Origin of the sequence: Variovorax sp. LjRoot84 (assembly GCF_964254305.1) — a bacterium.
Classification (GTDB): domain Bacteria; phylum Pseudomonadota; class Gammaproteobacteria; order Burkholderiales; family Burkholderiaceae_C; genus Variovorax.
The window spans coordinates 3,069,820-3,127,490 of sequence record NZ_CAXUTE020000001.1; the positions used below are offsets into that span (position 1 = coordinate 3,069,820).

At 67.4% G+C, this 57,671-nt stretch carries 43 protein-coding genes (1 of these 43 running past the window's edge); 6 read left to right on the plus strand and 37 right to left on the minus strand.

Annotated features, from left to right (window positions below):
- Window positions 1-3,718 carry the start of a DUF4781 domain-containing protein gene (locus ACSQ9I_RS15470; RefSeq protein WP_436313695.1) on the minus strand. The gene continues 3,953 nt to the left of window position 1, outside the view, so the window shows 3,718 of its 7,671 coding nt (coding positions 1-3,718); the start codon lies at window positions 3,716-3,718; its stop codon lies off the left edge, out of view.
- 327 nt (window positions 3,719-4,045) lie between these two features.
- Between ACSQ9I_RS15470 and ACSQ9I_RS15475 the strand changes: the two genes are divergently transcribed.
- On the plus strand, window positions 4,046-4,249 hold the full coding sequence (locus ACSQ9I_RS15475) for a LysR substrate-binding domain-containing protein (protein WP_436313696.1): 204 nt from the start codon (window positions 4,046-4,048) through the stop codon (window positions 4,247-4,249).
- Between the two features lie 14 nt (window positions 4,250-4,263).
- On the opposite strand, the gene ACSQ9I_RS15480 is transcribed toward ACSQ9I_RS15475, so the two are convergent.
- The 15 genes from ACSQ9I_RS15480 to sctV form a co-directional block, all read right to left on the minus strand.
- Window positions 4,264-5,196, minus strand: coding sequence for an autoinducer binding domain-containing protein (locus ACSQ9I_RS15480; protein WP_436304122.1), 933 nt, complete (start codon window positions 5,194-5,196; stop codon window positions 4,264-4,266).
- A 140-nt stretch (window positions 5,197-5,336) separates the two neighbouring features.
- A complete protein-coding gene (locus ACSQ9I_RS15485) occupies window positions 5,337-19,139 on the minus strand; it encodes a glutamate cyclase domain-containing protein (RefSeq protein WP_436313697.1) in 13,803 nt (4,600 codons plus the stop codon).
- A gap of 28 nt (window positions 19,140-19,167) precedes the next feature.
- Window positions 19,168-20,202, minus strand: coding sequence for an EscU/YscU/HrcU family type III secretion system export apparatus switch protein (locus tag ACSQ9I_RS15490; protein ID WP_436304124.1), 1,035 nt, complete (start codon window positions 20,200-20,202; stop codon window positions 19,168-19,170).
- Between the two features lie 5 nt (window positions 20,203-20,207).
- The gene (gene sctT / locus ACSQ9I_RS15495; RefSeq protein WP_436304125.1) at window positions 20,208-20,987 is read right to left on the minus strand and encodes a type III secretion system export apparatus subunit SctT; all 780 of its coding nucleotides are present in this window, start codon (window positions 20,985-20,987) and stop codon (window positions 20,208-20,210) included.
- Between the two features lie 16 nt (window positions 20,988-21,003).
- Window positions 21,004-21,489 (minus strand): serine kinase, encoded by a 486-nt coding sequence (locus ACSQ9I_RS15500; RefSeq protein WP_436313698.1) that lies wholly within the window; start codon window positions 21,487-21,489, stop codon window positions 21,004-21,006.
- Entirely contained in the window at window positions 21,486-22,859 is a 1,374-nt protein-coding gene (locus ACSQ9I_RS15505; protein WP_436309012.1) for a FliI/YscN family ATPase, read from the minus strand. The genes ACSQ9I_RS15500 and ACSQ9I_RS15505 overlap by 4 nt, the downstream gene beginning before the upstream one ends.
- Entirely contained in the window at window positions 22,859-23,497 is a 639-nt protein-coding gene (gene sctL / locus ACSQ9I_RS15510) for a type III secretion system stator protein SctL (protein WP_436309013.1), read from the minus strand. Before sctL ends, ACSQ9I_RS15505 begins: the two co-directional genes overlap by 1 nt.
- Window positions 23,479-24,189: a type III secretion system protein gene (locus ACSQ9I_RS15515; RefSeq protein WP_436304129.1), complete on the minus strand. Its 711-nt coding sequence runs from the start codon at window positions 24,187-24,189 to the stop codon at window positions 23,479-23,481. The genes sctL and ACSQ9I_RS15515 overlap by 19 nt, the downstream gene beginning before the upstream one ends.
- Before the next feature lie 10 nt (window positions 24,190-24,199).
- Window positions 24,200-24,976, minus strand: a complete 777-nt coding sequence (gene sctJ / locus ACSQ9I_RS15520) for a type III secretion system inner membrane ring lipoprotein SctJ (protein ID WP_436304130.1) — start codon at window positions 24,974-24,976, stop codon at window positions 24,200-24,202.
- The gene (locus tag ACSQ9I_RS15525) at window positions 24,973-25,389 is read right to left on the minus strand and encodes a hypothetical protein (protein ID WP_436304131.1); all 417 of its coding nucleotides are present in this window, start codon (window positions 25,387-25,389) and stop codon (window positions 24,973-24,975) included. Before ACSQ9I_RS15525 ends, sctJ begins: the two co-directional genes overlap by 4 nt.
- A gap of 68 nt (window positions 25,390-25,457) precedes the next feature.
- A complete protein-coding gene (locus ACSQ9I_RS15530) occupies window positions 25,458-25,661 on the minus strand; it encodes a hypothetical protein (RefSeq protein WP_436304132.1) in 204 nt (67 codons plus the stop codon).
- A 150-nt stretch (window positions 25,662-25,811) separates the two neighbouring features.
- Window positions 25,812-26,984: an FHA domain-containing protein gene (locus tag ACSQ9I_RS15535; RefSeq protein WP_436304133.1), complete on the minus strand. Its 1,173-nt coding sequence runs from the start codon at window positions 26,982-26,984 to the stop codon at window positions 25,812-25,814.
- Window positions 26,985-26,986: 2 nt separating this feature from the next.
- Window positions 26,987-28,771, minus strand: a complete 1,785-nt coding sequence (sctC, locus tag ACSQ9I_RS15540; RefSeq protein WP_436313699.1) for a type III secretion system outer membrane ring subunit SctC — start codon at window positions 28,769-28,771, stop codon at window positions 26,987-26,989.
- Window positions 28,768-29,034: a type III secretion system export apparatus subunit SctS gene (sctS, locus tag ACSQ9I_RS15545; protein ID WP_436304135.1), complete on the minus strand. Its 267-nt coding sequence runs from the start codon at window positions 29,032-29,034 to the stop codon at window positions 28,768-28,770. The genes sctC and sctS overlap by 4 nt, the downstream gene beginning before the upstream one ends.
- A gap of 45 nt (window positions 29,035-29,079) precedes the next feature.
- On the minus strand, window positions 29,080-31,152 hold the full coding sequence (gene sctV / locus ACSQ9I_RS15550) for a type III secretion system export apparatus subunit SctV (RefSeq protein ID WP_436313700.1): 2,073 nt from the start codon (window positions 31,150-31,152) through the stop codon (window positions 29,080-29,082).
- Window positions 31,153-31,451: 299 nt separating this feature from the next.
- Here sctV and sctQ point away from each other — a divergent pair, with 299 nt between their 5' ends.
- Window positions 31,452-32,561, plus strand: coding sequence for a type III secretion system cytoplasmic ring protein SctQ (gene sctQ / locus ACSQ9I_RS15555; RefSeq protein WP_436313701.1), 1,110 nt, complete (start codon window positions 31,452-31,454; stop codon window positions 32,559-32,561).
- Window positions 32,562-32,571: 10 nt separating this feature from the next.
- Complete coding sequence (gene sctR, locus ACSQ9I_RS15560) at window positions 32,572-33,231, plus strand: type III secretion system export apparatus subunit SctR (RefSeq protein WP_436304138.1); 660 nt, start codon at window positions 32,572-32,574, stop codon at window positions 33,229-33,231.
- A 15-nt stretch (window positions 33,232-33,246) separates the two neighbouring features.
- On the opposite strand, the gene ACSQ9I_RS15565 is transcribed toward sctR, so the two are convergent.
- Both ACSQ9I_RS15565 and ACSQ9I_RS15570 read right to left on the minus strand, forming a co-directional pair.
- Window positions 33,247-33,654, minus strand: a complete 408-nt coding sequence (locus ACSQ9I_RS15565; RefSeq protein WP_436313702.1) for a RidA family protein — start codon at window positions 33,652-33,654, stop codon at window positions 33,247-33,249.
- Entirely contained in the window at window positions 33,651-34,349 is a 699-nt protein-coding gene (locus ACSQ9I_RS15570; RefSeq protein ID WP_436313703.1) for an FMN-dependent NADH-azoreductase, read from the minus strand. Before ACSQ9I_RS15570 ends, ACSQ9I_RS15565 begins: the two co-directional genes overlap by 4 nt.
- A 90-nt stretch (window positions 34,350-34,439) precedes the next feature.
- Here ACSQ9I_RS15570 and ACSQ9I_RS15575 point away from each other — a divergent pair, with 90 nt between their 5' ends.
- Window positions 34,440-35,384: a LysR substrate-binding domain-containing protein gene (locus ACSQ9I_RS15575; RefSeq protein WP_436313704.1), complete on the plus strand. Its 945-nt coding sequence runs from the start codon at window positions 34,440-34,442 to the stop codon at window positions 35,382-35,384.
- Here ACSQ9I_RS15575 and ACSQ9I_RS15580 read toward each other — a convergent pair.
- Window positions 35,362-35,721 (minus strand): DUF1428 domain-containing protein, encoded by a 360-nt coding sequence (locus tag ACSQ9I_RS15580; RefSeq protein ID WP_436313705.1) that lies wholly within the window; start codon window positions 35,719-35,721, stop codon window positions 35,362-35,364. The two genes, ACSQ9I_RS15575 and ACSQ9I_RS15580, sit on opposite strands and share 23 nt — an antisense overlap.
- Window positions 35,722-36,050: 329 nt before the next feature.
- Here ACSQ9I_RS15580 and ACSQ9I_RS15585 point away from each other — a divergent pair, with 329 nt between their 5' ends.
- Window positions 36,051-36,434, plus strand: coding sequence for a DUF427 domain-containing protein (locus ACSQ9I_RS15585; RefSeq protein ID WP_436313706.1), 384 nt, complete (start codon window positions 36,051-36,053; stop codon window positions 36,432-36,434).
- A 10-nt stretch (window positions 36,435-36,444) separates the two neighbouring features.
- On the opposite strand, the gene ACSQ9I_RS15590 is transcribed toward ACSQ9I_RS15585, so the two are convergent.
- From ACSQ9I_RS15590 to ACSQ9I_RS15675, 18 genes are all read right to left on the minus strand, one after another.
- Complete coding sequence (locus tag ACSQ9I_RS15590; RefSeq protein WP_093108726.1) at window positions 36,445-37,350, minus strand: SDR family oxidoreductase; 906 nt, start codon at window positions 37,348-37,350, stop codon at window positions 36,445-36,447.
- 88 nt (window positions 37,351-37,438) lie between these two features.
- A complete protein-coding gene (locus tag ACSQ9I_RS15595; RefSeq protein WP_436313707.1) occupies window positions 37,439-38,377 on the minus strand; it encodes a glutathione S-transferase family protein in 939 nt (312 codons plus the stop codon).
- 22 nt (window positions 38,378-38,399) lie between these two features.
- Window positions 38,400-40,052 (minus strand): isovaleryl-CoA dehydrogenase, encoded by a 1,653-nt coding sequence (locus ACSQ9I_RS15600; RefSeq protein WP_436313708.1) that lies wholly within the window; start codon window positions 40,050-40,052, stop codon window positions 38,400-38,402.
- A gap of 22 nt (window positions 40,053-40,074) precedes the next feature.
- Entirely contained in the window at window positions 40,075-41,091 is a 1,017-nt protein-coding gene (locus tag ACSQ9I_RS15605; protein WP_436304145.1) for an NADP-dependent oxidoreductase, read from the minus strand.
- A gap of 9 nt (window positions 41,092-41,100) precedes the next feature.
- Window positions 41,101-41,550, minus strand: a complete 450-nt coding sequence (locus tag ACSQ9I_RS15610; protein WP_093108730.1) for a PaaI family thioesterase — start codon at window positions 41,548-41,550, stop codon at window positions 41,101-41,103.
- Window position 41,551: 1 nt separating this feature from the next.
- Window positions 41,552-42,346: an SDR family oxidoreductase gene (locus tag ACSQ9I_RS15615; RefSeq protein WP_436313709.1), complete on the minus strand. Its 795-nt coding sequence runs from the start codon at window positions 42,344-42,346 to the stop codon at window positions 41,552-41,554.
- 16 nt (window positions 42,347-42,362) lie between these two features.
- Complete coding sequence (locus ACSQ9I_RS15620) at window positions 42,363-42,647, minus strand: Dabb family protein (protein ID WP_436304146.1); 285 nt, start codon at window positions 42,645-42,647, stop codon at window positions 42,363-42,365.
- A gap of 78 nt (window positions 42,648-42,725) precedes the next feature.
- Entirely contained in the window at window positions 42,726-42,920 is a 195-nt protein-coding gene (locus ACSQ9I_RS15625; protein WP_436313710.1) for a hypothetical protein, read from the minus strand.
- A complete protein-coding gene (locus tag ACSQ9I_RS15630; RefSeq protein ID WP_436313711.1) occupies window positions 42,920-44,752 on the minus strand; it encodes an acyl-CoA dehydrogenase in 1,833 nt (610 codons plus the stop codon). Before ACSQ9I_RS15630 ends, ACSQ9I_RS15625 begins: the two co-directional genes overlap by 1 nt.
- 85 nt (window positions 44,753-44,837) lie before the next feature.
- Window positions 44,838-46,013 (minus strand): acetyl-CoA C-acyltransferase, encoded by a 1,176-nt coding sequence (locus ACSQ9I_RS15635; RefSeq protein ID WP_093108735.1) that lies wholly within the window; start codon window positions 46,011-46,013, stop codon window positions 44,838-44,840.
- Between the two features lie 31 nt (window positions 46,014-46,044).
- Window positions 46,045-47,517, minus strand: coding sequence for a M20 family peptidase (locus ACSQ9I_RS15640; RefSeq protein ID WP_436313712.1), 1,473 nt, complete (start codon window positions 47,515-47,517; stop codon window positions 46,045-46,047).
- Window positions 47,518-47,537: 20 nt separating this feature from the next.
- The gene (locus tag ACSQ9I_RS15645; RefSeq protein WP_436313713.1) at window positions 47,538-49,640 is read right to left on the minus strand and encodes a 3-hydroxyacyl-CoA dehydrogenase NAD-binding domain-containing protein; all 2,103 of its coding nucleotides are present in this window, start codon (window positions 49,638-49,640) and stop codon (window positions 47,538-47,540) included.
- Between the two features lie 145 nt (window positions 49,641-49,785).
- The gene (locus ACSQ9I_RS15650) at window positions 49,786-50,481 is read right to left on the minus strand and encodes an ABC transporter ATP-binding protein (protein WP_436313714.1); all 696 of its coding nucleotides are present in this window, start codon (window positions 50,479-50,481) and stop codon (window positions 49,786-49,788) included.
- A 4-nt stretch (window positions 50,482-50,485) separates the two neighbouring features.
- Window positions 50,486-51,256, minus strand: a complete 771-nt coding sequence (locus ACSQ9I_RS15655) for an ABC transporter ATP-binding protein (RefSeq protein ID WP_093108739.1) — start codon at window positions 51,254-51,256, stop codon at window positions 50,486-50,488.
- Window positions 51,253-52,614: a branched-chain amino acid ABC transporter permease gene (locus tag ACSQ9I_RS15660; protein WP_093108740.1), complete on the minus strand. Its 1,362-nt coding sequence runs from the start codon at window positions 52,612-52,614 to the stop codon at window positions 51,253-51,255. The genes ACSQ9I_RS15655 and ACSQ9I_RS15660 overlap by 4 nt, the downstream gene beginning before the upstream one ends.
- 4 nt (window positions 52,615-52,618) lie before the next feature.
- The gene (locus tag ACSQ9I_RS15665) at window positions 52,619-53,566 is read right to left on the minus strand and encodes a branched-chain amino acid ABC transporter permease (protein WP_093108741.1); all 948 of its coding nucleotides are present in this window, start codon (window positions 53,564-53,566) and stop codon (window positions 52,619-52,621) included.
- Between the two features lie 98 nt (window positions 53,567-53,664).
- Window positions 53,665-54,903, minus strand: coding sequence for a branched-chain amino acid ABC transporter substrate-binding protein (locus tag ACSQ9I_RS15670; RefSeq protein ID WP_093108742.1), 1,239 nt, complete (start codon window positions 54,901-54,903; stop codon window positions 53,665-53,667).
- A 165-nt stretch (window positions 54,904-55,068) separates the two neighbouring features.
- A complete protein-coding gene (locus ACSQ9I_RS15675; protein WP_436313715.1) occupies window positions 55,069-56,712 on the minus strand; it encodes a 3-(methylthio)propionyl-CoA ligase in 1,644 nt (547 codons plus the stop codon).
- A gap of 92 nt (window positions 56,713-56,804) precedes the next feature.
- On the opposite strand from ACSQ9I_RS15675, the gene ACSQ9I_RS15680 reads away from it, so the two are divergent.
- The gene (locus tag ACSQ9I_RS15680; RefSeq protein ID WP_093108744.1) at window positions 56,805-57,515 is read left to right on the plus strand and encodes a TetR/AcrR family transcriptional regulator; all 711 of its coding nucleotides are present in this window, start codon (window positions 56,805-56,807) and stop codon (window positions 57,513-57,515) included.
- Window positions 57,516-57,671 lie beyond the last annotated feature (156 nt).

Below are 57,671 nucleotides of genomic sequence, written 5' to 3' on the forward strand. Positions count from 1 at the left end.
TCTTCACGATGCCGCCCTGCTCGCCCTCGAGTCCGTAGACCACCGGCAGCACCATCACCCTGGCCTTGTCGCTGCCCAGCTCGACGAGCTTGTTCACGGTCTTGTCGAGGATCTCCTTCTGGTCCTTGTCGAGATTTCCGAACAGGTTCTGCGTCTGCTGCAGGCGCTCGTTGTTGGCCGGCGTCGCCGGATCGAGCTCGATGTCGGGCTTCCAGCCGAGCGCGATTGCGACCTGGTTCGCGAGCTGCGTGCGGTTCTGCATCTGCGTGAACTGGCCGCCGAACTGCACGTAGTGGCTGTTGATGATGGACTGCGCCATCAGCTCCGGATCCTTCATGAAGAGCTTGTAGAGCTCGGCGCCGTCGCCGTGCTGGTCGGGCCGCAGGTTCTGGGCGATGAAGTTCTGCTCGCGCGCGCTCGCGCTCTCGGTGGCACCGGCCGCCTGGTAGCGCTTGGCGACGTCGGCCTTGCGCTGGGCCGCCTGCAGCGCCTTCCAGGTGTCGCTGCCGGTCTCGGCCAGCGCCGGGTTCTCGCGCTTCCACTTGTCGTGCGCAGCCTGCGCGGCGCCCAGATCGCGCTTGGCCGTGTCGGTGTAGAACTTGTTGTGCGAGCCCAGCCATTTGCTGCGCGCGGCGACCGCGCTGGCGCGTGCATCGCTCTCCAGTTCTGCCGGCGGCTTGGCGTAGCACATGGGCTGCGCGCGGCCCGCGCGTTCGTTGGCCTCGTAAAGCTGGCGCGTGCGATGCGCCTCCTGCCACAGCAGCACCGCGTCCACCGCCGCCTGCTCGTTCTTCGCGATGGCGAGGCGCGAGTTGGCATCGTCCAGGGCGTTCTTCAGCTCGGTGCGATCGCCGGTGCCGGCATCGTAGGCGGCCTGCGCCTTGTCGCGCTCGCTGGTCGCGGTGCCGACGTTCTGGTCCACCGTCTTCTTGCGCTGCGTGAGGTCGTCGCCCAGGCGCAGCGTCGGCACCGGCTTGCCGTCCGGACCGATCAGCGGCTGTTCGCCGGGCGCGGGCGGGGCCTCGGCCCTGGCGTCGCCCAACTGCTGCTCGACCGTTCCGCGTTCGCTGCGCGCCTGCGCCAGCCGCCCGTTGCCGAACACCGAGGTGTCCCACAGCCGCGCCGTGGCGGGATTCATCCTGTACTCGCCCTCGCGCACGGTGAAGTTGCGCATGTCGCCGTAGCGCTCGGACTTCTGCCAGCCGATGACCTCGGAGTCCTTCTTGATGATCACCATGTAGCCGCCGCCGCACTGGTCGTGGCGCACCTCGATGTCGTCGGGCGAGAGTCCGCGCGGCAGGCCTTCCGCACTGACCTTGCCGTCCGCGCCGGGCTTGAGGTTCCAGGTCGGGTCGTAGTTCTGCGGGTAGACGTCGCCCGTGACCGACTCGCCGTTCTTCATGAACATCGACAGCTGCGGCTTGGCGAAGGCGGTCTGGCCGTACTGGTTCTGCGCCGCATACCAGTCGCGTTCGGCGTCGATCAGCTCGAGCTGCGTCTCGTAGTCGCGCACCGTGAGCTTCAGCGCGTCGAGCTCGTCCAGCGCCTTGTTGCGCTCGGCCTCGGTGGCGGTGCTGCCGGGCGCGGTGAGCTTGTCGACCTCGCCGGACTTGGCCTGGTAGTCGCTGCGCGCCTGCGGCAACTGCTCGTTGCGCATCTTCTTCTCGTCGGCGGCGGAGAGCTTGGGCTGCGATTCCTCGTGCTTGTGCTGCTTCTCGCGCGCGGTCTCGCGCAGGCCTTCGAGTTTCGCCGCATCCACCGGCTTGCCTGCGGCCTGGTCGCGCTCGGCGCTGCGCAGATCCTGCATCGCCTTCAGCGCGTCGGCCTCGGCCTGCGCAGTGCGCTGCTTCTCCAGCGCCTCGCCGAGCTGCTGCGGCGTGGTCGGCGTGGCCACCGGGCCGATGAATCCCGGCGGATGCTTCGAATTCAGCCCGGCCTGGGCCGCCGCCACGTCGGCATTGGCATCGGCCAGCCGCTGGTTGATGGCATCGGCGTTGTCGAGGTAGCGCGCCGCATCCAGCTTTGGGCCGCTGCCGTCGGTGCCGCCGATCAAGTCCTCCTTGACCTTGCCCAGGGTGGAGCCGGTGTCGCCCATGCGCTTCGTGGCGGCCTCGCGCTTGTCGTGCGCGGCCCAGAGGCGCGAGGTGACGGGATCGAGCTCGGTCTTCTTGTCGCCGTCGACGTAGTAGTACTTGCCGTCGCTGGCCTGGACCTTCTTGCCCTCCTCGCTGCCCGGCTTGGCCCAGAAGGCGGGGTCGTAGCCCTCGGCCTTGACGGTCTTGGTGGTCTGCTTGTCGCCGTCGTGCTCGGTCACCGTGTAGGTGCCGGGCCGCGTCTGCGACTCGGCGTTCCAGGCGCCCTCGGCATCGGTGTACTCGATCTCGGCGTCGCTGCGATCGAGCTTGGCGGCCTCGTCGTCGGCGAGCGCGTGCATGTAGCGCTGCCCCTCCTGCGCCTCGCGCAGGGCGGCGTCGGCCTCGGCGATCTTGCCGGCATCGCCGCCGGCCACCGCCTGGTCGTACTTGGCGCTCAGGTCCTTGACCTCGAGATCGGCCACGCGCGCGTTGTAGTCCGCGTTGACCGCGCCGACGACGTTGGTCTTCGGATTGGCCGGGTCGGCCGGATCGCTGGTGCCGAAGGCCTTGATCAGTCCGTCGAGCTTCGCGTCGGCCCGGTTCGCCACGCCGCGCAGGCGCACGGCCTCGTCCTTGGCGTTCTGCTTGGCGGTGATGATGGTGTCGTTGCCGCCGGGGCCGTCGCCGAAGCTCTTCGCGTAGGCCTCGGCCTTGTCGGCCGCGGCGTCGGCATCCGTCGCTTCGGTGCGCGCATCGGCAACCTGCTTCTTGCCCGACTGGTTGACGTTGTACTGCTCGCTGCGCAGCTGGCGGATCTCCGGCGTCTCCGCCTTCACGCCGGCCTGTGCCTGGTCGACGTAGGCGCCCATCGCCTCCGGGTCGAAGACGCCGCCCTTGTCGATCGCCTGGTTGATCCTGGCGGCCTCCTGGTCGATGGCGGCGCTCGGGTCCTTGCCTTCGACCTGCGCCTTCAGGCCCGCGGTGCGCATGTCCTGCTGCGCAGCTTCCAGCCATTCCGTGACGGCGACGTTGAGCGCGGCCTTCTCTTCATTGGTGCCGTCGCCGCCCCTGGCCTGCGCGTCGAACACCGGCTTGGCGGCCTTCTGCGCCTTCTCGAGCAGGGCCTGCGTGCCCGCGCTGGGGGCCGGCTGGTCGGCGACCTGCGCGCCGGCCACGGGCTCGTACAGCGCCTGCGTCTTCTGCGCGGCGTCGACCTCGCTCTGCGCCGCGCGCGTGGCCTCCGACGGATCGTTCGGCGCGCGCCGCTGGCGCACGTCGTCGAGCTTGGCATTGGCGAGCGTCTCTTCCTTGGTGCGCAGATTGGCGGTGGCCTCCTTCTTCAGCGCATCGAGTTCATCGGTCTTGGCTTGCGCGCGCAGCTTGGCCGCCGCGTCCTGCTCGGCCTGAGTCTGCGCCTTCTTGGCCTCGGCAGCCTCCGCCAGCTTCCTCGCATCGTCGGCTTTCTTGCGCGCCTCCGCGGCCACCCTTCTGGCTTCCGCGGCGATCCGCTGGGCTTCTTCCGCTGCCCTGCGCGCAGCCTCCTCGGCGCGGCGCCGCTGCTCCTCGGCGGCTCTGACTGCCGCTGCATGGTCGATGGCCGCTTGCGACAGGCTTGGCGAGGATGCGGTGGCGGGTGCGACCATGAGCGCTCCGGTGGATGCGTTGATTCAGTGGCGATTCGCTCCAAAGGATGGTCGATAAGAATGACAGGCAGATGGCCAGCAACGACGAGAATTCGTAGTGCGGGTCTGTGGGGTGCGAGAAGAGTCCGCGCCGGTAGCGGAAACGCGCGGAGTTGATACCGATCCCCAAGGAAAACGTGGCCGCCGGCGAAAGATTCTGGGCTAATCTTCGATGGCTGCAGTAGTGGCCCGCCTGCGCTGTTCGCAAGCAAGATCACGAAGGCGGGACCTGGGTCAAGGCACAAGGCCGCAGCCGGCTAAGACCCGATAGCGGAGAAGCGATTCGAGATGCCGCAATCGAGCGGTCTCGGCATTGCGCTTCTTCCAGACTTCCTCGTCGCTCAAGAACTGGCCGCGGGCCGCCTCCAGCGGGTGCTACCCGATCTGGAGACTGACGACGCAAGAATTGTGGCGGTCTATCCTGAAAAGCGGCTTCTGGAACCTCGGGTCAGGCGGTTCATCGATCTCATGGTCGCAGAGCTGGGGAGTTGATGCGACCACAAAGCTCAGGAGCCTTCACCCTGCTGCCCCTGGCTCGCGGCGTTCACCAGCTGCACGCGGTTGCGCGCTGCGAAACGGCGCCGCAGCTGCCGCATGTGGTAGTCCACCGTGTGGGCCGAGAGGCGCAGCCGGTGCGCGATCTCCTTGTCGCTGCAGCCTTCGAGCAGAAGCTGAAGGACGTACTGCTGCGTCGCCGACATGGCGGACATCTCCGCGCGCGCGGCCGCCGGGGCGGCCGGGAGGCGCGAATGGCGCGACAGATAGTCGTGCAGGCTCAGTCCGAGCACCAGGGCGCGGCCGACCACGGCGTCGGTGATCCAGTCGCGGCCGGGCGAACGGGACAGCAGGCTGATGACCGTGTGCTCGTTCACATGCGTGGGCGAGGCCAGGCGAAAGTACACGCCGCTGCGGATGCCGCTGCCGCGGAGGTCGGCCAGGAATCGCTGCCGCCGTCCGGCAGAACCTGACGAGGCTTCGAGCCGATCGATATCCCACACCAGCGGCAGGCCGGACGCAGGCGCGTCCCGGAACCGCGGGTCCACCTCGTGATGGCGCTGCGAGAAATAGCGCTCTGTCCATTGCGGGTTCGCATGGCCGGTGAAGAAGCTCAAGTGCAGCAGCTGCCCGCGCAGCTGCGTGATCACGCCGTAGCTCAACCATTCGAAGCCGATCGCATGCAACATGGCGCGAATCAGATCGCCGCGCGCCTCGATGCTGCCCGCGTCCAGCAGCTCGCCGACGAAGCCCGGCGCGCCATCCGCATGCGGGGGCCTCGCTTGCGGCAGATACAGCTGCGCCTCCGAATAGAACTGCGGAAGCGGCGGACCGCCGCCTTGCGGCTGGTGGCCGTCTTGGCTCGCGCGCGAGCTCGCTGCGACCGATCGAGGATTGGCGCTGGCTGCCAGCGCAGGGCGGATCAGACTCGCGAATGCATTCATCGCGCCCAGTCTAGGAGCGTCCCCACGGGCGCACCAATGGCAATTGCGGCATGCGCCATAACCCAAATGCATAGCCCGCACGCGGCAGCAGCGCCCGGCGCGGCGCCGCATTCCCGATCTCACTTGCGTGCGCCCGGCGCTCAGGGGTGCAGGTCCCAGACCATGCGCGCGTAGTTGTCCAGCCCTTCGACGCTCTCCGGCAGCACCGTGGACTTCGAAGTCACCTCGCCGCCGCGCGTGCGAATCTTCCGCACCACGATCTGCCCGGCCTGCGCCGCGCCCGAATCGGTAGCCGGGAAGCTGCCGTCGTTGTCGTTCATCCTGCGATCGGTGAGCCCGTGCATGACGCTGATCCAGTCCTTGGCGGGAATGCCCTGCGGCCCGTCCTTCGCCAGCCGGTCGCGCAGCAGTTCCAGGCCCTCGTCCACCGTCCTGCCCTGCGTCTTCATCAAGGCGTTCCACGCCACCATCGGCGACACGCCTTCATGCGTGCAGTCCAGCATGGCCTTGGCCTGCGCGTCGGTGAATCCCCTGTCCATCAGCGCATTGCGCAGTGCCGGATCGCGCTGTGCCTCGCGGGCATCGACCTGGTCGTAGTGGTGGGCGATGTTGTAGAACTGCTTGATGCCGGTAAACACTGCCACGCCTATGCCGGCGATGCTCGCCACCTCGCCCGGGATGGCCAGCAGCGCGCCCAGCTCGACGGCGCCCGCGCGCGTCAGCGCAGCGCCGGTGACATTGATCAGACCGACGCCGCCGTCCACAACCCCGCTCACGCCCATGCCCACGTTCGTATAGGTCACCCAGGCCGGCACCGTGTTCGCCTGCCCGACGGCCAGCGACAGGTCGGCCACCCCCACGCCGGCCGTGCCGAGGCCGAAGAAGTACTTCCAGGCCATCTTTCCCTCGATGTCCGCCGCGGCGCCGTCGATCACCCGGTTGCCGGCCAACGAGCGCTCGGCCATCAGCGTGGTGTAGGGCTTGGCCATGAAGAAGGCCTGCGTCGGCGCGTAGACGCGGTGGTACCACTGGGCGTAGTCCTGCACGCCGTCGGCCATGGGCCTGAGGTTGGTGAGCTCGGTGCTGACGTTGTGCGTCACGAAGCCCGCGTTGGCGACCCAGCGCAGGACCTGCCCGAAGGCGGTGTTGGCGTTGGTGACGTTGTTGATCGTCTTCGCGCCGACGCCGAGCAGCTTCTGCAGCTTGCTGTCGAGCTCGGCACCCAGGCGGGCATATTCGTCGATCCGGGCGGCGTCGGAAAGCTTCTTCGCATCCACCTCCTTCACCATGCCTACGTACTTGTCGACCAGCGCGGTGCCCTGCCTCACTTCGTCCGCGTTCAGGCCCAGCACCTTCGCCATGCGCTCGGTCTTCAGCTTGAAGGCATCCCAGCGCTTGGCATAGTTGGATGGGTCGGTCACCATGCCGTTGAACTGTGCATCGGCCAGCATCGACCACACCATCCGGGTGGTGCCCGACACGTGGCGCGTGACGAACATGACCGGGTTGATCAGGTACTCGACCATCGTGCGCGGGTCGGCCACGCCCTGCGCACTGCGGCTCAGAAGCTCCTGGCGCAGCTGCGGGCTCTGGCTGATGGCCAGGTTGACGTCGGACTTGTTGTAGACCGTGCCGAGCGTTCCTTCCAGACCCTGCTCGGCCTCGCTGCTCGACTTGCCGAGCCGCAGGCCGTTGAGGCTGTCGTGCGTGTCGGACAGCGTGCGGCCCCACTCGCCGACCACGCGCGTGGCGGCATCGACCTTGTCCGCCACGCCCGGATTCACGCGCCGGTACTGCGCGATCGCCGCGGCCGCGCCCTGCGGCGTGCCGTCGGAGAAGTTCGCCACGTAGAAAGACATCGAGGCGCCGGTCGCGTTGTAGCCGGCACTGCCGCGCAGGTTGCCCATCGCCTCCGCGAGGTGCTTGTCCTGCGCCTGCAGGCCCTCGTCGATGCCGGCCAGCACGCTGTCGCGCAGGTCGTGGTTGCCTTGCTTCTCCAGCGCATTCGCGAGCTCGACCGGCAGCTTCGCACCGCCCTGCTCCACCGCCCCCGACACGGCGCGCTGAAGACTGACGACGAATTCCGGCCGCTCGACGAAGCGGTCCTTCAGCAGCTCGGTGGCGAAGCGCTCGGACCAGGCCGAGGTCGGCGAACGCGCATCGGCGGCCTCGGCCACGATGGACAGGCCTTCGACGAGCTGCTCGAACTGGGTCATGCTGGCAACATCGTCGCTTGCCCGGGGCAGGTTCCGGTGCAACAGGTCGAGCATGCCCTGCGCCACCGGCTCGGCGATCTCGGGGGGTGCATCGCGGTATTGCGCGAGGTAGTCGCCCACGTCGTGCATCTGCAGATCGTCGAGCAGGCCCATCGCGCGCGTGCGTTCCGACTCGAACAGCGGCAACAGGCCCGCTGCGGCCTTGTCGCGTTCGGCCGCGTCGCGGCTGGCATCGAGCCGCGTGCGCGCTTCCCTGGCGGCACCGGCCACGTCGCCCTCGGCCAGGCGCTCCTTGACCACGCCTTCGGAATACAGCCGGCCCAGCATGGACGCGTTGTTCCCGACCAGCGACTGGTAGGCGCGGCCGTCCGGGCCGATCTCCATCAGCGTCGCGGCGGCAAAAGCGGCCGGGTCCTGGCGCGCCAGCTCGCGGCTCTTGTCGTTCACCAGCGCGGGATGCTTGGCGACGAGCTGCGCGTAGTCCATCTGCGCCTCGACGTCGGCCGTGGTGCCTTTCAGCAGGCCCGAATCGCGCAGCGCATCGCGTACCGCGATGTCGCTGCGCACGTCGAACTTGCCGAGCGCGATCAACTGGGCGCGCTGTTGGTTGGCCGAGGCGACGGGGTTCTCGCCGCGCTGCACGTCGCTGCGGATGGCCTTGAGCATCTCGGCCGAGAAGGCGCCCCAGTGGCGGTCGGCCGTCGCCTGCAACGACTGTGCGGCTGCGGGATCGTGGCCCGGCTGCCTGGCCAGCGCGTCGGCCTCGTGCTGCTGGTGCAGGGCCAGGCCGAGCGTCACTTCGGCCGGTACCGAGAAGGCATCGGGCGACGCGCGGAAAGCAGGCTCGCTGTGCTGATGCGGTGTGGTCGCGGAGATCGGATTGCGCGGCAGCCCGACGATGCCGGTCGGCACGTCATGGCCGACGTCGATCGGACTGATGGCGTTGGCCGTGGTGATGCCCACCGCCGCCACCAGGCCCAGCGTGATCTGCCGCTTGATCGTCTTGCTCATGCTCCAGCCGGTGGGCGGCTTGGCCTTGTTCTCCAGGCTCGGCAGCGTGAAGTTGCCGTCGCCGCGCGGCACGTCGCGCAGGCCGTTGACCGCCTTGACGCGGGTTGGCGACTGGTTCGACACGATGAACCAGTCGTCGGTCGATTGCGGCAAGGCCTCGCGCGGCGGCCGCACCTTGCTCGAGCGGATCAGCAGGTTGGGATCCCGGCGCTGTTCGGCCGTCGGCTTGTCGGTCTGCCGCGTGATCTCGCCCGTCTCGCGGTTCTTGATGCGATAGACGGTCTCCTTGTCGCCCTTCGGCTCCAGCCCGAACTTGGCCCCCATCTCGCGGCGCGGCATCAGCCCGCCAACACCTTTGCCCGGCGTGCTGTTGCCGTACCAGCGAACGGTGTCGGTGCCCGCCGCGACGCGGCCCTTGCCGTCGATCTGTTGCAGGCTCAGGTCGACGGCCGCGGCCGGGTCGGCATAGAGGTCGGGCTGGCCCTTCACGCGGTAGACGTAGACGTTGTCGTTGCCGAAGCCGCCGCTCGTCAGCCTGGCATGCACCTCGGGCCATTCGTCGCCGCGGAAGGCGGCGCTCTGCGGCTCGGCCGGGCGCGCCGCGGCGGGTTTCGGCGTGCCGCTCTTCGGCGCTGCCGCGGTCGCCGCAGGGTCCGCACCGTGGTCGGCCTTGACATCGAGCGCCGCCTGTCGGAACAACTCCGTCATGCCGACGTGGACCGTCGGGCTGTAGCCGGCGGCGTTGTCGATGCCGGTGCGCGACTGGCTGTCCACGCCGCCTTCGCGGGTGATGGCGCGGATCACGCGCGGCACATCGTCCGCCGAGGGCAGCAGGTCGCTGCGCTTGTGCGCCACCTCGAGCGCGGCCACGGTCGCGTCCGCGCCCCAGCTGCCGATGCCGGCCGTTACGAGCTGGTCCGCCGTCACCTCCGAGGCGATGCGCTGGCCGTCGGGCGCACGGCGCACGCGCTTGTCCACGCTGCCGCCGCCGACTTCGTTGCCCACGTCGAGGATGGCGATCTGCGTGATCTTCGCTGCGTCGTCGGCGCGGCCGCCGTTGATTTCGCGCGCCGCGTAGAAGAACTCGTCCAGCGCCGCCACATGGTCGGTGATGCGCTCGCCGTTGGAGCTCCAGTATTCGCCGTTCGCATCGCGCCCCGGCGCCTCCACGCTCACCAGCGCGTCCGGGTCCAGATCCTGCAGCATGCGCAGGGCTTCGCCCTTGGCGTGCGGGCCGATCTGGAGGCCGAAGGCCTTCACCTCGATGTCCTCGCGCCCCAGCACCGCCAGCGCGGCCTTCAGCGGCTTGACGTTGGACGGCACCGTGATGCAGGTCGTGTCCTTGCCCAGCTTGGCCAGCGCGGAGGCCAGCACCGCCGCGCCCTTGGTGCTGTCCGACTCGGGTGCCACACGGCCGGCGGCGGTGCGGACCGGAAAGCCCGCCACCACCACCACCTTGCCGGCATCCCCCAGCAACCTGGCCGCGGCGTAGGCACCGCCGGGCACGTGGATCGGGAAGCCGCGGCCCGAGGGGTCGAAGGCCTGCAGCGCGTCGATGGGATCGCCCGCCTCGTCCTTGTTCAACAAGTTGCGCACTGCCTCGACGTCCACATCGGCGCCCAGCTTTTTCAGGGGAACGAGCGTGACGTCGTCGCGCTGCAGTGCGATGCGCAGGGTGTCCAGCACCTCGCTCTGCTGCACCGTGGCCTGCTTCGGTTCGACAAGACCATCCTTGACGGCCTTGATCTTGTCCACCACGGCCGTGGTGATGCCGATGGCGCGGCTCGGCCCTGTGCCGGTGCCCGGTGGCAGTTGCGCCGCCACCTTGATCGCCATCATGGCCTGGTGGGCCATCGGGTTGATCATCTTCACGTCCCCTCTGCCGCGCGCCTGAAGCGCCTTGGCGAAGAATGGCTCCAGCTCGGGGTAGTGGGTGCAGCACCAGGAGACGGTCGTGACTTCGGGCTTCGCCGTCAGGATCTTGTCGACATAGTGGTCGGCAGCCCTCTGCATCAGCTGCTGCATGTCCTTGTTCATCGGGTCGGGCAGGAACTGGTTCACGATCGACGCGACGTCCAGGCCCTCGTCGGTTCCGCCCACCGGAAGCACGTCCTTGTCGCGGTAGACGCCAACGATGTCGGTGTCCGGCAGCGGGAGCCTTGCCGTCGGCTCCGTGGAAAACGCAACCACATGCTCGCCCTGCTTGACGAGGTTCTCGTGGAAGCTGCGCGTGCTGTCGATCAAGTCGATCACGGGGGCCTTGATGCCGCGCGCGTAGTCCCCCTTGCCCGATGTGCAGGCCGTGTTGCACGCCATCACGATCAGGTCCACGCCGACCTTGTCGAGCGTCTCGAGGCCCATGCGCGTGTGATCGGCAATGGGCTGTTTGCCCCCCAGGCTACCGTAGGTGCCGGCCCCATGGTCGCCCACCATCACCAGGTCGACGCGCGCGCCGGTCGTCTCTTCCACCACGCGCTTGATCTCCGCCGCGGCAATGATGCCGCCCGAGCCCGAATCGAACACGCCCAGCCGCAGCCGCACGCCGCGCAGGTCGATGCCCGGCGCCATCTGGATCTTCTCCGCGCGAACCCGCAGCATCGCGGCCACCGCGGCCTCGACGTCGGGCGACATGCCGCCCACGCCCGACGTGCGCCCGCGCGCATCGGTGCTGAAGGGCACGCGGCTGCGGGTCTCGCTGTCGATGCCGCCGGCCTTCATCATTCCCATCACCATGCCGCGCACGGTCTTCTCGTCGGGCACGGCGCTCAGCGCACCGGTGCGGCGCAGCATCTCGGTACCGAAGGCATAGCCGACCCAGTTGGTGCGGCCACCCGTCATCGCCACGTCGGCGGTCACGATCGACGCGATGCGCGTGCCGTTGGGCGCCGGCTGCACGCGCGTGTGCACGTCGGGATGCCCACCACCCACCTCGTTGCCGAGGTCGAAGCCGGCGATGGTGGTGATGTTGTCGTTGCGCGTGGCATCGATGAAGAGCTGGTCGCGCGCCGCCGTGTGGTAGCCGATCGCGTGGCCCTGGCTGTTGTGGTATTCGCCCTTCTCGGTGCGGCCTGGCACGTCGAAGCCCATCAGCAGGTCGGGCTGGTGCCGCCTGAGCAGGGTGGCGGAGCGCCATTCGGCACGCTTGCCGCGCGCGTTGAAGCTCACGATGTCGTAATGCTCGCCCTTGCGCTCGCCGAGCGCTTCGAGGGCTGCTTCCAGCACCTTGCGCTGGCTCCGGCCTGCGGCGACGTAGGTGACCTTGGCGTCCACCCCGTGCGTCTGGTCCGCGTACAGGCGCGCCGCCTTGCCGGCCACGGCCGCGCCGCCGGGACCGCTGGTTTCGGCGCGGCCCGTCTCGATCGAGTAGCCGGCGGCGATCATCACGCTCGGTTTGCGGCCAGCGGCCACGGCGCGGTCGATCGCCGCCGTGGCCGCGTCGGCGCCCTCCTCGATGCCGCCCTGGCGGAAGATGCCTTCGGCCGGCCGGCCCACCGGCATCGTCAGCGCGGCGTTGTACACGTGCGCGCGCCCGGTCGGCGGGGCGGCCGTCAGGTCCCAGCGATCGAACTGCGGATTCGCGATGCCCACCGGGAAGGTGCTCTTGTCCTTGTTGGCGTAGAACGCGCCCAGGATGTTGTGCGAGCGCGCCTTGCCGGCGGAAGTCATCGCGCCGATGCCGCCTTCGGGCGCGACGCGGTAGATCCACGCGCCGTCATTGCGCTTCGCGACCGCGTCGAGCGCCTTCTCGATCGTGTCGAACACGTCGCGGCGCTTGGCGCGCACGTCGTCGCCCGCGAAGATGCCCTTGCTGGGTTCCCGGCCCGACACCACGAAGCATTCTTCGGAGCCCGGCGCCGGATTCTTCATGAGCGCCTGCGTCACGGCCCTGTCGGCGTCCGACAGGATCATGCCGGTCGGCAGCTGGTCGGCCTGGCCGGCCTTGCGCTGCTGCACGATGGTGCCTTCGAGATGGAGGGCGGCAGCCATCCAGTCGCCGTCGGTCCCGAAGGCCGAGGGTTTGAGCGGAAGGCCGTCGTCGCCGGCGCCGGCCGCGCGTTGCGCCGCGCGGCTGCTCAGCGTCACCGGACCTGTCGGCGAGGGACCCTCGCCCGCATCCATCGGCAGCGCCTGGTTGCGCTGCACGGCGTCATAGACCTTCTCGGCCCAGTCCTGATGCGATGCCGTGGAAAGGTCTTCGCCGCGGTAGGCATAGAAGGCATCGAGCTTCTCGCCCAGCACCGAGATCAGCTCCTCGTGCGCCGCGCTCGAGAAGCGTGCGCGCTCCATCAGGCCTTCGAGCTCGGGGTTCATGCGCAGCAGCGCGTCCAGCGTGACCGCGGTGTAGGCGCCGTGGTCGAGGCTCTGCCCGTCTTCGAGCCTGTAGCGGCCGAGCTGACCATCGAAGCTCGGGTCACCGGGCCGCGGGCCGAAGCGCGCCTCGGCGAACTGCTGAGCCTTCCGCTCGGCGTAGGCCTCTTCGAGTGCCAGTCCGGTCGGCCGCTGCCGGGCCGGGTCGAAGCGCAGCAGGCCCGACATCGGCTCGATGACGAAGGTCGGCTTGAGCGTGTGCGAATCCTGCGTCTCGCTGAGCACGAAGACATTGCGCTTGTTTTCATTGCCATGCGCCAGCTCGTGCGCGGCGGTTCGCAAGGTCGGTGCGGTGCCGTGCTCGTTCTCCACCGCGGGGTCGCGCACCACCAGGGCCACGCCGTCGCGCCGGTGGTAGATGCCCCGGTTGTTCGGCACGGTCTCGGGCCCGACCACCCGGAGGTCGATCGGCGCCATGCCGAGCTGCTCGCCCCATGCACGCACGCTGTCGAGATCGAGGCCGTGTTCCCGGCTCGGCAGCGCCAGCAGCTGCGCGCGCGACTGCTGTGCGCGTTCGAGCGCTTCGGCCACGCGCGGGTCATTGGCCGCGATCTGCGTCACCCGCTTCGACTTGTCGACGTAGTAGACGGTGGCATCGTCGGGCACGGTGAGGAAGGTGTCGCGGGCCACGCTGCCCGGCAGGATGAGCCCCGACTTGCGCGGCGCGACCTGCGGATACACCACGCGCAAAGGCAGCGTCTCCGCGTTGTCGCTGTGCGGGTTGGGCGCCACGTCGACGAGCTTCGCGGGTTCGGCGCCGTTCTTGTCGATGCCGAGCGTGGCCAGCACCGACTCGGGCGGCACCGAACCGTCGGCCCGCAGCAGCGGTTCGTAGACGAGCGCGATCCTGTCGTTCCCGCGCAGGTTGTCGCCCGCCTGCGCGGCGGCGAGCGCCTCGTCCAGCGTGGCGTAGCGCGCGGGCGGCATGGCGAAGAAGTCCTCGGCCGAGCTGCCCGCCGCGTAGGCGGCCTGGCGCTGGGCCGGCGTCACCTTGTCCGTGGCCGGCGGCAGGCCGCGATCGGCGGCGTTCAGCACCACGCCGGTGTCTTCGTCGAAGGGGCCGGCGTGCAGGTAGAAGGCCGTGTCCTTGAGCGTGCCGCCGGACTGGAGGATGGCCTTGAGCGTCTGGCTCCAGCTGACGGTGTGCGCATCGCTGCCGGGCGGGGGCAGCACATATTCGGGCGCGGAAGCGGACGCGGCCGCATCGTCCGACCCACTCGACTCGGGCGGGACCGGGCGCGACAGCAGGGGAACGACCCCGGCCACGTGTTCGCCGGCCGACTTGGTGGCCAGCACCACGATCGCGGGATGCTCCGCATCGGGATTCGGGTTGCGGATGATCTTGATGTCTTCGAAGCCGGCGGCGCGCAGCCGCGCGTGGATCGCCACGTCCTGGTCGTTGTCGCGGTCCTGGGCCGCTTGCGATTCCTCGCTCTTGCGCGGGACCGCACTGCCGGTGCCTCTGGTCTTGCCTGGCGTGCTGCCCGAGAACCCGGTGTCGCCATCGCCGTCCGATGCCGACACCACGGCCTTCTGCGTGTCGAGCGCGATCCGCAGCTCGACCTTGCCGCCCGGCGCGAGCGCGTCCGAGGCGTGCGTCGGCATGTCTCCATCCGACAGCAGATGGGGCAGCTCGACGTCCGTCACCACCAGGTTCGTGATGCTCTGCCCGTCGATGTCCGCCAGCTTGCTCGTCTGCGTGCTCAGGTCGACGGGTTGCACGCCGAAGGCGTCGGTCTCGCCGGTTCGCGGCAATCCGGCCTGCTCGGCGTTGCCGGCCTGCGCATTCCTGGCCCGCGCCGCCATCTGCGGGTGCAGCGCCACATTGTTGAGCGTGCCCGGAACGACCTGCAGCGAGGCCGCGATGAACTCGCCCCGGTTCATGTGCCGGCCTTCGTTCACCAGCGCGATCAGGTCGCCGGTGCCCAGGCCTGCCACGGCGTCGTTGGCGAACTGCGCGCCGAGGCCCACGCCCGACACCTTCGCCTTCAGCGGGTTCGCGCCAGGCACACTCCTCATCAGCGGGATCGCGCCCGACACGCCACCGGTCACCGGCGCGGTCACGAGGCCTGCCACCGAGCTGACGATGGTGGATGCAATGCGCTTGTCGCCCTCCTCCGTGCCCAGCTTGCCGTCGAGCCCGGTGCGCATCGTCTCCACCGCCACCCGGCCGGTGCCGTCGACGGCTTGCGAGGTGACGCCCGCACGCGCGCCGACCACGGCCCGGCCGGCGATGTTGAGCTCGTTCCCGGAGGCGACCTTGAGCGAGACGCGCCCGCCGGTGTTCAGCGTCTGCTTGACGGCCAGCTTGGCCGTCAAGGCGGTGCTGGTCTTGATGCCCGCGCCCACGCCGGTGGCGGTGACGGCGTTGGTGGCGACGTCGATGGCCTCCTCCTTGAGCGTGAACTTGACGTCGTCCCAGCTCGCGTTGCCGGTCCGCCACTTGGCCCCGAGCGTCACCAGCGAGGTGTGGCCGTCGGCGTAGATGTCGCGCCCCTGCGCAGCCGCGACGATGTCGCCCGTCGTGTCCCAGGCCTCGTTGACGATCATCGCCACGCCGAAGCCCAGGCCCACGTTGCCGCCGGAGGCGATGGTGGCCGTGATGCCGGCGGCGGCGACGACGGTCATGCGCACCGCGTCGTCGACCACGCTCCAGGTGCCGTCGCTGTCCTCGACCTTCTCGGCCAGTTCGCCCGACTTCACGTCGTACTTGTCCATGAACGCGTCTTCCTGGCGCGCGTACTCGGAGATCGAGATCTTTCCCGAGGCGAGGTCGTTGCGCAGCTGCCGGGCCTTGTCGAGCTGCTCCTGCGTGTAGTCCTTCGCGTCGTCGGCCGAGTCGCCGAACATGCCGCCCCAGGCATCGCGCACCCAGGTGTGGCCCTCGATGCCCTTCTCGATGCCGTCGAGGTCCTCCTGCAGGCGGGCGTCGTCCTGGTCGCCGAGGCCCAGCAGCTGGCCCTTGAGCGCATAGCGCATGTTCATCGCCGACTGCAGCTCCTTGCCCTGGTCCGAGGCGGACAGCAGCTTGGCGATCTCTTCGCTCCTGTGCTCGGCCGCGCGCAGGCTGCGCTGCTCGTCGTCGGTGCCCAGCAGGTCGAGCTGGGCCTTGAGATCGGGGTTGCGCTTGTTCCAATCGGCGATGTAGCTGTCGACCGCGCTCGTCTTGTCGCGCATGGCCTGCTCCGACAGGTCCTTGATCTGCCCCTGGAGCTTGCTGGTCGCCTCCTGGTTGTCTTCGGTGTACTTGTTCTCGGCCTCCTTGAGCTTCTCCGGATCGGCACGGTCGGGCGCGGACACCGTCAGCAGGTACTGCGTGTGCTTCTTGTCCTCGGCGAGCTGGAGGCCGCTGATCTTGCCGTCGGCCACGCTCTTCGTGAGCGCGTCGAGCTGGTCCTGTTCCCCGAAGTTCTCGGAGAAGAGGGTCGGGTTCGCCGTGGTCCAGGCGTCCTTCTTTTGCTGCAGGCGGTCCAGGTCGCCCTGGATCAGCCTGTTGCTGGCCTCGCCGCTGGCAATGGAGGCATCGTCGTACCTGATGTTGGATTGCAGCTCGGCGTCGCTCGCCGCATTGCGTTGGACCCAGGCATCGCGGGCCGGCCGCCATTCGGCGGGAATGTCCTCGTCGCCGTACTTGTCCATCGACTCCTGCTGGTAGACGAAGGCCTCCCATGCCGCGTCGTGCTCCTGCTGGGCATCGGGAAACATCCGCATCGTGGGGATCTGGCCCTCGGCCTTCATCTTCTTCGCGGTTTCCTCGTCGATGCCCTGCCACATCCAGACCTCGTCCTTCCACTTCTGGAACTCGGTCTGCAGCTCGTCGTCGGCGGCGAGCTTGGCGTCGTGCTTCTGCTGCTTGTCGAGGCCGGCCTTCGACAGATCCACGTCCTTGTCGGCGGAAGCTACGAGCCGGTCGACCTTGTCGAGCAGGGCGAGCTTCTCGTCCAGCGTCTTGGCCGCGGCCGCCTGCTCCTCGCTGCCCGGACGCGCGTAGGCCAGGTTCTGATAAGCCACGGAGGCCTGCTCGTCGACCACCACCTGCTGGTGCTTGGTGAGCGCCGCGGTGGCCTTGGTGCTTGCGATCGTGGCTTCGCCCCTGGCGGTGCTCTGCTGGGCGACCAGCTGTTTGCGCTGCTCGTTCAGCTCCGTCACCGGCTCGCCCATGCGCTTGTAGAGGCGAATGGTCTTGTCCAGGTCGCTGATCTGCTGGCCGTAGCTGCTCGCCTGCGCGGCCTTGTCGTCTGCCAGCTTCTGCAGATAGCCGACACCGCCGGCGACCTCGACGAGCTCGGTCTTCTGGGTCTTCGGATCGGTCTGCCGGACCTTGAACACCGTCTTGTCGTCGATGACCTGGCGGCTGACGTCGTCGTGCTGCCAGTCGTGCGTCTCCACCACCACGCGGTTGGTGGTCGGGTCATAGAGCGTGCGCACCTCGACGTCGCCGTTGTCGGTGGTAGGCTTGATCACGTCGACAGTGCCGGCCGGCAGCGACGCCAGCACCTGGTCTTCGGTCAGGCCCAGGCTCTTGGCCACCTCGGTCACGGATTTGTTGTCCTCGAAGATCGCCTTGCGCGCCGCTTCGCCGGGCCCGTCCTTCGCATCGGGCTCGCCCATCAGCACGGTTCGCCGGCCGCTCGCGCTGGTGGCCACCACCTGCAGGGTGCCGTCGCTCGCGGTGGTCTTCTCGAGGGTGGAGCCGTCCTTGTTGAAGGTCTTGACCGTGGTGGGCACGCCGGCCACCACCATCTCCTGGCCGGGCTCGAGCGCCTTGCCGTAATCGATGTCGGGGTTCAGCGCCAGCAACTGCTCGGGCGTCAGGCCCGCGGCCTCGGCCACTTCCAGGTAGCCCTCGTACTCGCCCACCGGGCGCGTCACCTGCGCGCCGGTGAGCGAGGTGGTGGTGTCGGTTCGCAGTCCGTTCTTGTCCACCACGCTCACGGTGCGGGTGCCGGCCTGCGTGTCGATGGTCTGGGTGACGGTGTCGCCGGTCTTGGCGTCCTTGGTCGTCTGGCTGTAGCGGCCGTTGCCGTCTTCCATCGCATCGATGGTCTTCTTGCCGCCGGGCGCCTGCGGATCGGCCAGGCTGCCTTTCACGGTGATGGTGTCGTGCTTCGTGTCGTGCGTGTAGGTGAGCGAGGCATCGCCGCGCTGAAGGGTGGTCACCTGCACGTCGGCGCTCGGCGCGCTCGACGAGATCTTCACGCCGGCCGCGCTGGCCTCGGCCACCACCTGGTCGACGCTGAGCTTCCGCTCGCTCGCGATCTGGTCCACGCTCTTGCCGTCCGCGATGTCGCCCAGGGTCTTCTTCACCTGCGGCGTGACCACCGGCTCGGGCTTCTTCAGCAAGGAGTTGAAGGGCGTGGTCGCGCTCAGGCTCGTGGTCGATGCGGTACCGGACGGCGCCAGGAGCAGGTTGTTGCTGCCGGTGGTGCCGGAAGGCGTGGACGCGAGCGTCGGTGAAAACAGCAGGCTGTTGCTGGCGGCCGGCGTGGTCGTGGCCTGCGGCGACACCTGCAGCAGCTGCGTGAGCGGCGAATGCAGCGGGTCGTCGGCCGTCGGCGCGGGTGGCTGCGCGGCATCGGCCGTTGCGGGCGGGCTGCCGTAGAACTCGGTGCTGGCCTCCGCCCCGGCGGCATCGCCGAACTTGGCTTTCGCGGCGTCGGCCTCGCCGCGCAGCGTCTTCGCCTTGGCCTGGGCCTCGCTGAGCGCGGTGCTCTCCTCTTCGGTGATCGTGTATGACGGGCGGCCCGCCACGGGGGTCAGCTCGACGACCTTGGCTTCGGCGTCCTGCGCCTTGCTCTCCTTCTCCTGCGAGTCGAGGTAGAGCTTGGAGAGCTCGTCGGTCTTCTGCGCGTCGTCGCGTTCGGTCTGTGCGTCCTGGACCTTCTTGTGCGTGGCGGCGCTGGCCTTGGCCTCCGGACTCTTCTTCTCTTCGCGCTTCTGCTTGACGTGGGCCTGGAGCAGCGTGGCGTCCTTGTCCTTCAGGTTGGCCTCCGCGCTGGCCTTCTTGGCGCGTGCATCTTCCAGCGTGCCGTCCTGCCGGGCCTTCTTGGCGATATCGGTGTCGGTCGCCTTCTTGCTCTTCTTCGCCTGCGCCTCCATGGCCTCGGCGTGCTCCTTGGCCTGCTTCGCCTTCTTCTGCGCTTCGATCGCGCGCTTGCGGGCCTCTTCGGCCTGGCGCTGCGCTTCGCGCAGCTTTTCGAGCAGGGCCTCGAGCTGGCGCTGCAGTTCGCGCGCGCGCGCCGCGGCATCCGACTCGCCCGAACTCGCAGGCTGCTGCGCCGGGTTCACGGGATTGGGTGTGCTCACCGGCACGCGCACGCTGCCGCCACCATCCGCAATCATGACCATGGCCTGTTCCTTTCGATCAAACGGTTTCTCAAGACTCGTTGCCCTGCGCCCAGCGCAACAGCTTGGCCACGGGCGCATAGAGCGCTCGCGGAATCGGCTGGTCCTCCGGCACGTCCTCGTAGATGCGCTCGGCCAGCGCGGGCTCGAATTCGGTGGGGACCAGGCCTTCGCCGGCGAAGCGCCGGATCTGCGCTGCCACTTCGCCCTCGCCGCGCGCGATCACGCGCGGCAGGTCGGTCTCGCCGAGGTATTGCAGGGCGACGGCGACGCGCGGCGAATGGATCACGGCCGAAGCCGCGCGCACCCGGTCGTTCAGGCTCGCGTACACCGCCTCGAAGTGGGCCGTGCGGCGGCGCGAGCGGTTGATGGGGTCGCCCTCCATCTCCTTGTATTCCTGGCGGATCTCCTCGATGGACATCCGCTGCTTCTTCATGAACTCGTGATGCTCGTGCGCGTAGTCGACCATGGCCATCACGGCATAGATCAGCACCGCCCAGCCGAAGGCGACCAGCACCATGTGGGCCGAGGCCGTCATGATTCCCTCCGGCCGCGCGTACCCCAGCTTGAGCGCCGTGTCGACGAAGCCGCGCACCACCACGAACATCAGCACGCCGAGCAGCGCGGTCTTGGTGCACATCTTCAGCAGGTTGATGAGGTTGCGCGTCGAGAAGATGCGCGTCAGGCCCTCGGCCGGATTCATGCGGTTCACGTCGGGCTTCAGGCGCTCCCAGGCCGCCACACCGCCGACCTGGAACAGCGAACCCACGATGCCGGCCGCGGCGGTGATGGCCATGATCGGCAGCGTCCCCCACACCAGCGTCTCGCCCGTGTGCAGCAACAGCTCGACGAAACGGTCGTCGGGCGCCGTCAGCAAGCTGGTGCTGGTCGCATGCAGCCACAGTTCGCGCAACAGGCTGTAGACGAGCTGGCCGCCCAGCCACATCGACACCACGACCACGATGAACACCACGGTCGAGGCCACGTCGGTGCTGAACACCACTTCGCCGCGCTTGCGCGCATCGCGCAGGCGCTTGGCGGTGGGCTTCTGGTCTTTCTCGGCCATCGTCGCTACAGGGTCGCCCTGAGGAAGTCGAGCACCCCGTTCTCGGGCCGCAGGAAGTCCTGCAGCGACTCGTACACGAAGAACAGGAACAGCAGCATCATCAGGTGCGCCAGAAGGCTCTTGAGCGGCTGCGCGACGACGAACACGTTGAGCTGCGGCGCCACCCGCCCCACCAGGCCCACGCCCAGCTCGACCAGCAGCAGCACCACGATGACGGGCGAGGCCAGCTTCACGATCCACAGGAACAGCGTGTCGCCCTGGCGGATCGCGAACTGCTCCAGCACCGCGCCCAGGTTGGGAAAGAAGGAAGCAACCGGCCAGAGACGGTAGGAGTCGACGATCACCCCCAGCATCGCGAGCAGGCCGCCGCCCGACACGAAGAGCGTGATGACCATCCAGCCCAGGAATTCGCTGGTCGGGCCGTTCTCGTGCCCCGCCACGGGATCGAAGAAGGAGGCGTTGCTGGAGCCGGTCTGGAAGTCGATCAGGTCGCCGACGCTCTGGATGGCCCAGATGAAGATGCCGAAGCCCAGGCCCAGCATCACGCCGATCAGGGCCTCCTTGGCGGCGATGAGCACCCAGGTGACCATCGACGCGGCAGGCATGTCGCCCGCCACCGGCGACATGAAGATCGCGAGCATCAGCAGGATGCCGTTGCGCACGACACCGGTGATCATGCCGCCCGACAGGAAAGGCACGACCGCGAAGATCGCGAACAGCCGCGGTAGCGTGAGCACGACCGCCGAGAAAAACTTCTCCATGCTGGCGAGTTCGAGGCTGTCCATGGCTGTTGCGTGTTCCCTAGGCGGGCCGGCGCATGGCCCAGGCCTGCGCGGCGCTCTCTTCGTTGACGTTTTCGAGGCGCAGTTCCTGCACATGCAGGCGCTCGGTGCGCGCGCGCTGCTGCATCTGCCGGGCCTTTTCGAGTTCGCCGCTGGCGGCGCGCAGCTGACGGCGGCTTTGCTCGAGCACCTGTTCGCGCTCGGTGTGCGCCCGAGCGGCCTGCGCCGCGGCCTGGCCGGCCTGTGCGATCTGCGCATCGAGTGCGCCGCTCCATGCGCCCGCATGCCGGAACTCCGCCACGCTGCACTGGCCGCCCGACAGCGCGCCCCGCGTGGCCTGCCAGTGCTGCACCTTGTTCTGCACCTGTTGCTGCTGCCAGGACTCGGCCTGCTGCAACTGCGCCTGGCTCTGCTCGGCGTCCGCGCGGTCGCGTGCGACCACACCCATCGCGACGGTCTTCTGCCGCTCGCGCACGTCGACCAGGAGCTTCCAGTCGATGCTCATCGCGCGCCCCCCACCCGTGGTGCATGGCGCAGCAGCGCCGCCAGCGACCGCTCGAAGGGCTGGCTGGTCTTCGGCGGCTGCGACAGGAAGTCGAGCATCGCGGATCGCGCCTGGATCGCCTCGTCGGCCAGCGCGTCGCTCCCCGGCCTGTACTCGCCGATCTGCACCAGCAGCTCCATCTCCTGGTACTTGGCCAGCAGGCTGCGAAAGTGCGCAGCCGCGGCGCAGTGCTCGCGCGAAGCCACCAGCGGCATCACGCGGCTGATGCTCGCCAGCACGTCGATGGCCGGATAGCGGTTGGCCGCCGCGATCTTGCGCGACAGCACGATGTGGCCGTCGAGAATGGAGCGCACTTCCTCGGCGATGGGGTCGTTCTCCTCGTCGCCTTCGGTCAGCACCGAATACACCGCCGTGATGGAGCCGGTCTTGCCCTGGCCCGCGCGCTCCAGCAGCTGCGGCAGCATCGAGAAGATCGAGGGCGGGTAGCTGCGCCGCGTCGGCGGCTCGCCGCTGGCCAGGCCGATTTCGCGTTGCGCGCGCGCGAAGCGCGTGAGCGAATCGACCAGGAGCAGCACCTTCTTTCCCTGGTCACGGAAGTGCTCGGCGATGGTGGTCGCCACATAGGCCGACTTGATGCGTTCCATCGGCGGCCGGTCGGAGGTGGAGACCACCATCACCGTCCTGGCCAGGCCCTCGGCACCGAGGTTGTGCTCGATGAACTCCTTCACCTCGCGCCCGCGCTCGCCGATCAGCGCGATCACGTTGACCTCGGCCGTCGAGCCGCGTGCCAGCATGCCGAGCAAGGTGCTCTTGCCCACGCCGGGCGGCGCGAACACGCCGACGCGCTGGCCTTCGCCCAGCGTCAGCAGCGTGTCGACGGCGCGGATGCCGGTGGCCAGCGGCGCCTCGATCATGCGGCGCGCGAGCGGGCTCACCGGCTCGCGGTGCACGGGCAGCCGCGTGTGCGCGGCCAGTGGACCGAGTTCGTCGATCGGCTGGCCCAGCGCGTCGAGCACCCGGCCCAACAGTTGCGCACCCACCGGGCAGACATGGCCGCGCCCCGTCGGCACCACCTCGGTCAGCGCCGAGATGCCGGTGATCGAACCGAGCGGCGTGAGTATGGCCGTGTTGCCGCGAAAGCCCACCACCTCGGCGAGCAGCGGCGCTTCGCCGGGCGTCACCAGTTCGCACAGCTCGCCCACGTGCGCCTGGATGCCCGTGGCATCGATCAGCATGCCCACCGCCTTGCTGACGCGGCCGCGCATGGCCACCGGCGTGACATGCGCGAACGCCGCCTCGAGCTCGGCCACGATGCCGAGCGCCGCGTCGGACATGCCGGCGCCGCGCAGCATGGTCGGCTGCGGGTTCATCACTGCGCCCTCCCGGACGGCGCCAGCATGCCGCCCTGCTCGACCGCGCGGCGAAAAGCCTCCAGCTGCGCGTCGACCCCGATCTCGAGCACCCCGGTCGAGGTCTGCACCACGCAGGCGCCGGCCGGCAGATCGGGGTCGGGCGTGAGGGTCACGGCCATGTGCCAGTTGGCGTCGCTGCGCAGCCGGTGAAGGGTCTCGCGCATGTCGGCTTCCTGCGCCGGTGCCACGCGCACCGTGAGGAAGGACTCCGCGCGCAGCAGCGCCTCGACGCGGACCAGGGCCGAGCGGAACAGCACGGCCGGATCGGCCTCGGCCAGGAACTGGCCCACCGCCTTGACGACGATCTGCGCCATCGACGTGCGCAGCGCATGCAGCTGCCGTTCGACGGCCATGCTCTCGGACACGAGCTGCCGTGCGTATTCGGCCCTGGCCTGCGCGAGCCCTTGCTCGTAGCCCTTGCGGCGGCTGGCCTCGGCGCCGTCTTCGGCCTGCCGGACGATGCGCGCTGCCTCTTTGCGCGCGGTGTCGACCACGGCCGACGCATCGAGCAGGGCCGCGTATTCGCTTTCCTTCAACACCTTGCGCTCGCTCAGGAGCTGCAGGTTGTCGGTGGTGATCAGAAAAGCCAGTCCCATTGCGGCAGTCTTTCGGGAACGATGCACGAGAGCATCAGTTCGTTGAGTTGCAGGGCCTGGCGCGGCTCGAAGCTCGGCACGCGGAAGGCGGAGATGCGCCGCGGCAGCTTGTGCTTCAGGCGCTGGAGCACGACCGCGCCTTCGGCCGCGGCTGCGCCCAGCAGCAGGCGATAGCCGCGGTCGAGCACCACGCGGCCGGTGGCGATGGGCCGCTGCTGGACCACGGTGCTGTCCATGCGCAGCTCGGTGAGCTGGGGCACGCGGTCGAGCACGAAGTCGACGGCATCGCGGTCGATGCGGCGCGCCTGGCGACGGATCTGCAGGCCCGCGCCGCCGCGCACCTTGAAGAGCGGCAGATGCGCGCAGAAGCCGAGGTAGGCCGCGAGGCGGCGCAGCGAGGCGGCATCGAGCAGCGCCAGCCGCTTGAGCCGCGAGTCGAAGTTGTAGTCGGCCGCCGCATGGGGCTGCGCCGGGCCCGGCGCCTGCCCGCGCCGCAGCAGCTCGGCCAGCACGGCGCGGCCGGCCGGCCCCATGCGCGCCACCGATCGATGCCGCGCCGGCCAGTTCGCCGGCAGCCAGCTCGGATGCAGGTCGGCCTCGGGATGCAGGTTGAAGCGCATCACCAGGCGCACCAGGTCCATCGGTCCCGGCACGGCGATGGGAGGGGGTGGTGCGATGGCGGGTGCCGGCATGGATGTGCGCTCAGCGCTTCAGTACCTGGCGGCGCACCCAGGTGCGCCAGTCCTGACCCTGCCGGCGCAGCAGGGCCGGCAGCGCCATGAGGCAGATGGCGGCCAGCAGCAGCAGGGCCAGCAGCACCATGGCAGTCTGGGTCGAGAACAGGCCGAGCACCATCGGCGACACGCCTGCATTGGCGGCGGGCGCTGTGTTCGACATCCGGCGCGTCTCGAACAGCGACAGCGACACCTGGTCGTGCGTGAGCCCTTCGATGCTGTGCGCCACCATGTCCTTCACCGCCGGCGCGAGCAGGCGCAGGTCGACGTCGGGACGGTGCTTGATGAACACCGCCGCGGACGAGGGCCTGATCTTCTCGCTCAACGGATCGTTGGCCGGAATGACCACGTGCACGCGCGCTGCCACCACGCCATCGACATTGCGCAGGGTCTGCGACAGCTCCTGCGAGATGGCATAGATGTAGCGCATGCGTTCCTCGGAAGGCGTGGACACCAGGCCCTGCTTCTGGAACACCTCGCCCATGCTGGCATAGCGCTCGGCCGGCAGGCCCTGCACGCGCAGCACGTCCAGCGCCTGGCTCAGGCGGTCTTCCTCCACCTCGATCTGCCAGTTGCTGCCCTCGAGCTTCGTCTTGGCCGCGCCGATGCCTTCGGTCGACAGGGCGGCGACGATCTCGTTGGCCTCCTGCTCCTTGAGGTTGGAATAGAGCGCGACCTTGCAGCCCGCCAGTGCCAGCAAGAGCACGAGCGCGGCGAGCCAGCGCGAGCGTCGGGGCAGCCTCATTGCTGGTTCTTCAGCAGGCCGCCGAACAGGCTGGTCGCGGCGCTGGCCAGCCCGGTGGAAATGTGCATGCGGGCAAACATCATGTTCGCCTCCATGGCGTGATCGGTCATCACGAACATGGTCTTGATGGGGTCCGCGAAATCAATGGACTCGAGCATGCTCTTGCGCATGTCCTCCATGGAGCGCACGTTGCCCGACAGCTGCGCGGCCAGCGACTTGGCCGCGTCGCCGATCGCGCTCGGCGCGCTCGTCCCGGCGGGTGCCTGCACGCCCTGCATCATGTTGGCGAACATGCGCGTCTCGCCCGGCTCGAAGCGCGACGGGCTCGCGCCTTGCTGCGCCGGATGGGACGCGGCGGATGCAGCGACTTCCGGCGGCGCGCTGACGGCTGCCGATGCGATGGGATCGGTCATGTTTTGCTCTCCTCGAAAAGAAAAAATGGGGCCGCGCGAAGCCCTGTGGCTCCACGCGGGCCTCCCCGTCAGTTCTGCTTGGCGGACTGGCGGATGTCGTTGCCGGTGGACTTCGCTACTTCGGTGCCGGCGGCGTTGGCGCCATTCACCGTCTGGGCCGTGGCCGCTGCGCCCGAGATGGTGGCGCCCGCAGCCATGCTGACGCTCATCAGCTTGGCCTGGTCGGCCGCGGCTTGCTGCATCTGCTGGATCGAGGTGTCGACTGCGCTCATGGGGAAACTCCTGTCATGGTTGAGGTTTTTTCACTTGCGGATGAAAGCGCTCCGTCCTGGAGAACGAAGCCATTCCATGCGGCGGGCCGTGGGCGTCGACGCACGAAATCGGGGAACGCGGGTTGAAGGCGGCATGGCTGGGCATGTCCTTCACCGCGCGGGTTTCTTGTTGGGCACGCCGCCGCTCAGGACCAGCCCGTCGGCGTCGATGCGCTTGAGCTCGGCGCCGGAGCGCAGCACCGAGCCTTCGTAATAGCGGTTGCCGTTCGACAGCTGGATGTGGCGCAGGCCATCGCCGTCGTCGGTGATGCTCACCATGCGGGCCGGCAGCACGCTTTGCCAGCTCTCCCACTGGGCGCGCATGTCGTCGCCCTTGGTCTCGGCCTTGGGCTGCTCGCGGTACTGCACCTTGTCGGAGACCAGCACCGAGGGATGCAGGTCTTCGCCGAGGCGGCGGATCTTCTGCCGCACGGCGGCGTCCTCGACGGTGCCGGTCAGCACCAGCCGGCCCTGCCCCGTGTAGGTCACTGCCACGCCGGGATCGTCGACATAGCGGCGCGCCTGCTCGACCATGTCCTCGGCCGAATGAACGTTGACGCTGACCTTGCTGCCGAAGCGCGCCATCGCCGCTTCCAGCGTCTGGCGGCGCTGTTTCGATTCCACGTAGCCCTTGACGCCGAACTGCCCGCCGGGCGCCGCGATCACCTCGATCTCGGGGAAAGGCGCCAACGCCTTTTCAACCTCGGCCAGGTTCACGCTGCTGCCGTTCATCAAGGCGCCGCGATCGCCGCCCAGCGACATCGCGGCGAGGCCGAGCACGGCCAGCAGCGCCACCACGCCGCCCACCCACAGGCCCAGGCGCTGCGTGCCCGAAGGTGCCTGTCGCGCCAGGGCATCGCCTTCCGGCAATGCGCCATGGGCCGGCGCGAACATCCGGTCTTCCTGCGCGTTGACGGGATAGCTGCGGTCGAGCTGAAAGTCGATCTGGCCGACGCTCACGATGTCGCCGGCCACCACGCTCTTGCGCGGCTGCTGCATCTCTTCGCCGTTGAGGCGCGCCGAGGCGGTGCCCAGGCGCTGCATCGACACGACCAGTTCGCCGACGGTGAACACCAGGTGGCGCGGCAGCACGTCACCGCCCGGCAGCATCACCTCGCATTCGCCGCCCGAGCCCAGCACGTTGATGCCGGGCTTGAGCACGATGGTGCGTCCCTTCACCGCGCCGCTCAGGAAGCGCAGGCACCAGCCGGCCGCCTGCGCCGGCATGCCTTGCGGGGCTACGGACTCGGCCTGCTCGTTGTCGAACGGAATGTCGCCATTCATGCTCAACCTCCCGGCTCGGGCAAGGGCAGCATCGGCACCGAGGCCGTGGAGCCCGGCGTGACCAGGCGCGGCGTCAGCAGGTAGAAGCGCTCCATGTTGGCCTGCTTCTTGTCGGTGTACCGGAAGAGACCGCCGACGCCCGGGATGTCCTTCAGCAGCGGAACACCCGTGACGGCATTGCTCTTCTCTTCCGACGAGTAGCCGGCGATCAGCAGGCTCGCGCCCTCGTCGACCAGCGCCTGCGTGTTGACGGTGCGGCGGCGCACGATCGGGATCCTGTCGACGGACTGCGGACTCAGGTCGCCGTCGACGATGTCGATCGACATCATCACGCCGCGTCCGGCCTTCTCGTCGATGATCAGCGGCGTCACGCGCACGGCGGTGCCGGCGGTGATGCTGAACAGGCCCGCGTCCTGGAAACCGTCCACGCGCACGTAGAACTCGCTCAGGTTCTCCAGCACGGCCTCGGTGTTGTCCAGCGTCATCACCTTCGGGCGCGCCACGAAATTGGCGCTGCCGTTGGTGGCCAGCGCGGTCACGCGGGCCAGCAGGTAATTGCGCGCGCTGTTGCCGATGGCGGCGGTGAACATGCCGCCCAGCGGCGTGAGCGGATTGCCCGAGGCGTCGACGCTGCCGATCTGGCCGGCCTCGCTGCTCGCGCCGCTCCAGGTCAGCGGGCCGCGGTCACCGCGGCCAGTCTGCAAGTCGGCGTGCCGGCCGTGCAGGCGCCAGTCGATGCCCAGGCTGCTGAGCGTGTCGGAGCTGATGTCCATGATGGTCACCTCGATCTCGACCAGCCGCGGGCGCGTGTCCATCGATTCGATCAGCCGCGCGTACTGCGCCATCTTGTCGGGCATGTCGCGCACCAGCACCGCGTTCATGCGCGTGTCGGCCTGGAACTGCGGCAATTCGTTGCCGGCGAGGCTGGCCATGCCGCCGAGAGCGCTCGCGTCACCGCCGGGGCCAGCGCCTGCGCCCGCGATATCGATCTTCGGGGCATTGATGGTCTCGCCGCTGCGCAGCTTGATCTGCCGGTTCGGCCCGACCGAGAGGGGCCCGATGGTTCCCCGGCCACCCGAGCCGCCGCCCGAGGACTGATTGCCGGCGCGGCCGTAGAGGCTGCGCAGCACGTTGGCCACGCCGGGGATCACGGTCTCCTTGCCCGAGCGGTTGATCCGGAAGTCGGAAGCCCAGGCGTACTTGAGCGGGAACAGCCGGATCTCGGCGCCCTCGGCCATCGCGCTCTTCTGGTCCGCGAGCTTCACGGCCTGGCGCACCATTTCGACGTAGCGTCGCGGGCCGGTCACGTAGACGCTCGCGTCGCGCTCGCTGATGCTGAGCGGGTAGCGCTCGTCGGAGATGTGCAGGCGCACCAGCGTCTCGGCGATGCGCCCGGCGTTCTCGGCCGCGATCGGCAGCACCTCGCTCTTCGCATCGGCGGCCAGGTCGACGAAGAGGAAGGCGCCGTCGAAGTACCAGGTGAGCCCGTTGACCGAACAGACGCTGTTGAGGATGTTCTTCGCCGGCCCGTCGAACTTGCCGCTGATGACGCCGCCGACCTTGGGATCGATCACCGCCGTGATCCCCTGCGACGACGCCAGCTCGCGCAGGAAGTCGTTCAACGGCTTCTCGTTGGCGATGATCTGGAAGGGCCTGTTCTGCCAGCGGAGCTCGGCAGCCATGGTGTGCTGCACGAGAAGCAGCATCAGCACCGCGCAGCCGAGCAGCATGAAGGCCCGCCGGCGGACGAGATGAAGGCGCGTGACGATCATCATCGCGGCGGTCACGACAGCGTGGTCAGCGACAGGAAGGCACGCTCGGCGAAGCGCATCACGTCGCGGCCCAGCCAGCCGGCCGTGACGATGATCGCCACCATCACCGCGATCAGGCGCACCGACTGGCCGATGCTCTGGTCCTGCACCTGCGTCACCGCCTGCAGCACCGCCACGACGAGCGACGACAGCGTGGACACCACCACCACCGGCAGCGAGATCCACAGCACGAGCAGCAGGCCCTCGCGCGTGATGTCCAGAATGTTCTGCGGTGTCATGGCTCGTTTCGGTTCCCTCGGAAATGAGGTCGTTGTTGTCGTTCATCAATGCGCTTGGGGATTGGTGATCCAGCCCACCGGCTGCAGGGCCACGTCGTCGTCGATCTCCTGATAGGACAGCACCGCCAGCTGCGGCGCCACCGGCTCGATCAGGTTCTTGACGTAGCGCCGCACGTCGGACGACGCGATCGCCACCACGCGGTTGGCCGTCGAGCCGAGGATGCGGCGCAGCTGTTCGCGGATGTCCTGCGTGACGGCCGGGCTCAGCAGCAGCAGGTTGCCGCGCGGCGAGCGCTCGATGGCGTTCTGCACCCGGTCCAGCAGGCTGGACTCGAACAGGATCGCCTCGAGCTGGCGGTTCGCGCCGACGTAGCGGCTGGTGATGTAGCGCCCGAGGTGGATGCGCACCAGCTCGGTCAACGCGATGCCGTCCTGCTCTTTCGCGGCCCACATCGTCAGGCTCTCGAAGATGGCATGCAGGTTGCGGATCGGAATGCCTTCCTGCAGCAGCCGGCGCAGCACCTCGGCGATGCGCTGGGCCGAGGCCACGCGCAGCACCTCGGCCGCCAGCTCGGGCGCATCGCGCTGCACCGAATGCAGCAGGCGCTGCACCTCCTGCAGGCCGATCAGATCCTTCACGTGGCGGCGCACGGTGTGGTCCACGTGCTGGGCAACGACTTCCGCGCCGGTCCACGTCGTCATGCCGGGGTCCGCGTTGGGCACCCACACCACCCGCGCGAAGGGGCCGAAGGGTTCGGCGACTTCCGCGCCCGGCGGCGTCGCGACGGCCTGCGCCGGATCGAGCAGCAGCCAGCCGGGTTTGAGCATGCCCCGTGCCACCGCGACGTCGTGCACCAGCACCTGGTACTCGTTGTCGGCCATGCCGCCCGCATAGTTCAGCTGGAGCCGCGGAAAGATCGGCCCGAGGTCGGATTCGACCGAAGTCTTGACTGCCGACAAGTGCTGGTCGAGCACATAGCGATCGACCGCGGCGCGCAAACCGGCCGACAGGCGCACAGCCAGCGGCGCGGCGATGGCGTGGTCGGTGTCGGTTTCTTCGGCGGCCACCCCGTCGCCGTGCGAGATCCAGCCCGGTGTGTTGCGCTGCTGGCGCAGCATGCGCATCGCGAAGCCCAGGCCGAGCAGGATGGCGGCCAGCAGGCCGAACACCCACTTCGGAAAACCGGGCACGACGAGAAAACTCGCCACCGCGAGGCCGGCGATGATGAGCGCGCGCGGATGGGCCATCAACTGATCGCCGATCTGCTGCGCGAGCTGCGAGTCGCGGCGGTCGCCGGTGCTCACGCGCGTGATCACGATGCCGGCCGCGATCGACACCAGGAGCGACGGAATCTGCGACACCATGCCGTCGCCCACAGTCAGGATGGCGTAGCGCTGCAGCGCACCGCCCAGCGTCATGTCGTGCATCAGCGTGCCGATGGCAATGCCTGCGAGGATGTTGACCAGCGCGATCACGATGCTGGCGATGGCATCGCCCTTGACGAACTTCATCGCACCGTCCATCGCGCCGTGCAGCTGGCATTCCTGCTCCAGCAGCTGGCGGCGCTTCTGCGCCTTGGCGGAGGACAGCACGCCTGCGCGCACGTCGGCGTCGATGCTCATCTGCTTGCCCGGCATCGCATCGAGCGCGAACCGTGCCGCCACTTCGGCCACACGCTCCGAGCCCTTGGCGATGACGATGAACTGGACGATCGCGATGATCAGGAAAACCACGCCGCCGACCACCACGTTGTTGCCGACGATCAGCTTACCGAAGGTGTCGATGATGTGGCCGGCATTGGCCTGCAGCAGGATCAGCTTGGTGGAAGCGATGTTGAGCGCGAGGCGAAACAGCGTGGTGAACAGCAGCAGCGACGGAAAAGTCGACAGCGACAGCGCCGAGGGCACATACATCGCGATGATCAAAAGCACCAGGCTGATGGCCAGGTTGCTTGCGATCAGCAGGTCCAGCAGCGGCGTCGGCAGCGGCAGCACGAACAGCGCGACCACCACCACGAGCAGGCCCGCGAGCAGCAGATCGTTGTAGCGGCCGGCGTTGCTCAACAGGTCGCGAACGCCGCCACGGTACTGCTGTAGAGATCGCGAGGGGCTCGCCATTGCGTCCTTGCTTTAAGGTTTCTTGGAGACGTAGTAGGCCGATGTGCTTAGCATCAAGCTGGCAGCGAACGTGAAAAAAGTCACGCTGCGGCGCACTCTAAGCGCCGCCATCTGTTCACAGCAACCACGAGTTCTCGTAGGCATGCAGAACTTGTCGCGTGCACGGCACTACGCATTTGCGTACTACCTGCGATACCTTCGTTTCGCTAAGCTGCCCGTCCCGATGCGAGAGGTGTACGCATTGCTTCGAGGCCCATGGACAGTGACAAGACGCAGCAGTTGTTCGAACGAAAGCATGCATGCCGACCGGGCCTGCTGAAGCGGTGACGGAACTCGGCGAGGCCCGCACCCTGCCTCGCGCCGATGCAGCGAATGTGCGTGCGCTCAACCGTCTCTACGCGGCAGCGCCGCAGCACGGCGTGGCGGCCAGGGGCGTGAACTACCGGCTCGCGTGGCAACACGATGCGGCCGTCGGCCACATGACGCGCGATCGCTACAGCTTCCGGCTCGGCGCGCATGTCGGGCATCTGGCGATGGATGCGCCGAGCATGCAAGTGCTGCTTGGCGAACGCCGCATCGACCTGCTGCCGCGCGACCTGCGCTACATCCTGCTGGCCGATGCACTGCATCCGGTGGTTGACGCGCTCGAGAAGGCACTGCGCCTGCACTTCGAATGGCAGCCATCGGAGGCCGAGGCGCGCGACGCGCGGGAAACGCGCGAGCAGCCGCTCCTGCATTGCGACCCGGAGCGCGCGGCCTTCTTCGTCGCCACGCCGTCGGACGGCGGCGCGATGCTGCGCGGCTTCGTGCAGTTCGACGACGCCGCCACGCTCGACGCGCTCGTACCTGCGGCCACCGGACTCCGGCATGCCGCGCGCACCGGCGATGCCTTCGACGCCTTGCACCTGCCCGTGAGCTTCAGTCTCGGCAGCACGCCGATACAGCTTCGCGAGATCAGCAGCATTCGCCCCGGCGACATCGTCGGCATCGAGCAATGGAGTTCTTCGGGTGCCGCGATCGTCGTCACCGCCGAGCTGGGAGGCCCCGCGGGGCTGCACCTCTCCGCCCTGGCCGAAGGCTCGCGCATCACCGTTCAGCAATCGAGAAACAGCGCCATGAAGCCAGATATGCCCGCCGATCCTGCGAACACCGCAGACAACGTCAACCTGCCGATCGACCGGCTCGATGCGCTGGAGGTGACGCTGCGCTTCGAGGTCGGCGACCTGTCGCTGTCGCTCGGCGAACTGAAGAGCATTCGCGCCGGGCACATCTTCGACCTGGCCCAACCGCTGAACCGCAGCCCGGTGCGCATCCTTGCGCACGGCAACGTGCTTGGCAAGGGCTACCTGGTTGCCGTGGGCGACCGCCTGGGCGTGCGCGTGTCGGAGTTCGCGCCCGGCGAAGTCTAAGGCCCTGACGATGCAAGGCGGAATACCGGAGCCTCTCACACTCGTCGCGGTGATGGTCGCGTTCGGCCTCGCGACCTTCGCGGCGCTGATGGTGACGAGCTACACCAAACTGGTCATCGTCTTCGGCCTGCTGCGCACCGCGCTCGGCCTGCAGCAGACACCGCCCAACATGGTGCTCAATGGCATTGCGATCATCCTGTCGGTCTACATCATGGCGCCGGTCGGCATGGACATCGGCGACGCGCTGCGCAACCGCAGCTTCGGCGTCAAGGGCGAAAGCATGGGCGACATCATGGCGGTGATCGATGCAGCCAAGGTGCCCGTGAAGGAATTCCTGCAGAAGCACACGCACGAGCGCGAGCGGCAGTTCTTCCTCAAGTCGGCCTCCAACATCTGGCCCAAGGCCAGGGCCGAGCAGCTCGGGGCCGACGACTTCATGGTGCTGGTGCCCAGCTTTACGCTCAGCGAGCTGACGCGGGCCTTCCAGATCGGCTTCATCATCTACCTGGTGTTCGTGGTGGTGGACCTGATCGTCGCCACCGTGCTGCTCGCGCTCGGCATGTCGATGATCGCGCCGACCACCATCTCCCTGCCCTTCAAGCTGCTGCTGTTCGTGATGCTGGACGGCTGGACACGGTTGGTGCACGGGCTGGTGCTGTCTTACCGCTGAGGCCGAACGTCCCGCCTAGGCAGGCACCACTGCCGTCGCCTCGATCTCGAACAGCATGCCGTCGAGCGCCAGCCGCGGCACCGGAATGAGCGTGCAGGCCGGCTTCCGCGCATCGCCCCAGACACGGTCGAGTTCGGCGCCGAACACGTGAAGCCGCTCTTCGGTGTGATCGACGATGAGCACCAGCAGGCGCGCGACATGCGTGACCTCGGCGCCGGCCGCAGCGAGCGCCACGCGCATGTTGCCGAGGGCCTGGCGGACCTGCGATGCGTAGTCGGGCGGCAAGCTGCCCTCCGCCGTTTCGCCGCCCTGCCCTGCAACGAGCACGAGCCGGCTTCCGGGCGGGACGATCGCGAGGTGCGAATAGCCGTTGGGGGCCGGGTCGTAGAGTCCGGGCGGGTTGATGAGCTGAATGGCGGTCATGCGTTTTCCATCATGAGTTGAAGGTGTGAGGCCGAGAGCTTATCGACCAGCCGATCGACCGCGAGATCGGCCTCGCCGAGCGACTGCGCCAGCCGCTCGCCGCCGAACTCGTCGTACTCGACGGCGATCTCGTGCACCTCGCGGATGCCGATGTAGCCGAACACCGAACGCACGCTGGCCTCTGTGTGGTTGAGGTGCGCGATGCGCTGGCCTTCGCCGTAGCCGAAGTCGCCGCGCGAGCCCAGCAGCACCAGGCGCTTGCCTGCATCGGCCAGCAAGGGCCAGTAAGGCACCTCGCCGCGCGCACGGTCGAAGCTGAAGGTGCGGCCCACGCGCACGATGTTGTCGATGTAGGCCTTGAACTGCGCCGGGACGCCGAAGTTGTACATCGGCAGGCCGACCACGATCAGGTCGGCGGCGATGAGCTGGTCCACGAGACGGTCGCTCTCCGCAAGCACTTCGTGCATCCACGGCTCGCGCGCCGTGGCGGGCGTGAACGCAGCGTGGATCCAGGGCCCCGTGACATGCGCGGGCGGCGCCTGGCCGACATCGAGGTAGTCGATGCGGTCCGAAGGCCGCGCCGCATGCCAGCGCGCCACGAAGCGCGCAGAGAGCCTGCGGGTATGGGAACCATGGGGATCGATGCCGGAGCGGCCGAGCCGAGCGCTGGCATCGATGTGCAGAAGCGTGGTCATGAAAGGGTCTTTCCTGCGTGGCAATGAATGAATTGGCGTATTCAATTTAGGGTTGCGCCACCCCTTGCACAAACGAGGATTTCTTCCTGCATGGATGAGCTGAATTCACCTGTGAGGCGACCCCGCCGGCTGCCGCCCCTGTCCTCGCTGCGCGCCTTCGAGGCGGCCGCGGCGCACCTGAGCTTTCAGCGCGCGGCGGCCGAGCTCTCGGTCACGCCCACGGCCATCAGCCACCAGGTGCGCGGACTCGAGAGCACGCTGGGCCAGCCGCTGTTTCGCAGGCTGACGCGCCAACTGGCGCTCACGCCGGCCGGACTGCGCCTGTTCCATGCGCTGCGCGAAGGCTTCGACGTGCTGGAAGCCGGCGTGCATGCGCTGCGCGAGCGCTCGGCGAGCGACACGGTCACGCTCACGACCAACACCGCTTTCGCGGCCAAGTGGGTGCTGCCGCGCATGGCGGCCTTTCGCGCCGCCTGCCCCGGCATCGAGCTGCGCTTGCATGCGAGCGATCTGTTGGTCGATCTCGCGCGCGGCGATGCCGACCTCGCGATCCGCTCCGGCAGCGGCGACTGGCCGGGCCTGGTGACGGCCGAGCTAATGGCCGAGCGCTATGCGCCGGTATGCAGTCCGCTCCTGGGTTTGAAGCGCGTGCAGGATCTGCCGAAGCACCGGTTGATCCACAGCGACTGGCAGCCGCAGGCGCGCGCACCGGCCGTGTGGTCGCGCTGGTTCGAGGAGGCCGGTATCGCTGCGAGCAAATCGCGCACGACGCGCGCTGCCTCAGGCCTCTCGTTCTCGGACGAAACGCACGCCCTGCTCGCCACGCTGGCGGGGCATGGCGTCGCCTTGCTGAGCCTCACGCTCTGCGCCGAGGAGTTGCGAAGCGGCGCGTTGCTGCAGCCCTTCGGGCCCGCACTCGCTACCGGCAGCTATTTCCTGACAGCCGCCGAAGGGCGCGAGCGTGAACCGGCGGTCCGCGCGGTGTGGCAGTGGATCGCCGGCCAGGCCGGACTCAGAGTTCGACCAGCGGGCTGAAGCCGCCCCAGAACATGCGCTTGCCGTCGAAGGGCATGGTCTTGGGATCCATCATGTCGGCCAGGCGCGGATCGCTCATCACCTTGGCGTTGACTTCGTCGCGGTGCTGGCGCGACTCGAACACGATGTACGAAAAGATCACGGTCTCGTCGTCCTTCAGTTTCACGGCCTGCGGAAAGGAGGTGACTTCACCGGCCTTCACATCGTCGGCCACGCATTCGCGGTATTCGAGCGCGCCATGCTCGCGCCAGATCTTTCCCGCCTTGGTGGCCATCGCGCGATAGGCCTCGATATTTGCTTTGGGAACGGGAACGACGTATCCATCGACATAGGACATTCGAAATCTCCTTGGGGTTGGGATGAAACACAGAACCTGTTGGTTCAGTATAAGCCGGCCTCGACGCCAGTTTCAAGTCCCTGCAACTTTGTGCCGATGCCCTGGAAGAAGGTGTAGGAAAACATCCCGCGGTCTCCTCGGCATCCCGACATGTCCCCCGCGCCCGTGGACAAGCTTGTGGAAAACTGCACTGGGAACTTTTTAGATCGTTGTCCCACGGGGCCTGCGCCCGGATTGCCTCCAGAAGCAGCAGTGGAACACTTGACAGGCCGGAAGTGTCATCCGATCGCTCATACCCTGGCCGCCGCCGTTCAACCAAGGACAGACACATGCAGGAAAAACCCGTGAAGATTCCCGGCCCGGACCATCCGATCACCATTGCCGCGAACCCCGCGCGCGTGGTCGTGAAGGCCGCCGGCCGCGTGATCGCCGACACGCGCGCGGCCTTGACGCTGCGCGAAGCGAGCTACCCCGCCGTGCAGTACATCCCGCGCAAGGACGTGGACATGTCGCTGCTCGAGCGCACCGAACACGCCACCTACTGCCCCTTCAAGGGCGACTGCGCCTACTACAGCATTCCCTCGGCCGGTGAGAAAGGGGCGAACGCCGTGTGGACCTACGAGCAGCCCTACGCGTCCGTCGAGCAGATCAAGAACCACCTCGCCTTCTATCCCGACCGCGTCGAAGCGATCGAGGAAACGCCGCAGGGTTGAAGGGGGAGTCTCAGCCCGCGCGCAGCTGTTCGCGCAGCTTGGCGCCGATCTCCGGCCGCTCCAGGAAGGGATCGGCCGGATTCGAGATCGACACGATGCTCTCCATGCGGCTCTTCACGTTGCCCAGCGCCTTCGGGTGGCTGAACACGTAGAACTGGTTGGCGCTGATGGCATCGAACACCATCTGCGCCACTTCGGCCGCCGTCACCTTGCCGCTGCTGACGGCCTTGTTGCTCATCGCCTGGCCGATCAGCTGGCTCTTGGTGAGTTCGCCGGCAGCGAGTGCATCGGGCCGGTTGCGCTCGCTGCTGGTGATGCCGGTCGGCACGAAGTAAGGGCACAGGAGACTGGCGCCGATCTGGTCGGTGATGAGCTTCAGGTCTTGGTAGAGCGTTTCGGTGAGGCTCACCACGGCCGCCTTGGCCGCGTTGTAGACACCCATGTTGGGCGGCGCCAGCAGGCCGGCCATGCTGGCGGTGTTGACGATGTGGCCGCGGTACGAAGGGTCCCTGGCGGCGGCTTGCAGCATCATCGGCGTGAACAGGCGCACGCCGTGGATCACGCCCCAGAGGTCGACGCCGAGCACCCATTCCCAGTCGGCCACGGTGTTCTCCCACACCAGGCCGCCGGCGCCCACGCCCGCGTTGTTGAAGACGAAGTGCGGCGCACCGAAGCGCTGCTGCACATCCTTGGCGAGCTGCTCCATCTGCTGCGCATCGGCGACGTCGACCTTGCGCGCCAGCACCTGCGCACCGGCGGCTTCCATCTCGGCCTGCACGCGGTCGAGTGCGTCCTGCTGCACGTCGACCAGCACGAGACTCATGCCGCGCGCCGCGCCGATGCGCGCGCACTCGAGGCCGAAGCCGGAACCGGCGCCGGTGAGAACTGCGGTGGTGCCCTTGAAATCCTGAATCATTGCCCGTGTCCTTTTCGTCTCTTGAGGGAGACGCTATTGAAATACGGAAACCTGCACGATGCAGTCGCGAAGGTGCCCGTTGCGAGCGTCAGCCTTCGACTTTTCTCAACGCATAACCGACCCGCGGGAAGTGCACGTGCACGATCCCGGCACGCGGGTCGGTGCGGCGCAGCGTGTAGTGGGTGCGGGTGGCGGCGATGAGTTCGCCTTCGGTGGGCTCGGGCCCGAAGCTCTCGCCCGCGACCGTGACGCGGGTCCCGAGCGGAATGCCGTGCTCGTCCTGGAAGGTGCTGTCGGACAAGAGGGTGTGCGGCGTCGAAGCGGCCGCGACCGCAATGGCCTGCGCGGCATCGAAGGTCTCCATCGTGCCGTGGCCGATCGCGGCCATGCGGTCCATCCAGTCGCCCACGGCCGGCGTGAACTGCAGGATGCCGGCCATCGAGGGCGTGCGCTTGCGCGTGAACCACAGCGGGTGGTAGCAGGCGAAATCGGCGACCGTCGGATAGGCGCCGAGCAGGTAGTCGGTGTCGTCCAGCATGTCGGACATGCGCCGCAGGTAGGACTTGTAGGCCGCCGCGGCATCGCCCGGGCGGTGCCGCACCATGTTCACGCTCATGGCCTTGCGGTCCTCGCCGAAGGCCTTGGCCAGTTCGGGCGGCGCCTTGCCGAACAGGTCGGCCGCGCCCTTGCCGCTGAAGCTGTAGGCCATCGAGGCCCAGAAGAGCGAGGTCTCGCCCCATTGGGCAACGACGCGCTCCAGGCCCTTGCCCGGCTCGGGATAGATCGACGGCAGCGGCGAGATGTGCTCGAGCACGTCGCAGATCAGCGCGGTGTCGCAGTAGATGTCGGCGCCGATCTGCAGCACCGGCGTCTTGCGGTAGCCGCCCGTGAGCGCGAGCAGGTCGGGCTTGGGCAGAATCTGCGGAATGATCACCGACTTCCATGTGAGCTTCTTGTAGCCGAGGATCAGGCGCAGCTTTTCGGAAAAGGGCGAGGTCGCGTAGTGGTGGAGGATCAGGTCTGCCATGAGGGTCCTTTGGATGTCCGCGTCATTGGAGCCGCGCACGCGCGATGATGGAATCGAAATCGGTGCTGGCGCGGAGCGTGCCGAAGGCATGGCCCCAGTCGCCGCCCAGGCGCGATGCGCAAAAGGCGCCGACCACGGCCTGCGGCGCGGTCTGCACGAGCAGCGCGCCCTGCACCGCGAGCGCCACGTCCTGCGCGAGCCGCCGCGCCTCGGCTTCGGTGGCCATGGCCTCGATGCGCGCCGGCAGCGCATCGGCCAGGCTGTCGAGCGCCGCATCGACACCGCGCGCCGGCGCCAGTTCGTGCACCAATGCCGCGACCGCATCGCCCTTGCGAAGCCCGCGCAGCAGGTCGAGCGCCATGATGTTGCCGGCGCCTTCCCAGATCGAGTTGAGCGGCATCTCACGGTAGACGCGCGCCATCACGCCTTCGCCGCCCTCCTCCACGTAGCCGTTGCCGCCGAGGCATTCCATCGCCTCCTGCGCGAAGTGGCTGCCGCGCTTGCAGATCCAGAACTTGGCCACCGGCGTCAGCAGGCGCGCCATCAGGCGCTCGTGCTCGTCCTGCTGGCGATCGAAGGCGCGCGCGAGGCGGATGGCCAGCGCGGTCGCTGCTTCGCTTTCGAGCGCGAGGTCGGCCAGCACGTTCTTCATCAGCGGCTGTTCGATGAGCGGCTTGCCGAAGGCCTGGCGCTGCGCTGTGTGATGCAGGGCCAGGCTCAAGGCCTGGCGCATCAGGCCGCTGGTGCCGAGTGCGCAGTCGAGCCGCGTCATCGTGCCCATCTCGAGGATCTGCGGAATGCCGCGGCCTTCTTCGCCGACCAGCCAGGCGCTCGCGCCATGGAACTCGACCTCGGAACTCGCGTTGGCCTTGTTGCCGAGCTTGTCTTTCAAGCGCTGGATGCCGATGCCGTTGCGCACGTCATCGCCCATCCAGTCGGGCAGCACGCGCGGCATGAAGAAGCACGACAGACCGGCCGGCGCCTGTGCGAGCACCAGGAAGGCATCGCACATCGGTGCCGAGAAGAACCACTTGTGGCCCGTGATCTCGTAGCGCTCGCCCCAATCATCACCGGCGACGCGAACCGCCCGCGTGGTGTTGGCGCGCACGTCCGAGCCGCCCTGCTTCTCGGTCATGCCCATGCCCATGGTCACGCCGGGCTTGTCGAGCGCGGACCTGAGCACCGGGTCGTACCAGAGGCTCGCGAGCTTCGGCCCCCAGTCGGCATAGATGGCCGCGTTGCCGCGCAGCGCGGGCGTCACGGCGTAGCTCATCGAGATCGGGCACAGCACCGAGGGCTCGAGCTCGGTGAAGAGCATGAAGCCGGCGGCGCGCTGGACGTGCGGGGATGCGGATTCCCCTGTCCACGGTGTGCCGTGCAGGCCGGCACCCACCGCCGCCTTCATCAACGCGTGATAGCTCGGATGAAACTCCACCTCGTCGATGCGCCGGCCGAAGCGGTCGTGCGTGTGCAGCACCGGTGGGTTCGTGTTCGCGAGCCGCGCATGGGTCTGCATCTCGACCGAGCCGATCACGCCGCCCAGATGCGCGAGCGGCGCGAGCTGCAGCTGCGATGCGTTGAACTTCAGCGCATCGCGCAGCGGCCGGTTGGATTCGAACAGGTTGTAGCCGGCCAGCGGGGCCGGCTGGTTGAAGACCTCGTGCGTCGTGTTCATCGCCGGCCTCCTTGCACTTTGCCTAGATCAGTTTCACCAGTTGCTTGCCGAAGTTCTTGCCCTTGAGCAAACCGAGGAAGGCCTCGGGCGCCGACTCGATGCCCTGCGCGATCGACTCGCGCGGCCTGAGCTTTCCGGTGGCGACCAGCTGGCCCAGTTCGGCCAGCGCCTCGGGCCAGACTTCCATGTGCTCGCTGACGATGAAGCCTTCGAGCTTCATCCGGTTGATGAGGAACAGCGCCGGATTGGCCAGCGGCAGCGGCTGCCCGTCGTAGCCGGCGATCATGCCGCACAGCGCGACGCGCGCGAAGGCATTGGCGCGCAGCAGCACCGCGTCGAAGATGTAGCCGCCGACGTTCTCGAAGTAGCCATCGATGCCCTTCGGGCAGGCCTCCTTCAGCGCTGTGCTCATGCTCTTGACGTCGGGATGCTGCCGGTAGTCGATGCAGGCGTCGAAGCCCAGTTCGTCGGTCACGTACTTGCACTTGTCCGCACCGCCCGCGATGCCGACCACGCGGCAGCCGCGCGCCTTGGCCAGCGCGCCGAAGGCACTGCCGACCGCGCCGCTGGCGGCCGTGACGACCATCGTCTCGCCGGCCTTCGGGTTGATGATCTTCACCAGGCCGTACCAGGCCGTGACGCCGGGCATGCCGACCGCGCCGAGGTAGTACGAGAGTGGTACGTACGCGGTGTCAACCTTCCTCAAGGCGCCGGGCTGCGAGGCATCGACCACGCTGTATTCCTGCCAGCCGCCGAAGCCGACCACCTTGTCGCCGACGGCGTACTTGGGGTGCTTGCTCTCGACCACCTCGCCCGCCGTGCCGCCCTGCATCACCTGGCCCAGCGGCTGCGGCTGCGCGTAGCTCTTGGCGTCGTTCATGCGGCCGCGCATGTAGGGGTCGAGGCTCATGTAGTGGTGGCGCACCAGCACCTCGTTGTCTTTCAACGGCGGCGTCTCGGTGCTCACGAGCTTGAAATTGGAAGCGACGGCTTCGCCATCGGGGCGGTTGTCGAGCAGTTGTTGTCTGTTGATGGGCATGAAAGTCTCCTAATCTGTGGACGGCGGACGCATCGCGTTGGCGCTGCCGGGGCCGGTGGGAAGGCGCCGCTTCACGTACTTGAAGGTGCCGGTGGCATGGGCACAGACGCGCTCCTGCTCGTCGTAGATCTTCGCTTCGGTGAAGGCCAGCGTCGCGGTGCGGTGGATCAGCTTGCCGCGCGCATGCAGCGGGCCGACCGAGGGTTGCATGAAGCTGGTTTTCATCTCGATCGTGACCACGCCCATCTCCGGCGTCTGGCTGCGCGCGGCCGCGGCCATGGTGATGTCGAGCAGCGTCATGCAGGCGCCGCCGTGGGTCACGTCGAAGGTGTTGAGATGCTCGGGCTTCGCCGTGTAGCGGATCTCGGACTCGCCGCCCTCGAACTTCGTGAGCTCGAAGCCCAGATGCCGCGCAAACGGGATCTGGCTCGTGTAGGAGCGGACGTTGATGTCGTCCACCTCAAGCTCCGAGCACCACGCTCACGCCGCCGTCGATCGCCAGCCACTGGCCGGTGATGTGCTTGCCGGCATCGCTCGCGTACAGCAGCGTGATGCCCTTCAGGTCTTCGTCGTCGCCGAGGCGGCCCAGCGGCGCATGCGAGGCCATCTTCTCCTCGCCGATCGACTTGATCAGGCCCGCGGCCATCTTGGTCATGAAGAAGCCGGGACAGATGGCGTTGACGTTGATGTTGTACTTGCCCCATTCGGCCGCCAGCGTGTGGGTGAAGCCGATCACGGCGCTCTTCGAGGTGTTGTAGGCCAGGGTCTGCATCTCGGGCGGGTTGCCGTTCAGGCCCGCGATGGAGGCGATGTTGATGATGCGGCCAGTCTTCTTCGGGATCATGTAGCCGCGCGCGATCTGCTGCGCGAGGATGAAGTAGCCGCGGACGTTGAGGTTCATCACCTTGTCCCAGGCCTCGACCGGGTGGTCTTCGGCCGGCGCGCCCCAGCTCGCACCTGCGTTGTTGACCAGGATGTCGACCGCGCCCAGGCGTTCCAGGGTCTCGTCGGCCAGGCGGCGCGTGTCTTCTTCCTTCGAGCAGTCGGCCGCGATCCAGCGGGCGTCGATGCCGGCCGACTGCAGCTCCGCCGCGGCTTGCTCGAGGTCATCGGCCTTGCGCGAACTCAGCATGATCTTGGCGCCGGCCTCTCCGAGCGCATGGGCCATCTGCAGGCCGAGGCCGCGCGAGCCGCCGGTGACGAGTGCGGTCTTGCCGCTGAGGTCGAACAGTTTCTGGATGCTGCGTGCGGTCATGGGTGTCTCCGAGGGTTCAGGGGGTTTCGTAGTCGAGGACGCTGCGGGCTTCGCGCAGTGTGCCCAGCACCGCGGACACTTCGACGTGCTGCGGATGCTCCAGGTAGGACTGCAGCGCGGCCTTGTCGTCGAAGGCCGAGCACAGCACAACGTCGCAGTTGGCTTCGAGTCCCGGCGCACGCACCGCGACCTCGAACTGGCGCATGCCCGGCACCAGGCCGCGGCAACTGTCGAGCTTCTCCTTGAACAGCGCGGCCTTGGCCGGGTCCTTGAGCTTCCACATCACGATGTGCTTGATCATGGCATTGCCCGCCCGGCCGCCCGAAGGGCAATGAGCGCCCCCTCGGGGGGCAGCGAACGAAGTGAGCTTGGGGGCATGTCAGTCCTTCAGGCGGGAGCGAACGTAGATGAGGACCACGCCGACAATGGCCACGGCCACGCCTGGGACGGCCATGACCCAGCCGAGGGTCTCGTCCGATCGGCCGGTCGCGATGCCGAGGATCAGCATGAAGAGGCCACCGTAGATCAGGATCCAGATCCATTTCTCGATCGTGGCGTGGGGTTTGACGGCCATCAGAAAGCCTCCTCGGGCAGGGCTGCGCAGGTCGGGTCGCGCCGTTCGACCACATTGAGCCAGGCACCGATCTTCGGCAGTTCGTAGTTGAAGAAATAGTCGGTCGCGCCGATACGCCCGGCCGTGGCCGGCAGCGCCTTCGACGCGTCGCGTTCGAGCGCGTGCTGCGCCACGTCGAGCCAGATCCAGGCAAGCACCGTATGGCCGAAGGCTTGCATGTAGGGCACGGCATTGGCCAGCGCCTCCTGCGGATTGCCGGTGGCCCAGGCTGCCTTGGTCGCGTTGCCGATGCGCTGCAGCGCTTCGGCCAGCGCCTTGGCATGCACGGCCAGCGAGGGCATGCGGGCCGCACGCGCGATGGTGTCGGTGACGCGCGCGGCCAAGAGCTGCAGGCCGCGGCCGTCTTCCATCAGCACCTTGCGGCCCAGCAGGTCGGCCGCCTGAATGCCGTGCGTGCCTTCGTGGATCATGTTCAGGCGGTTGTCGCGCCAGTACTGCTCCACCGGAAAGTCGCGCGTATAGCCGTAGCCGCCGTGCACCTGGATCGCGAGCGAGTTGGCCTCCAGGCACCATTCGCTGGGCCAGCTCTTGGCGATCGGCGTGAGCACCTCCAGCAGCAGGCGCGCGTCGTCGGCGGCCTGCGCGTCACCGGTCTTCTGCTCGTCGACCAGGCGCGCGCAATAGAGCTCGAGCGCCAGCGCGCCTTCGCAATACGCCTTCTGTGCGAGCAGCATGCGGCGCACGTCGGCATGCTCGATGATGCGCACCTGCGGCTTGGCCGCGTCCTTGCCGGCCGGGCCTGCCGGCCGCCCTTGCGGCCGGTTCTTTGCATAGTCGAGCGATGCGTGGTAGCCGGCCATGCCCAGCATGGTCGCCGCGGTGCCGACACCGATGCGCGCCTCGTTCATCATGTGGAACATGCAGTGCAAGCCTTTGCCGGGCTCGCCGACGAGGTAACCCACCGCACCGGCCTTGCCACCAACGGGGAACTTGCCCTCGCCGAAGTTCAGGAGCGTGTTGGTGGTGCCGCGCCAGCCCAGCTTGTGGTTGAGGCCCGCGAGCGCGACGTCGTTGCGTTCGCCGGTGAGTTGCCCTTCGGCATCGACCATCTTCTTCGGCACGATGAAGAGCGAAATGCCACGCGTGCCCGGGATGAGCTTGCCCTTCTCGTCGGGGATCTTGGCCAGCACGATGTGCACGATGTTCTCGGTCAGCTCATGGTCGCCGGCCGAGATCCACATCTTGTTGCCAAAGAGCCGATAGCGGGGCCCGAGCGGATCGTCCCGGAAATCGGCGCCGTCGGGCACGGCACGCGTCGCCACGTCGCTGAGGCTGGAGCCGGCCTGCGGCTCCGACAGGCACATGGTGCCCGACCAGCGGCCTGCGAACTCGTTCTTCGCGAACACCGATTGCTGCATGGGCGTGCCGTGAACCATCAGCAGGTTGGCATTGCCGCTGGTCAGCATGCCGGAGCCGATGCTGACCGAGGCCATCGCGAAGAAGCTGTTGGCCGCCGCCTGCACGGTGTAGGGCAGTTGCATGCCGCCGATCTCGTAGTCCTGTGCGGCGCTCAGCATGCCGGATTCGGCAAAGGCCTTGTGCGCATCGTGCGTGGCCTGCGGCAGGATCACCTTGTCGCCGTCGAAGTGCGGCTCCTGGGTGTCGACGATGCGGTTGTTCGGCGCGTACTTCTCGCGCGCGATGCGCTCGCAGGTGTCGAGCACGGCATCGAAGGTTTCGCGCGAGTGGTCGGCGAAGCGCGCGCGCTCGTTGAGCGACTCGGCGTGGAGCCAGTCGTAGAGCAGGAAGTCGAGGGTGGGACGAAGGCTCATTTCGTGACTTTCAATTCGGAAACCGGGCGCGAAGGACGCTCTGCGCCCTTCACCTCCGGTCTTCAGTTCGGCCCTCGCAGCAGGCTCAGAGTACCTCGAATACGCCGGCTGCGCCCATGCCGCCGCCGATGCACATCGTGACGACCACCTTCTTGGCGCCGCGGCGCTTGCCTTCGATCAGCGCATGGCCGGTCAGGCGCTGGCCGCTCACGCCATACGGGTGGCCGACGGCGATGGCGCCCCCGTTCACGTTCAGGCGGTCGCCCGGGATGCCGAGCTTGTCGCGGCAGTAGATCACCTGCACCGCGAAGGCCTCGTTGAGCTCCCAGAGGTCGATGTCGCCGACCTTGAGGCCCAGGCGCTTCAGCACCTTCGGGATCGCGAACACCGGGCCGATGCCCATCTCGTCGGGCTCGCAGCCCGCGACCGCGAAGCCGAGGAAGCGGCCGAGCGGCTTCAGGCCCTTCTTCTCGGCGTACTTCTCGTCGACCACCACGCAGGCGCCGCCGCCGTCGGAGAACTGGCTGGCGTTGCCGGCCGAGATCACACCGCCCGGAATCGCCGGACGGATGCCGCTGATGCCTTCCTTGGTGGTGCCGGGGCGGATGCCTTCGTCGTTCTCTACCGTGACTTCCTTGGTACGCAGGCCCAGCACCGGGTCGGCCACGCCGGCCAGCACGGTGATCGGCGCGATCTCGGCCTTGAAGAGGCCGGCCTCGAGCGCGGCGGTGGCCTTCTGCTGGCTCGCGGCGCCGTACTCGTCCATGGCGTCGCGGCCGATGTCGTAGCGCTTGGCGACCTGCTCGGCGGTCTGCAGCATGTTCCAGTAGATCTCGGGCTTGTGCTTCACCAGCCAGGGGTCGGCCAGCATGTGCTTGTTCATCTCGTTCTGCACGCAGGAGATGCTCTCGACGCCGCCGGCCACGTAGACCTCGCCCTCGCCCGCGATGATGCGCTGCGCCGCGGTCGCGATGGTTTGCAGGCCCGAGGAGCAGAAGCGGTTGATGGTCATGCCCGCGGTGGTGATCGGCAATCCGGCGCGCAGCGCGATCTGGCGCGCGATGTTGGCGCCGGTCGCGCCTTCGGGATTGGCGCAGCCCATGATCACGTCGTCGACTTCGGCAGGCTCGATGCCGGCGCGCGCCACCGCGTGCTGCACCGCATGGCCGCCGAGCGTGGCGCCGTGCGTCATGTTGAAGGCGCCCTTCCAGCTCTTGGCGAGCGGCGTGCGGGCGGTGGAGACGATGACGGCGCTGGTCATGGTGTGGTCCTTTGAAAAAGAGGGGTGATGCTTACTGGGGCTGCTGCACGGTGTTGCGCAACAGCTGGTGATAGAACTGGATCATCTCGACGTAGTTGGCGATCGAGATGCGCTCGTTGGTGCCGTGGAAGCGCGACAGATCTTCGCCCCGCGCGCGTACCGGCGAGAAGCGGTAGACCGCGTCGCTCACGATCGCGAAGTGGCGCGAATCGGTGGCGGCGATCATGAGGCCCGGCGCGACGATGGCATCGGGAAAGGTCTGGCGCACCGATTGCGCGATGGTCCGATAGCCCGCGCTGTCGGTGGGCGACACCGGCGAGGGCTCCGAGTTGCCCGGATACTGCTTGATCGTGATCGCATCGTTCGCGACGGTCTTGCGGATGTGCGCCTCCACCGAAGCCAGCGTGTCGCCCGGCAGCACGCGGAAGTTGACGGCCGCCTCGGCACGGCCCGGCAGCACGTTGTCCTTGTTGCCGGCGCGCACGATGGTCAGCGCGGTGGTGGTGCGCAGCATCGCATTGCTGCTCACGCCTTTCTCGAGCTGGCCCTGCACCACCGGGCCGAAGAGCCAGAGGTTGGAGAGCGCCACGCGGCCGAAGCCCTTCATCTCGGGCGCGAGCGTCGCGAACATCTCGCCCGCCACGCCGCCGATCGCGGCCGGCATCGGGTTCGCTTCGAGCTTTGCGAGCGCCGCGCTCATGCTGCCGATGGCCGTGCTGGATGGCGGCATCGACGAGTGGCCCGGCGGCGTATCGAGCGAGAGGAAGAAGGTGCCGTAGCCCTTCTCGGCCAGGCCGATCAGGGCGGCCGGCTTGTCGAGGCCCGCGAGCACGCCTTCGGTGACCAGCAGGCCCTCGTCGAGCACCCATTCGAGCCGGACGCCGCGCGACTTCAGCAGTTCCGCAATCGGCTTCGCGCCACGCAGGCCGCTGACCTCCTCGTCATCGCCCGCGACCAGATACACCGTCTGCCGCGGCTGGAAGCCGCTGGCCACCAGCATCTCGATGGCTTCCAGCTGCGCCAGCAGGTTGCCCTTGTTGTCCCAGGTGCCGCGACCCCAGACGAAGCCGTCCTTGATCTGGCCGCTGAAGGGCTCGACCTCCCAGGCCTTCTCGGTGCCCGGCGCGATCGGCACCACGTCCTGGTGCGCCATCAGCGCAACCGGCCGGGCAGCGGGGTCGCTGCCGGTCCAGGTGTAGAGCAGCGCGTTGTCGCCGACGACTTCCTTCTTCAGCGTCGCATGCAGCTTGGGAAACTGCTGCGCCAGGTAGGCATGGAGCTTCTTGAACTCCTCGCCGTTCTGCTGCCCACCTTCGAAGCTCGATACAGTGCGGATCGGGATCGCGCCCGAGAGCCGCTCGGCCACCGCCTTGGCGTCGACCGCGACCTTCTGTACCGCCGGCACCTGCAACTGCCGCGAGGGCGTGCGCCAGGTGTTGCCCGCGATGACCACCGCCAGCACAAGCAGCGCCAGCAGCAGCACGAGCAACGTCCTTTTGATCACAGCCCGTCCTCGCCGTCGCTTCAGCTGAACTGCTTGCCTTCGGCCACCAGATTCTGGATCAGCGGCGCGGGCTGCCAGAAGCCCGCGTCATCGCGCGGGTTCTTCGCAAAGCGCTTCATCGCCTCGGCCACGTTGTAGAGACCGACCTGGTTGGCATAGTGCATCGGGCCGCCGCGCCACACCGGGAAGCCGTAGCCGGTGAGGTAGACCATGTCGATGTCGCCCGACTTGGAGGCGATGCCGTCCTCGAGAATGTGCGCGCCTTCGTTCACGAGCGCATAGACCAGGCGCTGCACGATCTCTTCGTCGGAGATCTTGCGCGGCGTGATGCCTTCGTCCTTGCGGTGCTTCTCGATCAGGTCGAGCACGACCTGGCTCGGGATCGCATCGCGCTTGCCGGCCTGGTAGTCGTACCACCCCGCCCCGGTCTTCTGGCCAAAGCGGCCCAGCTCGCAGAGCTTGTCGGCCGTCTTGCTGTACTTCATGTCGGCTTGCTCGGTGGCGCGGCGCTTGCGGATCGCCCAGCCGATGTCGTTGCCCGCCAGGTCGCCCATGCGGAACGGGCCCATGGCGAAGCCGAACTTCTCGATGGCGCGGTCGACCTGCTGCGGCGTCGCGCCCTCGTCCAGCAGGAAGCCGGCCTGGCGCGAGTACTGCTCGATCATGCGGTTGCCGATGAAGCCGTCGCACACGCCGGAGACCACCGCGGTTTTCTTGATCTTCTTGGCGATCGCCATCACGGTGGCCAGTACGTCCTTGGCCGTCTCCCTGCCGCGCACCACTTCGAGCAGCTTCATCACGTTGGCCGGGCTGAAGAAGTGCATGCCGACCACGTCCTGCGGGCGCTTGGTGAAGGCGGCGATCTTGTCGACGTCGAGCGTCGAGGTGTTGGAAGCCAGGATGGCACCGGCCTTGGCGACGCGGTCCAGTTCCTTGAACACCTTCTCCTTGACGCCGAGCTCCTCGAACACGGCCTCGATGACGAGATCGGCGTCCTTCAGGTCGTTGTAGTCGAGCGTGGTGGACAGCAGCGCCATCCGCTCCTCGTACTTCTCGGCCTTGAGCTTGCCCTTTTTGACCTGCGCTTCGTAGTTCTTGCGAATGGTGGCGATGCCGCGGTCGAGCGCCTCCTGCTTCATCTCGAGGATCTTGACCGGGATGCCCGCGTTCAGGAAGTTCATCGAGATGCCGCCGCCCATGGTGCCGGCGCCGATCACGCCGACCGACTTGACGGTGCGCTGCGACGTGTCTTCCGGCACGTCGGGAATGCGCGAAGCCGCGCGCTCGGCCATGAACAGGTGGCGCAGCGCCATCGATTCGGGCGTGAACATCAGCGCGGTGAAGAGGCGACGCTCTTCGGCCATGCCGTCGTCGAACTTCATCTGCGTGGCGGCCTGCACCGCATCCACGCACTTAAGCGGCGCCGGGTAGTTCTTCGACATGCCGCCGACCATGTTGCGCGCGAACTGGAAGTAGGCGTCGCCCTGCGGATGCTTGCACGGCAGCTTGCGCACCAGCGGCAGCTCGGCGCTCTTGCCGGCCACCGACTTGGCGAACTCGACCGCTTCCTCGAACAGCGATTCCGGCGAAGCGGCCAGCTTGTCGAACAGCTTCTGGCCGGGCAGCGAGGCGAGCAGCTCGCTCTTGACGGCCTCGCCGCTCACGATCATGTTGAGCGCGGTCTCCACGCCCAGCACGCGCGGCAGGCGCTGCGTGCCGCCGGCGCCGGGCAGCAGGCCCAGCTTGACCTCGGGCAGCGCGACGCTGGTGCCGGGTGCGGCCACTCGGTAGTGGCAGCCCAGGGCCAGCTCGAGGCCGCCGCCCATGCAGACCGAATGGATGGCCGCGACGATCGGCTTGGTCGATGCCTCGAGCGCGAGGATCACGCTCAGCAGATTGGGCTCCTGCAGCGCCTTGGGCGTGCCGAACTCCTTGATGTCGGCACCGCCCGAGAAGGCCTTGCCCGCGCCGGTGATCACGATCGCCTTGACGGCCGCGTCGTCGAGCGCTTTCGAGAGGCCGTCGGTGATGCCGATGCGCGTCGAGAAACCGAGGCCATTGACCGGGGGATTGGTCAGGGTGATCACGGCGACGTCGCCGAGCACTTTGTATTCAGCCGTCATGCTGCGTTCCTTTGGGATGGGGGAGGATCGAAAAAAGGGGCCTCGCGTTAAAAAGCACGAGTGTTCTTTTTTGTTTGAAATTCTAGGCGTTTCGCGTGACCCCGCAACCGGGTATCAGTCGCTGCCGAGACAAGTTGGCTGGCGGTCAGACCTCCAGCCACTCCTTGCGGGTCGCGGCATCGGCACGCAGGCTGTCCGGCGTGCCGTCGAACACGATGCTGCCATGGCCCATGACCAGCGCGCGATCGGAGATCTGCATCGCAATCGTCAGCTTCTGCTCGATCAGCAGCACCGAGATGCCCTTGTCCTTGAGCGTGCGCAGGTACTGGCCCACCAGCTCGACGATCTTGGGCGCGAGACCCTCGGTCGGCTCGTCGATGATGATCAGGTCGGGGTCGCCCATCAGCGTGCGGCACAGCGTCAGCATCTGCTGCTCGCCGCCCGAGAGCACGCCGGCTTCGGTGTGCTGGCGCTCCTTGAGGCGCGGGAACATGCCGTACATGTCGTCGAACTGCCAGCGGCTGCCCTTCCCCTTGCCCTTCTGCCCGAGCAGCAGGTTCTGGTGTACCGTGAGCTTGGGAAAGATGTCGCGGTTCTCGGGCACGTAGCCGATGCCCATGTGCGCGATCTCGTAGGCCTTGCGGCGCAGGATGTCCTTTTCCTTCCAGTGCAGGCCGCCTTCGGCATGCACCAGGCCCATGATGGCCTTGGCCGTGGTCGAGCGGCCCGAGCCGTTGCGGCCCAGCAAGGCCACGATCTCGCCGGGACCGACCGCAAATGAAACGCCATGCAACACATGGCTCTTGCCGTAGTAGGCGTGGATGTCCTGGAGCTTGAGCATTTCTTCAGTGTCCTCCGCTCTGCGCGTCCGCGACCGAAGAGCCCAGGTACGCCTCCTGCACGCGCGCATTGGCGCGCACCGCCGCGGGCGTGTCGAAGGCGATCACCTCGCCGTAGACGACCACCGCGATCTTGTCGGCCAGGCCGAACACCACGCCCATGTCGTGCTCCACGGTGAGCAGGGTCTTGCCGATCGTCACCTGCTTGATCAGCGCGATGAAGTGCGCGGTCTCGGTCTTGCTCATGCCGGCCGTGGGCTCGTCGAGCAGGATCACGCTGGCGCCGCCGGCGATGGTGACGCCGATCTCCAGCGCCCGCTGTTCGGCATAGGTGAGGTTCACCGCATGCACGTCGCGCTTTCTTTCGAGTCCCACCTGGCGCAGCAACTCCTCGGTGCGCTCGTTCGCATCGTCGAGCTTCGACAGAAAGCGCAGGAAGGTGTAGCGGTAGCCCAGGCTCCACAGCACGCCGCAGCGCAGGTTCTCGAACACGCTGAGCTTGGGGAAGATGTTGGTGATCTGGAAGCTGCGCGAAAGGCCGCGGCGGTTGATCTCGTAGGGCCTGTGGCCGTCGATGCGCTGGCCATGCAGCAGCACCTCGCCGCTGGTCGGCTCGAGCCGGCCGCTGATGAGGTTGAAGAGCGTGGACTTGCCGGCGCCGTTGGGCCCGATGATCGCGATGCGCTCGCCGGCTTCTACCGCCAGGTCGACGCCACGGATGATCTCGGTCTTGCCGAAGTTCTTGCGCAAGGCCTTCAATTCGAGTGCGTGGGTCATGCGAGCTCCCTGCGCTTGATCTCGGCTTCGATCTCTTCCTGGATATGGCCCCAGACCTTCACGAAGCGGCGTCGCACCCATTCCACCAGCAACACACCCACGGCAAGCACGACGCCGGCCCCGATCCAGCTGGCCGCGCTGGAGACGTCGAGCTCCACGCCCATGAAGTTGAGCTTCGGGCCCAGCGCCATGTTGAGCTGCACGTGATAGATCATCTCGACCAGCGCCGCCGCGCCGACCACCATCACGGCCCCGGTCAGGATCAGGCCGCCGTAGAGACCCCACAGGCGCTTGAACTTGCCGAACTTGGCAACGCGCAGGTTCATCATGATCAGGCTGGCGATGCCGCCCGGCGCGAACATCACCATGAACAGGAACACCAGCCCCAGGTACAGCAGCCAGGCCTTGGTGAGCTCCGACAGCAGCACCGACGCCAGTACCAGCAACACGGCGCCGATGATCGGGCCGAAGAAGAAGGTGGCTCCGCCCAGGAAGGTAAACAGGAGGTAGCCGCCCGAGCGAATCGTGCTCAGGCTGTCGGATGCGTTGACGATCTCGAAATTGATGGCCGCCAGCGCGCCGCCGATGCCGGCGAAGAAACCGGCAATGATGAAGGCGAGGTAGCGCACCCATTGGGTGTCGTAGCCGATGAACTCGACGCGCTCGGGGTTGTCGCGCACCGCGTTGAGCATGCGGCCCAGCGGCGTGCCGGTGAACGCGAACATGAGCGCCGTCGAGACGAAGCAGTACGCCGCGATCAGGTAGTACACCTGGATCTGCGGCCCGAAGCTCAAGCCGAGGAAAGGCGAGCCGTAGACCCGGTTGGTCGTGACGCCACCCTCGCCGCCGAAGAAGCCCGGAAACATCAGCGACATGGCCGCGACCAACTCGCCGATGCCCAGCGTGATCATCGCGAAAGTGGTGCCGGACTTCTTGGTGGTCACATAGCCCAGCAGGATCGCGAACAGCACGCCCGCCACGCCGCCGACCAGCGGAATCGTCACCAGCGGCAGCGGCATGGCCCCCTTGGTGGCGAGATTCATCGCGTGCACCGCGACGAAGGCGCCCAGCCCCGTGTAGACGGCGTGGCCGAAGCTCAGCATGCCGCCCTGCCCGAGCAGGATGTTGTAGCTCAGGCAGATGATGATGAGATAGCCGATCTGCGACAGCATGGTGAGCGCCAGGCTGCTGCGAAACACCAGCGGCGCGATGATCAGGCTCAGGGCGAAGAGCGTCCAGATCAGCACGCGCCCGATGTTCCAGGGCTTGAAGCGGTAGTAGGCGGTCTTCCGCGTACCGGCGCCGGACACCGGCGTGTCGTCGGCACGCGCCGCGGACGTGCTTGCATGGGTCGTCATGTTTTCAGCCCTCCCGCTTGCCGAGCAGCCCCTTGGGCCGGAAGATCAGGATCAGCACCAGGAACAGGTACGGCAGGATCGGAGCGATTTGCGCGACGCTGAGCTGAAGCAGTTCGTACCCGAAGGTGCTGGGGGTCACGGTGACGCCCACGGCCTGCAGCCCGGACGCCAAGGACTCGTCGATGGCCACGGCGAAGGTCTGCAATACGCCGATCAGGAGCGATGCGAGGAAGGCCCCAGCCAATGAGCCCATCCCGCCGACCACCACCACCACGAACACGATCGACCCGACCGCCCCGGCCATGGCAGGCTCGGTGACGTAGGTGTTCCCGCCGATCACGCCGGCCAGCGCAGCCAGCGCCGCGCCTCCGCCGAACACGAGCATGAACACCCGCGGCACGTTGTGGCCCAGCGCTTCCACCGTCTCCGGATGCGTGAGCGCAGCCTGGATCACCAGGCCGATGCGGGTGCGGGTCAGCAAGAGCCAGACCGACAGCAGCATCAGCAGCGCGAGCAGCATGATGAAGGATCTCGACTTGGGAAACTGCGTCCCGAACAGGGTGAACAGCGGCCCCTGCAGTTGCTCCGGCAGCCCGTACGGCACCGTCGCACGACCCCAGACCAGCTGCACCAGCTCGAGGATCAGGTAGGACAGACCGAAAGTCACCAGCAACTCGGGCACGTGGCCGAACTTGTGAACGCGCCGCAGGCTGTAGCGCTCGAAGAGCGCGCCCAGCACGCCGACCAGCAGGGGCGCGACGACCAGGGCGGTCCAGAAGCCCAGCACACCCGAGATGGTGTAGGCGAAATAAGCACCCAGCATGTAGAAGCTGGTGTGCGCGAAGTTGAGCACGCCCATCATGCTGAAGATCAGCGTCAGGCCCGAGCTCAGCATGAACAGCAGCAGCCCGTAGCTGAGGCCGTTCAGCAAGGATATGGCGAAGAATTCCACAGTGTCGTCGTCGTCGTTGCAGCCGCGAGGGGCGAAGTCAAAAAAAGCGCCGGTGAGCGACTTCCATCACCCACCGGCGTTTCGCTGGTGTGCCGGTATTACGGTGCCGGCCGCTTCATCTCGCAAGACGTCGGCGTGCTTGCGATGTAGGGCTCGAGGTATTTCACCGGCGCGAACGTGTAGCCGGTGTTCTCCACGCTGTACTTGTACTTGGCATCGACCTTCTGCCACTTGGAGATCCAGAGTCCCTGCTGCAGCTGGTGGTCGGTCTTGCGCATCTCGGTTTCGCCGTTGAAGCCCTTGAACTTCAATCCTTCCATCGCCCCGGCGACCTTCATGGGGTCGGTGGACTTGGCCTTGGCTATGCCCTCGCCCATCATCAGGATCGCGTTGTAGATCGAGAAGGTGTAGAAGTCGTCGCCGAACTTGGTCTTGAACTCGTTCATCAAGGTGCCCAGCTCGCCGGTGTAGTTCGAGTGGTTGTAGGCGATCTGGTAGACCTCTAGTTCGCCGCCCGAAGCCAGTGCGGTCGGCGTGCCGGACACGCCGGCGTAGTAGGCGTAGATCGGCAGCTTCAGGCCCGAATCGTTCAGCGCCTTGATCAGCAGGGTCATGTCCTGCCCCCAGTTGCCGGTGACGATCGTGTCGGCGCCCGACTGCTTGATCTTGGCCACGTAGGGTGCGAAGTCCTTGACCTGGCCCAGCGGGTGCAGATCGTCGCCCACGATCTTGGCGTCGGGCCGGTTGCGCGCCATGCCTTCCTTGAAGTACTTCGAGACCTGCTGGCCATGGGAGTAGTTCTGGTTGATCAGGTAGACCTTCGAGATCTTGGGCTGATCCTTCATGAAGGAGGTGAGCGCGGCCATCTTCATCGACGTGTCGGCGTCGAGCCGGAAATGCGCAAAGCTGCACTTCTCGTTCGTGAGCACCGGGTCGACCGCGGCATAGTTCAGGTAGATGATCTCCTTGCCGGGATTGCGCTCGTTGTGCTTGGCGACGGCATCGGCGAGCGGCACGGCGACATTCGAGCCGTTGCCCTGCGTGACGTAGCGAAAGCCCTGGTCGCTGGCTGCCTTCAGGAGGTTCAGCGCTTCCTGCGGCGAACTCTTGCTGTCCATGCCGATGACCTCGAACTTGACGCCCGCCGCGTTCTTGGCGCCGCTGAGCTTCTCCGCGACCAGCTGCCAGCTCTTCAGCTGGTTCTGGCCGACGTTGGCGAACGGGCCCGAGAGCCCTTCGATCATCGCGATGCGGACGGTCTCGCCCTTCTGGGCAAGGGCGCCGGTGGCGGTGGCGGCGAGGATGGCCGCGCTGGCGATCTTCAGAGCGTATTTCATTCGATGTCTCCTGTTCTGTGCTGCAATGCGCAACGAGATTACAAGTCTTTCTGACCCCGCCCGTCAGGGAATGCCCGTAAGCGTTCCGCGGCGGGGGCGGTTTCTATCACTCATGCGACAGGACGCACTGCGCTGGTGCTACCCGCCGGTAGGATCGACGCCTTTTCAGCACCCGGGCAGCTTGTAGTCGCGCAGCTGCTCGCGCAGGCGCGTCTTCAGGATCTTGCCGGTCGCGCCGACCGGAATGGCGTCGACGAAAACCACGTCGTCGGGAACCTGCCACTTTGCCGTCTTGCCGCCGTAGAAGGCCAAGAGCTCGTCGCGCGTGAGTTCGGCGCCCGGCTTCTTCACCACGATCACGATCGGGCGCTCGTCCCATTTCGGGTGGGCCACGCCGATGCACGCCGCCATCGCGACCGCCGGATGGGCCACGGCGATGTTCTCGATGTCGATCGAACTGATCCACTCGCCGCCGGACTTGATCACGTCCTTGCTGCGGTCGGTGATCTGAAGGAAGCCGTCGGCATCGATGGTCGCCACGTCGCCGGTAGGGAACCAGCCGCGCCCCTGCTGGTCGGGCACCAGCGGGTCGCCGCCCTCGCCCTTGAAATACTCCTTGACCACCCACGGCCCCTTGACCAGCAGATCGCCGGAGGTCTTGCCGTCCCAGGGCAGATCCTTGCCGTCGCCGTCGACGATCTTCATGTCGACGCCGAAGATGGCGCGGCCCTGCTTCATGCGGATGGCCGTCTGCTGCTCGGGCGACTGCGTGAGGTGCTTGTTCTTCAGCGTGCACAAGGTGCCCAGCGGCGACATCTCGGTCATGCCCCAGGCATGCAGCACCTCGACGCCGTACTGCTGCTGGAAGGCGTTGATCATGGCCGGCGGGCAGGCCGAGCCGCCGATCACGGTACGCTTGAGCGTCGAGAACTTGAGGCCGTTGGCCTGCATATGGCCCAGCATCATCTGCCAGACGGTCGGCACACCGCCGGCAAAACTCACCTTCTCGGATTCGATCAGCTCGAACACAGACTTGCCGTCGAGCGCGGGGCCGGGAAACACCAGCTTGGCGCCGACCAGCGCGGCCGAGTACGGAATGCCCCAGGCGTTGACGTGGAACATCGGCACCACCGGCAGCACCGAATCGCGCGCCGAGATCGCCATCACGTCCGGCAAGGCGGCCGCATAAGCATGCAGCATCGTGGAGCGGTGGCTGTAGAGCGCAGCCTTCGGATTGCCGGTGGTGCCGCTCGTGTAGCACATGCTCGAGGCCGAGTTCTCGTCGAAGCTGGGCCAGGCATAGGTGTCGGAATGAGGCGCGATCCAGGCCTCGTAACTCACCAGGTTGGGGATGCCGCTGTCGGCCGGAAGCTTGTCGGCATCACATAGCGCAATCCACTTTCTGATGGTGGTGCACTTGGCATGCACGGCCTGGATCAGCGGCAGGAAAGTGAGATCGAAGCACAGGACCTGGTCTTCGGCATGGTTCGCGATCCAGGCGATCTGGTCGGGATGCAGGCGCGGATTGATGGTGTGCAGCACGCGGCCGCTGCCGCTCACGCCGTAGTAGAGCTCCAGGTGGCGGTAGCCGTTCCAGGCCAGCGTGGCGATGCGGTCGGAAAAGAGCAGTTGCTCGAGGTCCAGCGCGCTGGCGACCCGGCGCGCGCGCGCAGCGATCTGGCGCCAGGTGCTGCGGTGGATGTCGCCTTCGACGCGCCGCGAGACGATCTCGGCGTCGCCGTTGTGGCGCTCGGCGAACTCGATCAGCGACGAGATCAGCAACGGTTGGTCCTGCATCAAACCCAGCATCTGTAAGCTCCTATTCAAATAGAGTTCGAAAATTTCGCGGGCTTTGGTGCCCGCCTGATTCGAGATTCATTCAATCTTCGGCCCATCACACAATGACAGAAACCCGCAGTGCGAGACCCGGCAAGGCCGGGCATCCGAGCCCGAACACCGAAGCGCCTGCTGCCGAACCCAAGCGCGTGAAAAGCACCAAGGGAGAGCAGTCGAAAAAGCTGCTGCTGGATGCGGCGCTGGTGTCGATCGCCAAGCAAGGCATCTACTCGATCACGCATCGCTCCATCGCCGCGGAAGCCGGCGTCCCCAAGTCGCTCACCACCTACTTCTTCTCGAGCCTGCCGGACCTGCTGGAGCAGGCTTTCATCCATTTCACCGTTCTGGCGGCCGACGACAACGTCAAGCACCTGGAAGAGCTCGACGCGCTGATGGCCAGCCGCACGACGACCTGGCCCCTGTCGCCGGGCGCGCGCCGCACGCTGCACAAGCTGCTGTCGCAGCGGCTCGCCGAGTTCATTCTTCGTCAGGCGACCGAGCACCCGGTGGGCGTGGCGGTCGAGCTGAACTTCCTCTACGTCTATCGTTCGGACAAGCCGATCAGGCAGCACATCGAAGCCTATCGGGGCATGCTCTTGAACCGGCTGGCCAACCTGATCCGGCGTTTCTCCGGCCGCAACGCCGCAATCGATGCTTCGCTCATGCTCGGCATGATTCACCAGCTGCTCTTCAAGTCCACGATCACGCCCCAGGAGATCGACCGCGAGCGCGTTCATGCCGAAGTCTCGCGGATGATGGCCTTCATCCTGCTTTGACCAGGCGTCATCATCGTCTTGTCTCCAATAGGTGTTTTTCGCTGGTGGCCGCTTCCGGACACGGCGGCACTTTAGTTTCAATCAGGACACTTGTCCAGCAATTTCCGGCGCCCGCGCGATGGCCCCTGCAGCCAGGGGTTTAGGCGGGTACGGGAC

Bases quoted from the DNA above. Each gene is read 5' to 3' on its own strand.
- ACSQ9I_RS15475 (WP_436313696.1), top strand. From the start codon at position 4,046: ATGCCGCAATCGAGCGGTCTCGGCATTGCGCTTCTTCCAGACTTCCTC.
- ACSQ9I_RS15480 (WP_436304122.1), bottom strand. From the start codon at position 5,196: ATGAATGCATTCGCGAGTCTGATCCGCCCTGCGCTGGCAGCCAGCGCC.
- ACSQ9I_RS15485 (WP_436313697.1), bottom strand. From the start codon at position 19,139: ATGGTCATGATTGCGGATGGTGGCGGCAGCGTGCGCGTGCCGGTGAGC.
- ACSQ9I_RS15490 (WP_436304124.1), bottom strand. From the start codon at position 20,202: ATGGCCGAGAAAGACCAGAAGCCCACCGCCAAGCGCCTGCGCGATGCG.
- sctT (WP_436304125.1), bottom strand. From the start codon at position 20,987: ATGGACAGCCTCGAACTCGCCAGCATGGAGAAGTTTTTCTCGGCGGTC.
- ACSQ9I_RS15500 (WP_436313698.1), bottom strand. From the start codon at position 21,489: ATGAGCATCGACTGGAAGCTCCTGGTCGACGTGCGCGAGCGGCAGAAG.
- ACSQ9I_RS15505 (WP_436309012.1), bottom strand. From the start codon at position 22,859: ATGAACCCGCAGCCGACCATGCTGCGCGGCGCCGGCATGTCCGACGCG.
- sctL (WP_436309013.1), bottom strand. From the start codon at position 23,497: ATGGGACTGGCTTTTCTGATCACCACCGACAACCTGCAGCTCCTGAGC.
- ACSQ9I_RS15515 (WP_436304129.1), bottom strand. From the start codon at position 24,189: ATGCCGGCACCCGCCATCGCACCACCCCCTCCCATCGCCGTGCCGGGA.
- sctJ (WP_436304130.1), bottom strand. From the start codon at position 24,976: ATGAGGCTGCCCCGACGCTCGCGCTGGCTCGCCGCGCTCGTGCTCTTG.
- ACSQ9I_RS15525 (WP_436304131.1), bottom strand. From the start codon at position 25,389: ATGACCGATCCCATCGCATCGGCAGCCGTCAGCGCGCCGCCGGAAGTC.
- ACSQ9I_RS15530 (WP_436304132.1), bottom strand. From the start codon at position 25,661: ATGAGCGCAGTCGACACCTCGATCCAGCAGATGCAGCAAGCCGCGGCC.
- ACSQ9I_RS15535 (WP_436304133.1), bottom strand. From the start codon at position 26,984: ATGAATGGCGACATTCCGTTCGACAACGAGCAGGCCGAGTCCGTAGCC.
- sctS (WP_436304135.1), bottom strand. From the start codon at position 29,034: ATGACACCGCAGAACATTCTGGACATCACGCGCGAGGGCCTGCTGCTC.
- sctV (WP_436313700.1), bottom strand. From the start codon at position 31,152: ATGGCGAGCCCCTCGCGATCTCTACAGCAGTACCGTGGCGGCGTTCGC.
- sctQ (WP_436313701.1), top strand. From the start codon at position 31,452: ATGCCGACCGGGCCTGCTGAAGCGGTGACGGAACTCGGCGAGGCCCGC.
- sctR (WP_436304138.1), top strand. From the start codon at position 32,572: ATGCAAGGCGGAATACCGGAGCCTCTCACACTCGTCGCGGTGATGGTC.
- ACSQ9I_RS15565 (WP_436313702.1), bottom strand. From the start codon at position 33,654: ATGACCGCCATTCAGCTCATCAACCCGCCCGGACTCTACGACCCGGCC.
- ACSQ9I_RS15570 (WP_436313703.1), bottom strand. From the start codon at position 34,349: ATGACCACGCTTCTGCACATCGATGCCAGCGCTCGGCTCGGCCGCTCC.
- ACSQ9I_RS15575 (WP_436313704.1), top strand. From the start codon at position 34,440: ATGGATGAGCTGAATTCACCTGTGAGGCGACCCCGCCGGCTGCCGCCC.
- ACSQ9I_RS15580 (WP_436313705.1), bottom strand. From the start codon at position 35,721: ATGTCCTATGTCGATGGATACGTCGTTCCCGTTCCCAAAGCAAATATC.
- ACSQ9I_RS15585 (WP_436313706.1), top strand. From the start codon at position 36,051: ATGCAGGAAAAACCCGTGAAGATTCCCGGCCCGGACCATCCGATCACC.
- ACSQ9I_RS15590 (WP_093108726.1), bottom strand. From the start codon at position 37,350: ATGATTCAGGATTTCAAGGGCACCACCGCAGTTCTCACCGGCGCCGGT.
- ACSQ9I_RS15595 (WP_436313707.1), bottom strand. From the start codon at position 38,377: ATGGCAGACCTGATCCTCCACCACTACGCGACCTCGCCCTTTTCCGAA.
- ACSQ9I_RS15600 (WP_436313708.1), bottom strand. From the start codon at position 40,052: ATGAACACGACGCACGAGGTCTTCAACCAGCCGGCCCCGCTGGCCGGC.
- ACSQ9I_RS15605 (WP_436304145.1), bottom strand. From the start codon at position 41,091: ATGCCCATCAACAGACAACAACTGCTCGACAACCGCCCCGATGGCGAA.
- ACSQ9I_RS15615 (WP_436313709.1), bottom strand. From the start codon at position 42,346: ATGACCGCACGCAGCATCCAGAAACTGTTCGACCTCAGCGGCAAGACC.
- ACSQ9I_RS15620 (WP_436304146.1), bottom strand. From the start codon at position 42,647: ATGATCAAGCACATCGTGATGTGGAAGCTCAAGGACCCGGCCAAGGCC.
- ACSQ9I_RS15625 (WP_436313710.1), bottom strand. From the start codon at position 42,920: ATGGCCGTCAAACCCCACGCCACGATCGAGAAATGGATCTGGATCCTG.
- ACSQ9I_RS15630 (WP_436313711.1), bottom strand. From the start codon at position 44,752: ATGAGCCTTCGTCCCACCCTCGACTTCCTGCTCTACGACTGGCTCCAC.
- ACSQ9I_RS15635 (WP_093108735.1), bottom strand. From the start codon at position 46,013: ATGACCAGCGCCGTCATCGTCTCCACCGCCCGCACGCCGCTCGCCAAG.
- ACSQ9I_RS15645 (WP_436313713.1), bottom strand. From the start codon at position 49,640: ATGACGGCTGAATACAAAGTGCTCGGCGACGTCGCCGTGATCACCCTG.
- ACSQ9I_RS15650 (WP_436313714.1), bottom strand. From the start codon at position 50,481: ATGCTCAAGCTCCAGGACATCCACGCCTACTACGGCAAGAGCCATGTG.
- ACSQ9I_RS15655 (WP_093108739.1), bottom strand. From the start codon at position 51,256: ATGACCCACGCACTCGAATTGAAGGCCTTGCGCAAGAACTTCGGCAAG.
- ACSQ9I_RS15660 (WP_093108740.1), bottom strand. From the start codon at position 52,614: ATGACGACCCATGCAAGCACGTCCGCGGCGCGTGCCGACGACACGCCG.
- ACSQ9I_RS15670 (WP_093108742.1), bottom strand. From the start codon at position 54,903: ATGAAATACGCTCTGAAGATCGCCAGCGCGGCCATCCTCGCCGCCACC.
- ACSQ9I_RS15675 (WP_436313715.1), bottom strand. From the start codon at position 56,712: ATGCTGGGTTTGATGCAGGACCAACCGTTGCTGATCTCGTCGCTGATC.
- ACSQ9I_RS15680 (WP_093108744.1), top strand. From the start codon at position 56,805: ATGACAGAAACCCGCAGTGCGAGACCCGGCAAGGCCGGGCATCCGAGC.